This is a genomic window from Bacillus sp. LUNF1 (assembly GCF_011008975.1).
Classification (GTDB): domain Bacteria; phylum Bacillota; class Bacilli; order Bacillales; family Bacillaceae; genus Bacillus; species Bacillus velezensis.
In genome coordinates, this window is record NZ_CP048876.1 from 172,501 (window position 1) to 230,171 (window position 57,671).

The 57,671-nt window shown below is 44.4% G+C and carries 54 protein-coding genes, 5 tRNA genes and 2 pseudogenes (1 of these 61 running past the window's edge); 41 read left to right on the forward strand and 20 right to left on the reverse strand.

Annotation, left to right across the window (positions count from 1 at the left end):
• Positions 1-1,106, reverse strand: partial view of an MFS transporter gene (locus G4O42_RS01005; protein WP_171006735.1) — the 5' portion only. 106 nt of this gene lie to the left of the window's left edge; the window shows 1,106 of its 1,212 coding nt (coding positions 1-1,106); the start codon lies at positions 1,104-1,106; its stop codon lies beyond the left edge, outside the window.
• Between the two features lie 228 nt (positions 1,107-1,334).
• Here G4O42_RS01005 and G4O42_RS01010 point away from each other — a divergent pair, with 228 nt between their 5' ends.
• From G4O42_RS01010 to G4O42_RS01030, 5 genes are all read left to right on the forward strand, one after another.
• Positions 1,335-2,603 carry an aspartate aminotransferase family protein gene (locus tag G4O42_RS01010; RefSeq protein ID WP_032872620.1) on the forward strand — a complete coding sequence of 423 codons (1,269 nt, stop codon included), beginning with the start codon at positions 1,335-1,337 and terminating at the stop codon, positions 2,601-2,603.
• Positions 2,600-3,550 (forward strand): inositol monophosphatase family protein, encoded by a 951-nt coding sequence (locus G4O42_RS01015; protein WP_032872622.1) that lies wholly within the window; start codon positions 2,600-2,602, stop codon positions 3,548-3,550. The genes G4O42_RS01010 and G4O42_RS01015 overlap by 4 nt, the downstream gene beginning before the upstream one ends.
• The gene (locus G4O42_RS01020) at positions 3,525-4,571 is read left to right on the forward strand and encodes a zinc-dependent alcohol dehydrogenase (protein ID WP_032872624.1); all 1,047 of its coding nucleotides are present in this window, start codon (positions 3,525-3,527) and stop codon (positions 4,569-4,571) included. Before G4O42_RS01015 ends, G4O42_RS01020 begins: the two co-directional genes overlap by 26 nt.
• Before the next feature lie 231 nt (positions 4,572-4,802).
• Positions 4,803-6,236, forward strand: a complete 1,434-nt coding sequence (locus G4O42_RS01025) for a SulP family inorganic anion transporter (RefSeq protein ID WP_032872626.1) — start codon at positions 4,803-4,805, stop codon at positions 6,234-6,236.
• Positions 6,237-6,386: 150 nt separating this feature from the next.
• Positions 6,387-7,328 (forward strand): bile acid:sodium symporter family protein, encoded by a 942-nt coding sequence (locus tag G4O42_RS01030; protein WP_087920786.1) that lies wholly within the window; start codon positions 6,387-6,389, stop codon positions 7,326-7,328.
• Here the strand turns inward: G4O42_RS01030 and G4O42_RS01035 are convergent.
• The 12 genes from G4O42_RS01035 to G4O42_RS01090 all read right to left on the reverse strand — a co-directional run bounded on the left by G4O42_RS01035 (position 7,317) and on the right by G4O42_RS01090 (position 20,876).
• Positions 7,317-8,069: an alpha/beta hydrolase gene (locus tag G4O42_RS01035; protein WP_032872628.1), complete on the reverse strand. Its 753-nt coding sequence runs from the start codon at positions 8,067-8,069 to the stop codon at positions 7,317-7,319. The two genes, G4O42_RS01030 and G4O42_RS01035, sit on opposite strands and share 12 nt — an antisense overlap.
• Positions 8,066-9,076: an iron ABC transporter permease FeuC gene (gene feuC / locus G4O42_RS01040; RefSeq protein WP_032872817.1), complete on the reverse strand. Its 1,011-nt coding sequence runs from the start codon at positions 9,074-9,076 to the stop codon at positions 8,066-8,068. Before feuC ends, G4O42_RS01035 begins: the two co-directional genes overlap by 4 nt.
• Before the next feature lies 1 nt (position 9,077).
• Positions 9,078-10,085, reverse strand: a complete 1,008-nt coding sequence (locus G4O42_RS01045) for a FecCD family ABC transporter permease (RefSeq protein ID WP_007609051.1) — start codon at positions 10,083-10,085, stop codon at positions 9,078-9,080.
• A 19-nt stretch (positions 10,086-10,104) separates the two neighbouring features.
• Entirely contained in the window at positions 10,105-11,061 is a 957-nt protein-coding gene (locus G4O42_RS01050; RefSeq protein WP_032872630.1) for an ABC transporter substrate-binding protein, read from the reverse strand.
• A gap of 87 nt (positions 11,062-11,148) precedes the next feature.
• Positions 11,149-12,744 (reverse strand): bacillibactin transport transcriptional regulator Btr, encoded by a 1,596-nt coding sequence (gene btr / locus G4O42_RS01055; RefSeq protein ID WP_032872632.1) that lies wholly within the window; start codon positions 12,742-12,744, stop codon positions 11,149-11,151.
• A 137-nt stretch (positions 12,745-12,881) separates the two neighbouring features.
• Positions 12,882-14,126: an exo-beta-N-acetylmuramidase NamZ family protein gene (locus tag G4O42_RS01060; RefSeq protein WP_032872634.1), complete on the reverse strand. Its 1,245-nt coding sequence runs from the start codon at positions 14,124-14,126 to the stop codon at positions 12,882-12,884.
• Between the two features lie 15 nt (positions 14,127-14,141).
• Positions 14,142-16,055: a glycoside hydrolase family 3 protein gene (locus G4O42_RS01065; protein WP_032872637.1), complete on the reverse strand. Its 1,914-nt coding sequence runs from the start codon at positions 16,053-16,055 to the stop codon at positions 14,142-14,144.
• A 46-nt stretch (positions 16,056-16,101) separates the two neighbouring features.
• Positions 16,102-17,385 (reverse strand): penicillin binding protein PBP4B, encoded by a 1,284-nt coding sequence (gene pbp4b, locus G4O42_RS01070; protein ID WP_032872639.1) that lies wholly within the window; start codon positions 17,383-17,385, stop codon positions 16,102-16,104.
• 18 nt (positions 17,386-17,403) lie between these two features.
• Positions 17,404-18,771: a PTS transporter subunit EIIC gene (locus G4O42_RS01075; RefSeq protein ID WP_032872641.1), complete on the reverse strand. Its 1,368-nt coding sequence runs from the start codon at positions 18,769-18,771 to the stop codon at positions 17,404-17,406.
• Between the two features lie 128 nt (positions 18,772-18,899).
• Entirely contained in the window at positions 18,900-19,829 is a 930-nt protein-coding gene (murQ, locus tag G4O42_RS01080; RefSeq protein ID WP_032872642.1) for an N-acetylmuramic acid 6-phosphate etherase, read from the reverse strand.
• 99 nt (positions 19,830-19,928) lie between these two features.
• Positions 19,929-20,405 carry a GNAT family N-acetyltransferase gene (locus G4O42_RS01085; RefSeq protein WP_032872644.1) on the reverse strand — a complete coding sequence of 159 codons (477 nt, stop codon included), beginning with the start codon at positions 20,403-20,405 and terminating at the stop codon, positions 19,929-19,931.
• A gap of 18 nt (positions 20,406-20,423) precedes the next feature.
• Positions 20,424-20,876 (reverse strand): 2-thiouracil desulfurase family protein, encoded by a 453-nt coding sequence (locus tag G4O42_RS01090; protein WP_007408014.1) that lies wholly within the window; start codon positions 20,874-20,876, stop codon positions 20,424-20,426.
• Positions 20,877-21,056: 180 nt separating this feature from the next.
• Here G4O42_RS01090 and G4O42_RS01095 point away from each other — a divergent pair.
• The 13 genes from G4O42_RS01095 to G4O42_RS01155 all read left to right on the forward strand — a co-directional run bounded on the left by G4O42_RS01095 (position 21,057) and on the right by G4O42_RS01155 (position 30,802).
• Positions 21,057-21,128 (forward strand) — tRNA-Glu (locus G4O42_RS01095).
• A 3-nt stretch (positions 21,129-21,131) separates the two neighbouring features.
• Positions 21,132-21,207: transfer RNA gene (locus tag G4O42_RS01100), tRNA-Val, on the forward strand.
• A gap of 5 nt (positions 21,208-21,212) precedes the next feature.
• Positions 21,213-21,285, forward strand: a tRNA-Thr gene (locus tag G4O42_RS01105).
• A 19-nt stretch (positions 21,286-21,304) separates the two neighbouring features.
• A tRNA-Tyr gene (locus tag G4O42_RS01110) sits at positions 21,305-21,389 on the forward strand.
• Between the two features lie 4 nt (positions 21,390-21,393).
• A tRNA-Gln gene (locus tag G4O42_RS01115) sits at positions 21,394-21,465 on the forward strand.
• 230 nt (positions 21,466-21,695) lie between these two features.
• Positions 21,696-22,259, forward strand: coding sequence for an RNA polymerase sigma factor SigW (sigW, locus tag G4O42_RS01120; protein ID WP_003156766.1), 564 nt, complete (start codon positions 21,696-21,698; stop codon positions 22,257-22,259).
• Between the two features lie 13 nt (positions 22,260-22,272).
• Positions 22,273-22,899, forward strand: coding sequence for an anti-sigma-W factor RsiW (rsiW, locus tag G4O42_RS01125; RefSeq protein WP_003156765.1), 627 nt, complete (start codon positions 22,273-22,275; stop codon positions 22,897-22,899).
• Positions 22,900-23,065: 166 nt separating this feature from the next.
• The gene (cdaA, locus tag G4O42_RS01130) at positions 23,066-23,887 is read left to right on the forward strand and encodes a diadenylate cyclase CdaA (RefSeq protein WP_003156763.1); all 822 of its coding nucleotides are present in this window, start codon (positions 23,066-23,068) and stop codon (positions 23,885-23,887) included.
• Complete coding sequence (locus tag G4O42_RS01135) at positions 23,880-25,319, forward strand: CdaA regulatory protein CdaR (protein ID WP_032872646.1); 1,440 nt, start codon at positions 23,880-23,882, stop codon at positions 25,317-25,319. Before cdaA ends, G4O42_RS01135 begins: the two co-directional genes overlap by 8 nt.
• 17 nt (positions 25,320-25,336) lie before the next feature.
• Positions 25,337-26,683, forward strand: coding sequence for a phosphoglucosamine mutase (glmM, locus tag G4O42_RS01140; protein ID WP_007408011.1), 1,347 nt, complete (start codon positions 25,337-25,339; stop codon positions 26,681-26,683).
• A gap of 431 nt (positions 26,684-27,114) precedes the next feature.
• Positions 27,115-28,917 carry a glutamine--fructose-6-phosphate transaminase (isomerizing) gene (gene glmS / locus G4O42_RS01145; RefSeq protein ID WP_032872648.1) on the forward strand — a complete coding sequence of 601 codons (1,803 nt, stop codon included), beginning with the start codon at positions 27,115-27,117 and terminating at the stop codon, positions 28,915-28,917.
• Between the two features lie 381 nt (positions 28,918-29,298).
• Positions 29,299-30,171, forward strand: a complete 873-nt coding sequence (locus tag G4O42_RS01150; protein WP_029326108.1) for an ABC transporter ATP-binding protein — start codon at positions 29,299-29,301, stop codon at positions 30,169-30,171.
• Positions 30,149-30,802, forward strand: coding sequence for an ABC-2 transporter permease (locus tag G4O42_RS01155; RefSeq protein WP_032872650.1), 654 nt, complete (start codon positions 30,149-30,151; stop codon positions 30,800-30,802). The genes G4O42_RS01150 and G4O42_RS01155 overlap by 23 nt, the downstream gene beginning before the upstream one ends.
• A 117-nt stretch (positions 30,803-30,919) precedes the next feature.
• Here G4O42_RS01155 and G4O42_RS19840 read toward each other — a convergent pair.
• Positions 30,920-31,181: pseudogene (locus G4O42_RS19840) on the reverse strand (hypothetical protein); the annotation flags it as partial.
• Positions 31,182-31,441: 260 nt separating this feature from the next.
• On the opposite strand from G4O42_RS19840, the gene G4O42_RS01165 reads away from it, so the two are divergent.
• From G4O42_RS01165 to G4O42_RS01190, 6 genes and pseudogenes are all read left to right on the forward strand, one after another.
• Entirely contained in the window at positions 31,442-32,125 is a 684-nt protein-coding gene (locus G4O42_RS01165) for a response regulator transcription factor (protein ID WP_007609089.1), read from the forward strand.
• Positions 32,122-33,144 (forward strand): sensor histidine kinase, encoded by a 1,023-nt coding sequence (locus tag G4O42_RS01170; protein ID WP_032872652.1) that lies wholly within the window; start codon positions 32,122-32,124, stop codon positions 33,142-33,144. Before G4O42_RS01165 ends, G4O42_RS01170 begins: the two co-directional genes overlap by 4 nt.
• Positions 33,145-33,964: 820 nt before the next feature.
• Complete coding sequence (locus G4O42_RS01175) at positions 33,965-34,729, forward strand: ABC transporter ATP-binding protein (RefSeq protein ID WP_007408973.1); 765 nt, start codon at positions 33,965-33,967, stop codon at positions 34,727-34,729.
• On the forward strand, positions 34,716-36,644 hold the full coding sequence (locus G4O42_RS01180) for an FtsX-like permease family protein (protein WP_032872654.1): 1,929 nt from the start codon (positions 34,716-34,718) through the stop codon (positions 36,642-36,644). Before G4O42_RS01175 ends, G4O42_RS01180 begins: the two co-directional genes overlap by 14 nt.
• A gap of 51 nt (positions 36,645-36,695) precedes the next feature.
• Complete coding sequence (locus tag G4O42_RS01185) at positions 36,696-36,980, forward strand: hypothetical protein (RefSeq protein ID WP_032872656.1); 285 nt, start codon at positions 36,696-36,698, stop codon at positions 36,978-36,980.
• Positions 36,981-37,066: 86 nt separating this feature from the next.
• Positions 37,067-37,313 (forward strand): annotated as a pseudogene (locus tag G4O42_RS01190) (DUF4885 family protein); the annotation flags it as partial.
• Between the two features lie 52 nt (positions 37,314-37,365).
• On the opposite strand, the gene G4O42_RS01195 reads toward G4O42_RS01190, so the two are convergent.
• From G4O42_RS01195 to G4O42_RS01205, 3 genes are all read right to left on the reverse strand, one after another.
• Complete coding sequence (locus G4O42_RS01195) at positions 37,366-38,211, reverse strand: aldo/keto reductase (RefSeq protein WP_007609098.1); 846 nt, start codon at positions 38,209-38,211, stop codon at positions 37,366-37,368.
• 109 nt (positions 38,212-38,320) lie between these two features.
• Positions 38,321-39,013 (reverse strand): LrgB family protein, encoded by a 693-nt coding sequence (locus G4O42_RS01200; protein WP_032872658.1) that lies wholly within the window; start codon positions 39,011-39,013, stop codon positions 38,321-38,323.
• Positions 38,983-39,387, reverse strand: a complete 405-nt coding sequence (locus G4O42_RS01205; protein WP_003156751.1) for a CidA/LrgA family holin-like protein — start codon at positions 39,385-39,387, stop codon at positions 38,983-38,985. The genes G4O42_RS01200 and G4O42_RS01205 overlap by 31 nt, the downstream gene beginning before the upstream one ends.
• A 194-nt stretch (positions 39,388-39,581) precedes the next feature.
• On the opposite strand from G4O42_RS01205, the gene G4O42_RS01210 reads away from it, so the two are divergent.
• From G4O42_RS01210 to G4O42_RS01265, 12 genes are all read left to right on the forward strand, one after another.
• Positions 39,582-40,013, forward strand: coding sequence for a MarR family winged helix-turn-helix transcriptional regulator (locus G4O42_RS01210; protein WP_003156749.1), 432 nt, complete (start codon positions 39,582-39,584; stop codon positions 40,011-40,013).
• Between the two features lie 425 nt (positions 40,014-40,438).
• Positions 40,439-41,824: an amino acid permease gene (locus G4O42_RS01215; protein WP_003156747.1), complete on the forward strand. Its 1,386-nt coding sequence runs from the start codon at positions 40,439-40,441 to the stop codon at positions 41,822-41,824.
• 92 nt (positions 41,825-41,916) lie between these two features.
• Positions 41,917-42,630: a YjjG family noncanonical pyrimidine nucleotidase gene (locus G4O42_RS01220; protein WP_032872660.1), complete on the forward strand. Its 714-nt coding sequence runs from the start codon at positions 41,917-41,919 to the stop codon at positions 42,628-42,630.
• A 10-nt stretch (positions 42,631-42,640) separates the two neighbouring features.
• Positions 42,641-43,771 carry a sensor histidine kinase gene (locus G4O42_RS01225; protein WP_032872662.1) on the forward strand — a complete coding sequence of 377 codons (1,131 nt, stop codon included), beginning with the start codon at positions 42,641-42,643 and terminating at the stop codon, positions 43,769-43,771.
• 4 nt (positions 43,772-43,775) lie between these two features.
• Positions 43,776-44,420 (forward strand): response regulator, encoded by a 645-nt coding sequence (locus G4O42_RS01230; RefSeq protein ID WP_032872664.1) that lies wholly within the window; start codon positions 43,776-43,778, stop codon positions 44,418-44,420.
• Positions 44,421-44,561: 141 nt separating this feature from the next.
• Positions 44,562-45,497: an ABC transporter ATP-binding protein gene (locus G4O42_RS01235; protein ID WP_032872665.1), complete on the forward strand. Its 936-nt coding sequence runs from the start codon at positions 44,562-44,564 to the stop codon at positions 45,495-45,497.
• Positions 45,498-45,506: 9 nt separating this feature from the next.
• Positions 45,507-46,694, forward strand: coding sequence for an ABC transporter permease (locus tag G4O42_RS01240; protein WP_032872667.1), 1,188 nt, complete (start codon positions 45,507-45,509; stop codon positions 46,692-46,694).
• Entirely contained in the window at positions 46,691-47,833 is a 1,143-nt protein-coding gene (locus tag G4O42_RS01245; protein WP_032872669.1) for an ABC transporter permease, read from the forward strand. Before G4O42_RS01240 ends, G4O42_RS01245 begins: the two co-directional genes overlap by 4 nt.
• 13 nt (positions 47,834-47,846) lie before the next feature.
• Positions 47,847-48,026 (forward strand): hypothetical protein, encoded by a 180-nt coding sequence (locus tag G4O42_RS01250; RefSeq protein ID WP_011996242.1) that lies wholly within the window; start codon positions 47,847-47,849, stop codon positions 48,024-48,026.
• A gap of 103 nt (positions 48,027-48,129) precedes the next feature.
• Positions 48,130-48,606 (forward strand): DUF4879 domain-containing protein, encoded by a 477-nt coding sequence (locus G4O42_RS01255; RefSeq protein WP_032872671.1) that lies wholly within the window; start codon positions 48,130-48,132, stop codon positions 48,604-48,606.
• 80 nt (positions 48,607-48,686) lie between these two features.
• Positions 48,687-48,935, forward strand: coding sequence for a sigma-G-dependent sporulation-specific acid-soluble spore protein CsgA (locus G4O42_RS01260; protein ID WP_032872819.1), 249 nt, complete (start codon positions 48,687-48,689; stop codon positions 48,933-48,935).
• A 109-nt stretch (positions 48,936-49,044) separates the two neighbouring features.
• A complete protein-coding gene (locus tag G4O42_RS01265; RefSeq protein ID WP_032872674.1) occupies positions 49,045-49,743 on the forward strand; it encodes a YqeB family protein in 699 nt (232 codons plus the stop codon).
• A 44-nt stretch (positions 49,744-49,787) separates the two neighbouring features.
• Here the strand turns inward: G4O42_RS01265 and G4O42_RS01270 are convergent, their stop codons facing one another.
• Positions 49,788-50,048 carry a hypothetical protein gene (locus G4O42_RS01270; RefSeq protein WP_003156732.1) on the reverse strand — a complete coding sequence of 87 codons (261 nt, stop codon included), beginning with the start codon at positions 50,046-50,048 and terminating at the stop codon, positions 49,788-49,790.
• 185 nt (positions 50,049-50,233) lie between these two features.
• On the opposite strand from G4O42_RS01270, the gene G4O42_RS01275 reads away from it, so the two are divergent.
• The 4 genes from G4O42_RS01275 (at position 50,234) to G4O42_RS01290 (ending at position 54,572) form a co-directional block, all read left to right on the forward strand.
• On the forward strand, positions 50,234-51,853 hold the full coding sequence (locus G4O42_RS01275; protein WP_007609126.1) for a glutamate/serine transporter AimA: 1,620 nt from the start codon (positions 50,234-50,236) through the stop codon (positions 51,851-51,853).
• A gap of 389 nt (positions 51,854-52,242) precedes the next feature.
• Positions 52,243-52,983, forward strand: coding sequence for a hypothetical protein (locus G4O42_RS01280; protein ID WP_032872676.1), 741 nt, complete (start codon positions 52,243-52,245; stop codon positions 52,981-52,983).
• 64 nt (positions 52,984-53,047) lie between these two features.
• Positions 53,048-54,256 (forward strand): hypothetical protein, encoded by a 1,209-nt coding sequence (locus G4O42_RS01285; protein ID WP_032872678.1) that lies wholly within the window; start codon positions 53,048-53,050, stop codon positions 54,254-54,256.
• A gap of 67 nt (positions 54,257-54,323) precedes the next feature.
• Positions 54,324-54,572 carry a DUF2651 family protein gene (locus G4O42_RS01290; protein WP_032872681.1) on the forward strand — a complete coding sequence of 83 codons (249 nt, stop codon included), beginning with the start codon at positions 54,324-54,326 and terminating at the stop codon, positions 54,570-54,572.
• Between the two features lie 181 nt (positions 54,573-54,753).
• Here the strand turns inward: G4O42_RS01290 and G4O42_RS01295 are convergent, their stop codons facing one another.
• Both G4O42_RS01295 and glpT read right to left on the reverse strand, forming a co-directional pair.
• Positions 54,754-55,641 carry a glycerophosphodiester phosphodiesterase gene (locus tag G4O42_RS01295; protein ID WP_032872683.1) on the reverse strand — a complete coding sequence of 296 codons (888 nt, stop codon included), beginning with the start codon at positions 55,639-55,641 and terminating at the stop codon, positions 54,754-54,756.
• 95 nt (positions 55,642-55,736) lie between these two features.
• Positions 55,737-57,071, reverse strand: a complete 1,335-nt coding sequence (gene glpT / locus G4O42_RS01300) for a glycerol-3-phosphate transporter (RefSeq protein ID WP_003156725.1) — start codon at positions 57,069-57,071, stop codon at positions 55,737-55,739.
• 334 nt (positions 57,072-57,405) lie between these two features.
• Here glpT and G4O42_RS01305 point away from each other — a divergent pair, with 334 nt between their 5' ends.
• Positions 57,406-57,648 carry a DUF2651 family protein gene (locus G4O42_RS01305; protein WP_007408994.1) on the forward strand — a complete coding sequence of 81 codons (243 nt, stop codon included), beginning with the start codon at positions 57,406-57,408 and terminating at the stop codon, positions 57,646-57,648.
• Positions 57,649-57,671 lie beyond the last annotated feature (23 nt).

Sequence of the window (57,671 nt, forward strand, 5' to 3'; positions counted from 1 at the left end):
GTAAACAGCCAGAACGCAGTTTGTGCGGGATATTCATCTAAGCTCCAGCCGACGGCGATCGGAAGGAGTGAACCTCCTAATCCGTTTGAAGCGAGCAGAATACTGGTAGTCGTTTCTGTCTTTCCGGGATAAAAATGATTCGTGATGATTAGGGCTATTGCAAACATGCCTGCCATGAACAGCCCTAAAAAGAAGCAAAGGGCAAAACCGAACCATACGTTTTTGCTTAATGCTAATACGGTAAGTGCAGCCAGACCGCCAATGCTTATGAGACGGAGATAACGGTGATATGTCAGCTTTTCTGATACCGGGCCTGTTAATAACCTTCCGATGATCATGCCCGTCCAATACACTGTAACTGTTATCGTTGCCAAAGAGTTGGGGATATCCCATTTCTCAGCGAAGATGGAGGGGATAAAATGTACAATGGAAACTTCACTGCCGCCGTAAAAGAAGAAGTAAGCACCCGCCAAGGCAATAAACAGCAATCCGTGTGACCGATAACCGGTGCTTTCTTTTTGAGTGTCATCGGAAGGGACCTCTTTGCGGATGAGAAGCTGATCAATACTGCCGAAACTCATCTGCTTCCATGCAATTAATAGTGCAAAACTGGATAACCCTAATACTAAAAAAGCAATTGTCCACATGTGGTTGTTGATAAGAAAGCCTGAGAGCAGAGGCATGAAAAGCGCACCTAATCCGTAGGCCACTTCCATCTTGCTCATGGCCACAGCCTGTCTTTCTTTAATAGCGGTGAGGATGATCGTGCCTACACAGGATTCCACCAATCCGGCGCCAAGCCCCGCGATGCTGACGAGAAGAAATAGCAGCGGCCAGGGCGGCAGGAAGGTGATGAACATTTCACAGCTGATGAGTGCCAGGCCAAAGATAACGACGTTTTTGCGCCCAAGCTTTTTCACCATGTAAGGCATTCCGATGACACCAATGAGAAAGCCCATGAACTGAGAGAATACCAATACTCCGCCATTACTGTAGCTTTGTGAATAATGTGTGAGTAACTCAGGCAGTACGGCTCCCAGAATAACAAGTGTAAAAGCAATCGATCCATAAGAAAAACAGCTTATCCACAGCAGACGAGTTTTCATCATTTTATCTCCTTATTAGTAAAATCATATTTCTCTCTACTCGTATGACATGATGTTTTTACAAAAAATCCAATTATTGTTACTATATCACATAACTTTTGCTCGTACATCCCTTATGGTAACGTTAACAAATTGTTAACATTTTTTACAAGAAAGATCGTTGACATTATTTTCAATAATTTATACGATAAAAAGCGAAATTCTAATAATTTCATAGGGGTGGTATTTGTGGGAACGAAGGAAATCACGAATCCAGACAGCTTGTATTACAGTGTTGACGATGTAGTAATGGAGCGCGGAGAAGGGATTTACCTGTACGATCAAGAGGGAAATGAGTACATTGATTGCGCCTCTGCCACGTTTAACTTGAATTTAGGATACGGTAACAAAGAGGTCATTGATACGGTTAAAGAACAAGCCGATAAGCTGATCCATGTAACATCATCTTTTCAAACAGACGCCGTAAATAAACTGGCAGAAAAACTAGTAGAAATCGCCCCCGATAATCTCACAAAAGTACACCCTAAAGTCAGCAGCGGTTCCGCTGCAAATGAAGGAGCTATTAAAATGGCTCAGTATTACTCCGGAAAAACCGATGTCATCTCCTTATTTCGAAGCCACCTTGGACAAACGTATATGACTTCCGCTTTGTCCGGCAACTCATTCAGAAAAGAACCTTTCCCGCCACAAATTTCTTTTGGCCTGCAAGTCCCCGATCCCTATTGCAGCCGCTGTTTCTATAATCAGAAACCTGATTTATGCGGTATGCTGTGCGTAGAAAGAATTAATGATTTTATTGAGTATGCGAGCAATGGAAAAATTGCCGCCATGATTATTGAACCGATATCCGGAAACGGTGGAAATGTCGTTCCGCCTAAAGAGTATTTTAAACATTTGAGAAAGCTTTGTGATGAACATGATATCGCTCTGATTTTTGATGAAATTCAGACCGGATTCGGACGGACGGGCAAAATGTTTGCCGCGGACCACTTCGATGTGAAACCTAATATGATGACGGTAGCAAAAGGGCTCGGGGGCACAGGCTTCCAAGTCGCCGCCACTCTGACGGAGGACAAGTATACCGGGCTTCCGGGGTATACGCACTCCTTCACGTACGGCTCAAATGTGATGGCCGCCGCTGCCGCGTGTAAAACCATAGATATCATGCAGCGCCCGGGATTTTTGGAAAATGTAACGACGGTCGGTCATTATATTATGGATCGCTTAGAAACGATGAAAGAGGATTTCGCTTTTATTTCTGAGGTAAGAGGCGTCGGTCTTATGATCGGTGTGGAGATTGTTAAAGAGAACAATGAACCGGATGTGGAGCTGACCAATTATATTGCTAAACGGGCAATGGATTACGGGCTGATTCTCCGGACATCCCGTTACGGATTCGGAAATGTATTTAAGATCCGTCCGCCTTTAACCATAACACTTAGTGAAGCCGAAGTGCTCTGCTACAGACTTCGTAAGCTATTGGAGGAAATCAAGTGAGAGACTATATCATTGGGCTTGGACAATTTGTTTATCAAAAGGTGAAAAATCAAAAAGGCACACTGAAAAACCGGCTCGTAAACGGCTATTCCCCGGGAGGCGACGCCCAATTTAACATAGACGCCGCTGCTGAGGAGGCGGTGCTGGATTATATTCAAGAAAAGGGCCATCCGGTTGCTTTTTACACGGAGGATGGCGGCCTGAAGCTGATTGGAGAAGATCCGCAATATATTTTAATTGTAGATCCGATAGACGGAACGCGCCCGGCCGCCGCGGGACTTGAAATGTCGTGTATTTCGATTGCGCTTGCTTCGTATAAGCCAAACGCAAAGATTAAGGATATCGAATTTGCTTTTTTACTTGAATTGAAATCAGGCGCTTTTATGTACGGTGATATATACAGCGATGCCATTCATTTTGAAGGGTATCATGGAGAATTGCCGAATTTGAGCGGAGTGCGGGATATTAAAAATATGTTTTGGAGCCTTGAATTTAACGGGCATCCGGCGCAGCTGATGACGGACGCATACGGCCATCTGATTGACCAGTCGGCCAATAATGGCGGGGTTTTTGTTTTCAACAGCGCTTCTTATTCGATTTCACGAATTATTACGGGGCAGATGGATGGGTATGTGGATATCGGCAATCGTCTGCTGAAAGATGATCCGAAGCTGCTTTCAGATTTTCAGCAGGTCGGGAACGGGCAGGTGCTGCATTTGTTTCCTTATGATATTGCCGCAAGCGTTTTTTTGGCGAAGAAGGCGGGAGTGATCATTACGGATGCATACGGCCGGTCTTTGGACGAAACACTTCTGACAGATTTAAGTTATCAGAATCAGCAATCATGTATTGCGGCATCAACGAAAGAGCTTCATCAAACATTGTTAGACCAAATCCGCTGGGGCAGAAAGGAAGAGAAATATGAAGGCGTTGGTCTGGACTCCTAATGATAAGCTTGAATATCAAGAGGTGGACGAGCCTCAAATTCGGAAATCCAATGATGTGAAAGTGAAAATTTTCGGCACTGGTATCTGCGGAACGGACTTAAATGTGCTGAAAGGAAAAATGAATGCAACCCATCATATGATTATGGGGCATGAATCGGTGGGAGCGGTCGTGGAAATCGGACCGGACGTGACAAATGTAAAAGTCGGAGACCGCGTCGTGATAGATCCTACGCAGTTTTGTGGGAAATGTCATTATTGCCGGAGAGGGCTGACGTGTTATTGCGAAACCTTCGAGGATTGGCAGCTCGGAATCGGAGCGCACGGAACGTTTGCGGAATATTACGTGGGGGAAGACAGGTTCATGTACAGAATTCCGGATTCAATGGAATGGGAGCGGGCCACATTGGTTGAGCCTCTCTCCTGTGTGCTGAATGTTGTGGACAAGGCTTCGATTCAGCCGCAGGACTCGGTCTTGGTTTTGGGCTCCGGAACGATCGGACTGCTTGTGCAAATGATGGTGAAAAAACTGGCGCGATTGACGGTTGCGACTGAAATAGGCAGTTTCCGAAGCGAGGCGGCGAGCCGGATATCGGATTATGTCTACCACCCTGAAGCATTAACCGTGGATGAAGTGAAACGGATTAATCAAGGAAGAAAATTTGATGTGATTTTTGACGCCATCGGCAACCAGCTTGATTGGGCTTATCCTTTCATTGAAAAGGGAGGCAGAATGGTGCCGATGGGCTTTGATGATACGTATGAGATGACGGTCAGGCCATACCAGCTGCTGTCAAACGGCGTGACGATTGTGGGCACAGGTGAAGCCCGCCAGATCATGGAAGCCGCGTTAGCATGCGCGTCCGACCTTCCGCAGCTCTATGATCTTATTACGGAAAAGACGGAACTGAAGAATTATGAAGAAGCCATTGATCATCTCATGGGCATCGACCCGGTGACAAAAGAAAGAAAGGATATCAGCGCAATAAAAACAATTCTTGTGTCTGATCCGGAACTTTTATAAAAGCGGAAACGGCTCCAGTGAGAGTCGTTTTCTTTTCTTATTTATACGGTCTTGCACATTTCTTTAAAGTTTAATATGATACTCTTTGTTAACAATTCCTTTCCTCAACGACATTATACTCTGAGCGTGTCCTCTTTTTCCCCGTAAGCTTGCCTCATATTCCACAGATGAAAATCAATGTTTCCAACTGATAGGGTGCGGATTTTTATAGTGAAAAGGAGTCGTTATCATTTGAAAGATTATACATTACAGCAGCAATGGTTCGGAAATGTCCGTAAAGACATTCTGGCCGGTATTCTGGTTGCTCTCGCTCTGATCCCTGAGGCGATCGGATTTTCAATTATTGCAGGTGTCGATCCGATGGTCGGCCTTTATGCATCATTTTGTATCGCGATTATTATTTCTATCTTCGGCGGCAGACCGGGAATGATTTCAGCCGCTACGGGTTCAATGGCGGTTGTCATGGTGACATTGGTGGCTGATTACGGGCTGCAGTATTTGTTTGCGGCAACCATTTTGACAGGTATTATTCAATTTATTCTTGGTGTCAGTAAGATAGCGAAATTGATGAAATTTATTCCGCGTTCGGTCATGATCGGATTTGTGAATGCTTTGGCGATCTTGATTTTTTCTGCGCAGCTGCCGCAGTTCAAAGGAGCTTCATGGGTCATGTACGCCGTGCTTGCCGGATCACTGGCTATCATATATCTATTGCCGAAGGTTACGACGGCTGTGCCGTCTCCGCTGGTGGCGATTATTGTCATGACGATCATAGCGGTGGTCTGCCATGCGGATGTCCGCACGGTCGGTGATATGGGCGGGATTACAAGTTCACTTCCGCATTTCTTGATACCGGATGTTCCGTGGACGTTTGAGACATTGCGGATTATTTTCCCGTATTCTCTGGCCCTTGCATTCGTCGGATTGCTCGAGTCATTGCTGACGGCCCAGATCATTGATGAAATGACCGATACGGATAGTGATAAGAACAAAGAAAGCCGCGGACAAGGCATCGCCAATATTGTGAACGGATTTTTCGGAGGCATGGCCGGATGCGCCATGATCGGTCAGTCTGTCATCAATACGAAAGCCGGCGGACGCGGCCGGTTATCGGCATTTACGGCCGGCGCGTTTTTAATGTTTTTAATTGCCGTATTAAGCGGTATCGTCGTGAAAATTCCGATGGCTGCGCTGGTGGCCGTGATGGTTATGGTGTCCATCGGCACGTTCGACTGGTCATCGATTAAAGGTTTGCGGAAAGCGCCCCTTACTGATTCGATCGTTATGGTTATTACCGTCGTGACGGTCGTCCTGACAAATGACTTATCAAAGGGTGTCTTCGCGGGTGTGCTGCTAAGCGCGATCTTTTTTACGGCGAAAATTTCTAAGCTGAAGATTGTGTCACATTCCGAACAGAAAGATGTCAGAACATATAAGGTAACGGGACAGATCTTTTTTGCTTCCGTGTCTGAACTGATGAATGCCATCGTTTATGATGAAGGCGTGAAGCGGATTGTCATTGATTTGACCGATGCCCACGTGTGGGATGATTCGGGAGCGGCGGCTCTTGAGAAAATTGTCGCCAAATGTAAAGAATACGGAATTGAGGCTGAATTAAAGGGATTAAATCAGAAAAGCCGAGATTTAATGAAACAAATGGCATAGAATTTGTGAAGTCCGGATGAATATATCCGGGCTTTTTTTCGGTTAAATTTGCCGGGGTGCATTGTTATAATGAATGAGACTTGAAAACCGTATATAGGAGACTTGCATATGATGTGGCTTCAGAAGTTGAACCAAGTGTTGGGGAGAATCATGCCGCTTTTGACTCCGTCAAGTGTGGCGGCGGGTGTGCTGTTATCTCAGCATATCAGCTGGATGGCCGGCGCTGTGCCGTGGATATTTGCATTTATTACATTTACGGGCAGTCTGAGTGCCAATTTTCAATCGCTGAAGCGCAGTATCGAGAAGCCGCTCCCGATGATCATGGCATTGTTTGTTCTGCATATTTTCATGCCTGTTTTTGCATGGGGAAGCGGCCATCTGATTTTCAGCGGTGACCCTTTAACTGTGACGGGGCTGATTATGGGTGTGGTGATTCCAACCGGAATTACGAGTTTGATTTGGGCTGCGATGTATAAGGGAAATGTCGGATTGACGCTGTCTATTATCCTGGTTGATACCGTCCTTTCTCCTTTTATCGTACCGTTAAGCCTGTCTGTCCTGGCCGGGGCGAATGTTCAGATGGATGTGTGGGGAATGATGAAAGGGCTGGCGGAGATGGTGGTGATTCCATCCATCGCAGGGATGATAGTCAACCAGTTTTCCCCGCCGGTAAGGACTCAGGCGATAAGCCGGTCGCTGTCTCCTTTTTCAAAAATCTGTCTGATGATTGTCATTGCCATTAACAGTTCGGAAATCGCGCCGTATGTCACGCACGTGGATATCAAATTTGCGGGCATCGCAGGCATGGTATTTTTTATTGCCATGACGGGTTATGCCGTGGCATGGCTGATCGGAAGACTGATGAAGCGGAGCCAGGATGAAATCGTGTCTCTGATTTATACGGGGGGCATGCGCAATATCAGCGCCGGAGCCGTTCTCGCCGTGTCTTTCTTTCCGTCTCAAGTGGCGGTTCCGGTCGTCATCGGGATGCTCTTTCAGCAAATTCTTGCCGCTTTGTTCGGCTATTTACTGAAACGCTTTGAACTTAAGCCGGTCGTGATGAAGTATGAAAAAAACCGCTCAGCTACGTGAGCGGTTTTTTCCGTACAGCCAGCTTAGTGCTGCATTGAATTGTCGTTTGAATGCTTCTTGATGGTGCACGGTGCCTTTTTCAACAGTGAAAGAGAGCTGAGATTGAGAAAAGCCTTTTTGCCTCAGGCTTTCATGCACGTCTTTATTTTGTCGGATCATGGTGTTTTGGATGTTGTTTTTATGCTCAGCTTCGCGGCTGCCGACAGACATATAGATACGCTGCCGTGCCGGACGCAAAGATGCGGAGCGGACATACTCTGCTGATTTTTCATACCAGAAGGAACCGGAAATACAGCCGATTCTGCCGAATATTTCAGGCTTCTGTAACATCGCGTACACCGAAAACAGTCCGCCTAATGACGCGCCGATCAGGCCTCTCGTTTCCGGATGTGCAGAAATGTGATGCATATCTTCAACAGTGGGGATGATGACATTTGTCAGCTCCTCGAGAAAGAGCCTCCCTTTGCCGCCGAAATCATGAAACGCAGTGCTCAGGGAAGGCGCGGGCCACGGCGTGTACTCATCGAGCCTGTCAGCCGGTTTGATGCCGATGAAAATCAATTCGGGAAGTGTTCCGTTCGCAAATTGGGATTCAAGCTTATCCATCTGTTCTAAAAACAAAGAACCCCCGTCCAGTACGTATACACAGGGTAAAGCCCCTGTTTGAACCGAACAGGAGGGAGGAAGATACACAGTGCATTCCTTTCCGTTTATCCGGTGTTCTGTAAGGATGCCTCTCATGCATCCAGCCCCTTCTTTTGCTTAAACAGAAGAAAAAAGAAATAAGGAACGCCGAGAATCGCAAGAATAATTCCCGCCGGCACTTCTGAAGGCTGAAAGAACAATTTGCCCGCAAAGTCGGCGGATATGACGAGGAGCATACCGACCAATCCGCTGACCGGTAATGAGTATCTGTGCTCAATCCCGGCGAGCCTGCGGGAAATATGGGGCGCGATCAGTCCGACAAATGCCATGCTGCCCGCTGCGGTTACACATGCGCTGATCAAAGCGATGCAGGCAATGAGTAAAATTGTTTTTTCTTTATTGGTTGAAACACCGAGGCTTTTCACCGTGTCCTCATCGAAACGAATGGTATCCAGCAATGACGTTTTCGCCATAAGAAGAGGAATGAACAAGATCAGCCACGGAAGGATCGCCGTAATGGTCATCCAGTTTGCCGACCAGATGCTGCCGTTTTTCCAAACCATCGCCATCTCATAATCCTGCGGGTCCATTTTTAATGAAAGAAATAAAGACAGCGCGCTGAATCCGGAATTCATGGCGATCCCGACGAGAATAATTCTGCCCGATTCAAGATGCCCCCGGTGCCAGGCGAAAATATAGATCAGCACGGCCGCCATCAATCCTCCGATGAGGCCGAAGACAGGCATACCCATCGCAGAGGCAAGTGCCGTCGCTTCAGATTGTCCCTGAAACAGAAGCATAAACGTGACGATTCCGGCTCCGGCTCCTGCATTAATGCCCAAAATACCGGGATCGGCAAGACCGTTTTTGGTAATGGCCTGAATAACGGCTCCGGCTATCCCCAACCCGAGTCCGATGGCAGCAGCCATGACAATGCGCGGCAGCCTCAGCTGAAACAGCAAAATGTCATATTGCGGATTCGGATGGATGCGGAAAAGCGTACTGAGCAGTTCACCCGGCTTTGCGGAAAAAGAACCGCTTGTCATGCTGAAATAGCTTACGAGCAATATGAGAGCAATCAGAATGATATAAATTCCGGCCATTTTACGCACCACGCTGATCCCCTCCTTTTCTTTTAATCAAATAAAGAAAGAAAGGAACACCGATGATAGAAGTGACAACTTCAATAGGCGTCTCAAACGGATAATTGATGAATCGGCTGGCAAGATCGCAAAGGGTCAGGAAGACGCCGCCGATGATGCACGCGCATGGGATCAGCCTGCTGTAGTCCGATCCGACGAGAAAACGTGTGATGTGCGGAACGACCAAACCGACAAAGGCAATTTTTCCGGCGAGTGCCACCGAGCTTCCTGTCAATATGACAACGGCCGCCATCGCCATGAGTTTGATGGTTCTTTTCTGCTGTCCCAGACTTTTTGAAATGTCGTCTCCTAATGATACGGCAGTGACCTTTTTGCTGAGAATCATGGCCGTGATGATTCCGATTGCAAAAAACGGGACGGCCAGTTTCAAAAAATCAGGGTTCATTTGATGCAGTCTCGCACTGTACCAAAAACTGAGATCCTGCGAAATTTGAAAATAAATCGAAAGCGCAGCCGACAGACTGCTGAGAAGCATACTGGTCACCGTTCCGATAATGGCAAGCTGCACCGGGGTAAAACCGCCGGGAAGAATGGAGGCCAGCCCGAAAACAAGAGCGGCGCCGAATGCGGAACCGATAAACGAGTATATGATCATTTCAATGGATGTCGATTGAGGGAGCAATACCATGCAAAGGGTGATGATAAAAGCGGAGCCGTCCGACACACCCATGATCGAAGGCGAGGCCAGATAGTTCCGTGTGATTCCCTGCATGAGCGCTCCGGAAACAGCAAGGGCGGCGCCGATAAACATAGCGCCGGCAGCCCTCGGGATTCTTGAATGCCATATGATCTGATGGTCGGTATTCTCCGGATTAAAGTGCAGCAATGCGGAGAACACGGTATGGAAGTCAAGCTGCTTTGCGCCGTATAAAACGGAAAGCAGCAGTGACAGAACAATGGCAATCGGTGAAGCAATGATAATAATGTGTGTCCGCCGTTTTGCATACATGTGAAAAACCTACTCTTTATTAGTCTTGAGTCAATTTGTCAGCCGCAACCTGTAAGAAGCGGATTTTACTCCATGCGGTTCCGCCTTGGGCTAATGGATCAATCGTATTGACGTATACATGGTCTTTTTTGACTGCCTTCAGGCTCTTCCAGATCGGATTTTTCTCTAAGTCTTTCAAAGCGTCCGGCTTATCTGCGTTTTCGTCATCAGAGAATTGTACAAAGATGTGGTCAGGGTTCATTTCGCTTAATTTTTCAAGAGAAATCAGTTCCTGCGCTTTCGCCGCTTTGACTTCGTCCGGCGCCTTCAGGCCTAAATCACCGTAAAGCGTGGAGTTGAAATATACTTGTTCAGGATAAATATAAATATTGCCTTGTCTGATTCTGATGACCAGCGCGTTTGACTGTTTCGCTTTGCTGTTGATCTTTGTTTTTGTCTTTTTCAGATCCTGTTCGTAATCTGCGATGATTTTTTTCGCTTTTTTCTCTTTATCTGTAAGCTGGGCGAGCAGCATCATGTTTTCTTTCCAGTTTGATGAGATATGAGAGACAGGGATCGTTTCAGCGGTGCCGCTCAATTTTTTCAACGTTTTTTCCGGGAATTTGGTTGATGCCAGAATGACGTCTGGCTGCAGCTCAAGAATTTTTTCCATATTCGGCTGCATTTTTTCTCCCGTTGATACGGATTTATCTGTAATATCTTTAAACAGTTCCGGGAATTTGCCGGAGAAAGAAATTGCTCCTGCCGGATGAACGTCAAGCAATTTGGCGTCTTCCATTGATTCTACGCTGCCTGTAATGGCGATTTTGTCAGTCGGCGCTTTGACTTCATATGTTTTTCCGAGATATTCGATTTTCTTTTTATCTGAAGAAGCGTCCTTTCCTTTACTTGCTGTATCGGATGTTTCTGAGCTTCCGCAAGCCGCGGCCGTGAAAGCCAAAAGCAAAATCATGAAAGCGAATGCCAATTTCTTCATCTATTGTTCCTCCTGTTCAATTGATAACTATTATCAATTGGAATTATAGAGAAGGAACAGGGATAAGACCATGGATAATTTCCGGTATTACCATGGACGATCTTCGGATAAAATGGAAATGCTTTGCTCGATCATCCGCTGATGTCCGCTTGGAGAATATTCAATCCACGGGTCAGATGATATGGGAAACACGCGTTTATTGCTGACGGCTCTAAGGTTCTGCCATGTCCCGGTCTGCTGAATCCGCTGAAAATAACGAAGCGTTTCCGGTTCTTTACAAGTGAAAAGCATGATGCAGTCAGCCTGGCAATCCGCCAGCATTTCCAAGGAAATCTTTTCGTCAGGAGCAAAAGTTTCCGGTTTTGCGGAGGCAAAGCCTAAATCACCGAAGAAGACATCCTCAATACTGTTGTTATGGGCGATGTACATATTTTCTTTATATACACGGATAAATAAGAACCGCTGATGCCGCACGTGTTTAAGAGCATCTTTCGCTGAATGGGCGAGACTTTGATAAGCTTTAAGCCAGTGCCGCGCTTCCTGCTCTTCATTCAAATATGCGGCTGTGCGAAGAAACTGGTCTCTCCAATTCTCTTGAGCCGGAAGGTAAAAAACTTCAGTGATGTCATTCAGGCGCTGTTTTTCTTCTTCACTGACAGAATCAAGACTGAAAATGATGTCCGGGGCAGCTTGGGAAAGCGTGTGCAAGTTCTCTTCCCAATTTGCATTATAGCGGTAAGCACTCAGGTGAACCGGAATATCAGAAGAGAATTGTTTGTAATAATAGGCCGTCCATTTCGGGTGCAGCGCTGCAGCGTAAGGCACGTGATGCAGAGGAATCAGATGCCCCATCGTTTCTTTTCCGTAAGCGGCCATTTTTGTGCGCCTTTTTTTCATATAGCTTGTAGGTGAGCTGCCGGTATGTTTTTTAAAGATGCGGCTGAAATAAAATTCGTCCTGGTAGCCGATTTGATGAGCGATTTCCCGCAGTTTGCAGTTTGCCTTGGCCATCAGTTTTTTCGCATTGGTTATGCGGATGTCTGTGATATATTCAGTTACGCTCTGCCCGTATAGTTTTTTAAAGGTTTCACTATAATGCTTGGGACTGATTCCCGCCATATGAGCGAGCTGGGTGAGCGTGATTTTTGTGTCGGACTGAGCATGTATGAATTGTTTTGTCTGTTCGATCGCCGCTTTCGTATTATTTTGATGGCATACTTTTGCGGCATAAAGGTCGTACATCAGCTGCTGAAAGTCGGCTGTATATTTCATTTTCTGCAATGCATCCGCCGATCGCACGTTTTCAGAAAGTGACTGAAGCCGGCTTGTCAAATGATCCACCGTTTGTAAATTCATTTGCTGAAGTCCGTGGAAGATGTCTTCCCCATTATCCGGAAGCATCGCTTCATCATCTGATGAATAGGAGAAAACACGGAGTCTGACGATATACAAATGGATGCCGCCTGACGATATAGGGGCAATATTGAATGTCTCATCACAAGGACAGATGTAGAGCGTTTCCTTCTGCAGCGGAAAGCTGTCTGTTCCGATATCAATTTGTCCCTCGCCTTTCACATGAAAGATCAATACGGGGGAATCAGTGAGCTGATGCTCTGACAGAAGGTCGGCTGTTTTTTTTACGGAGATGATATCAATGGGCTGAAAGAATAATGTGTTTTTCATGAGAAACCACCTTTTAGGAAACATTCATTTAAATGATAACTGTTATCATTTAAATTGTACCAAATAAATGAATGTTTTCCTATAAAAAGCGGAAATGTGAAATGCGTCAAAATGTTACACGTGTAACACGAATGTTGTCAGTATATGAGGTATTGTTTTCTTAGAGTTTTGAATTGGTTCAGCCGGCGTTGATATGTGCTGGTGATGTCTTCAATGGAAGCGCCTTTTTCTATTTTTTTGCGTACCCAGCCGTTACCGATCAGCTTGTCAAAAGAGCCTGTCGGCAAGAAGGAAAAGTCATTTGGATATAAGTCATGCATGGTTTTCAGAATGGAAAGCCCTGTTTTTGCCGCTTCAAATGTGTTTCTGTTTGTTACGTAGACTTGAACGCCGTGGCACAGCTTGCCCTGGTGCTTGGAGAAGCTGGGGATAAATGATGCGGCTCTGAAGGCGACGCCCGGAAGCTTGAGACTGTTCAGGCGTTCTTCGAGCTTGGTGCTTTTCATATAAGGCGCGCCGATAAGTTCAAACGGCTTTGTCGTGCCCCTTCCTTCGGATACGTTTGTGCCTTCGATTAGTCCTGTCGCCGAATATGCGAATATGCTGTCCGGGGTCGGGATATTAGGCGAAGGGAGGACGAACGGCAGACCGGTATCTTCAATCGTCATCGTCCGCTTCCAGCGCTTCATTTTTACGACGGTGAGGTCGGCGCCAATATGAAACTCTTTATTGAATAAAAGAGCAAGCTCACCGATCGTCATGCCGTGCTTCAGCGGGATCGGATACAGTCCGACAAATGAAGCGTAATCCGGTTCAAGAACCGGGCCGTCCGGATTTCGTCCGCCTTGCGGATTCGGCCGGTCTAAGACATAAAAAGGAATGCCTTTTTCTTTGGCCGCTTCCATGGCATAGGCCATTGTATAAATGTAGGTGTAGTATCGTGTTCCGACATCCTGAATATCGAAAATCAGCACATCTGTATCTTTCAGCATGTCAGGCGTCGGTTTCCTCGTTTCCCCGTACAGGCTGTAGACGGGAAGCCCTGTTTTTTCGTCTATATAGGATGTGACTTTGTCTCCGGCCTGGGCATCGCCGCGGACACCGTGCTCCGGTCCGAATAATGCCGTTAAATGGATGTCTGGTGCCTCATACAGCACGTCAACGCTGCTTTTCAATGAATTGTTCACACCGGTCGGGTTGGTGATCAGCCCGACCCTTTTTCCCTTCAGTTCCTGTTTATAATCTTTCAGCAGGCGGTCGATGCCTGTTTGGATGCTTGGTTTCTTGGCGGTATGAAGGTTTCTGTCAGAAGCCGCCGAGACTGCCGTCATAGCACTGATGACGACTAATCCGGCAAGAAGCGCAGCCGTTTGTGTTTTCATGATCTGTCCTCCTGTTTAAAGCGGTTTTCCGGTCTTCAGATTGATACCGAAACCATAAGGATAGAGTGTCGTTCCCGGATGAGTGACGGAAGGAATGTCAGCGGGCAGCCTGCCTTGCGGTTTTGTCTGTCCGAATATCGCTTCAACGCCTGCCGGAATGTTTGGCTGGAGAAATTGTCCGTCTGTATATCCTTTAAAGCCGTAGACTGCGATAAGGGCTTCAGCTTCTTCAAAGTTCGCGGCGTCGTAAGGATTACGCAGGCTCATCAGCACAAAGGGTTTTTTGTTCGATTGTGCGGCTTTCATGACGGCCCGCGGAAATGCAGTCGTCCACTTGCCGGGATCTGTGACGGAATCGTCAATGACACCGTCGTTTACGACAGGATCATTTTTCACGACATATGAGCCTGTAATCACGTAATCCGCGTCGGATACCAGCTTTTTGTGCTCATCATGAAATGTGCGCTCGGCGAAGTTCATTTTACTGATGGTTACCGGCCGGATTTTTTTCTTCTTGATGAGCTGCCGAATGGTTTGTTCCATTGACGCTGTTTGATCTTCATAAGGAGCGGCAATGAGAACGCAGCTGTTCTTTTTCGGTTTGAATGGGAGCGTGCGGTTTTTGTTTTGTATGACGGTGACGGATCTTTCCGCGATTTGTTTTTCAGCTTTCAGGTGATTTTTGCTGCCGACGGTTTTCTTTGCTTTTGCAATCTTCTTTTTCAGATTTGTCTCTTTCGGTGCGGGATATATCCCTCGTTTTATTTTCAGGGAAATGATGCGTTCCGCTGATTTGTTAATTTGCTGCAGCGGAATTTCCCCTTTTTGTACCGCCTTTTTTAAAGCGGAATGAACCCGGGCAAAGCGGTTTTCCGTTTGCAGCGATGTCACTTGGGCCGGCATAAGGGCAATATCGACTCCTGCTTTTATTGCCATGACGACCGCCTCTTCCTGGCCGAAATGATCGGCAATGGCTTTCATATTTAATGCATCCGTAACGATGACGCCGTTAAATCTCATTTCCTCACGGAGAAGGTGAGTCATCACTTTTTTCGAGAGTGTGGCGGGTACGAGAATGTCTGAACCGTCCAGCTTGCTTTTATAGGTTGTATCGTCAAAAGCGGGAAATTGCACATGGGCTGTCATGATCATATCAGCTCCGGCCTGAATGGCCTTCCGGAACGGATAAAGTTCAATCTGACGCAGTCTTTCTTGATTGTGGGTGACAAGCGGAAGGCCGTAGTGGCTGTCGACATCCGTGTCACCGTGTCCCGGGAAATGTTTGACGGCGGCAGCGACATCCTGCTTTTGCTGAGCCTTCATTGAGGCAAGGCCGAGTGAAGCTGTCAGATCACGGTCTGAACTGAACGACCTGACGCCGATGACAGGGTTTCCGGGATTATTATTGATATCGAGAACGGGAGCGAAATTCGTATTAATGCCCAGTGCTTTCAGTTCTTTGCCGATAATGGCGCCGGTCTGGGACGCGTAGGCTGTTTTTCTCGCGGCTCCGAGCGCCATATTGCCTGGGAAATGAGTGCCCTCACCAAGTCTGGTTACGATGCCGCCCTCCTGATCAATGCTTAATAATAGCGGAATGTCAGGGCTCGCCTTTTGAAAGGCATTTGTCAGGCGAACCGTTTGCTCAGTGTTTTTTACATTTTCTGCAAATAAGATAACGCCGCCGAACCGGTACTTTTGAATAAGCCCTGCGACTTCGTCATTCATTTGGGTAAGAGCCTCAGGTGATGACTGCCCCTTTTTTTGCCAATTTCGAAAATCAGGCATGAGCATCTGCCCTAATTTTTCATCTAATGTCATACGGGATACCGCTTGTTCCGCCTGTGACGGAATGTCCGGTTTTGTCGATGCATGATGCGTGCCGAAAACAATGAACAACAGTAATACAGCTGAGATGACAAGTTTCATGATGGTGCCCTCCTGCCGTCATAGTTTGGACCAAAGACATGGGTTGTCATTCAATGGCTTCATAAATCGTTTTTATGACGCTGCCGTAGCTTCCGGTGGGGAAAAGATCCCCTTCAAAAACATTCGGGTTTTCACCGGGACTGACGACGGGGGAATGCTTTTTATTGGTCAAAAGTGCGATCCCCAGCTTATAAGCGGGATCAATAATCGTGATGGTGCCGGTCCATCCTGTATGGCCATATGCCTGCCTGCTTGCATAAGGGCCGAACATCCACTCCATATCCGGGCTGCCGTTTTTCCGCCAGCCGAGAGCGAAAGTCGGATCAGAGGATGCCGCCGTTGTGAACAAATCGGCCGTTCTTTTATTGAAGAGAGAAACGTGTTTATAACTGCCTCCGTTCAGCATGACTTGAAGAAGGACGGCTATGTCATCAGCTCTGGAAAACAGCCCGGCGTGACCGGACACCCCTCCCATGGAGTAAAATGCTTTTTCATCGTGAACTTCCCCCTGCAGCGTATACGTCCTGATGTGAGGGAAATGGATGACTCCGTCACGTGTGTTGCCTAAACGTTCAGTAGCTGCGAATGCTTTTTCTTTAAAGCCTTTTTGCAGCGGATTGAACAGTGTGTGCGTCAGTTTCAGCGGTTTGTACAGTTCTTGTTCCGCATAGGCATCAAGGGTTTTTCCGGTTATGCTTTCAATGATGCAGCCGAGAAGCATGTAACCGATATCGCTGTATACGTGTTTTGTTCCCGGTTTGTATTCAAGCGGGATTTGGGTGAGAAAACGGATCGTTTTCTCACGTTCTTGTGAATACAAAGGGCCTGCGGTGTCCGGCTGATAGAAATAAAAGCTTGCCGGCAGACCGGATTGATGCTGGAGCACATCGATGACGCGAATGCGGTCTTTTTCTTGAATCGGATCGCTTTTTCCGTCTTTGAAATCAGGAAGGTAAGCCGAGACTTTTTGATACACATCAAGCTTTCCCTGGCTGACGAGTCGCTGTAGTGCAAAATTGGCCGCGTACATTTTTGTATTGGAAGCTAAATCAAACATGGTTGATGTTTTCATTTTTTTCGGACGGGATAAAAGGGTAGTCCCGTCATATTTTTTGCTGTAGCCGTATGCTTTCTTTTTGATCACCCGTCCGTCCTTTACGACGACGAGGACGGCTCCGGGGAATCCTGCTGCGATGTCTTTTTCAATCATTTGATCAACCTTTCTGAGCTTTGCTGTGTCGTATAATTTGGATTGGGCTTCGGCTTTGTGCTGCGGCAGGAAGGAGAGGCTGATGACCATTGTGAGTATGGCGGCTGTCAGTGTTTTCATATTCTGATCCCTCCCGGTTTATTCAAATTCAGCAGCCATATCATCCTTAAATCCGAACGCATAAGTGAAGACAAAGCCCGCCCCGTAAGAGATGAAGAGACCGATGATATACAAAACGATTTGAGCCGGCTGTACGAGAAACGAGAGCGGAAGGCCGGAGACACCGATTGAAAAAGTAGCCACCTGAAAATGGGCTTGAAAGGCGCCGCCGATTCCCGCCCCTAAACACGCCGTCAAAAACGGCCGGCCGAGCGGGAGCGTGACGCCGAAGATGAGCGGCTCTCCGATTCCGAGCAGACCGGATGGAAGTCCGCCGCCGATCGCTCTTTTCAATGAGGCTTTTTTGGTTTTCATAAAAATGGCGAAGGCCGCCCCTACTTGACCCGCGCCTCCCATCGCGAGAATCGGAAGAAGCGGGTCATCTCCGATTGATCGGATTAATTCCAAATGTACGGGAGTCAAGCCCTGATGCAGGCCGGTGACGACAAGCGGCAGGAAGGCGGCTCCCAGCACAAACCCTGAGAGCACTCCCCCGACATTCAGCAGCGACAATAAACCAGATGTAATCAGATCAGAAATAAAACCGCCTGCAGGGATAAAAACGACATATGTTACCAGCCCGGTGATAAGTAAAGACAATGTAGGCGTGACGATAATGTCGATGGATTGATGGACGTACTTTCTGATAAACCGTTCGGTATAAGCGATAAAAACCGCAGCGAAAAGAACGCCGATTAATCCTCCCCTGCCAGGGAGCAGATTCTCTCCGAACAAACTGATATTGGCGATTTCAGGGTTAAGGATCAATATACCCGCAAGGCCGCCCATCGCGGGAGTCCCGCCGAATTCCTTCGCCGCATTGATGCCGACAAGGACGCCGAGGTATGCGAATAAGCCTGAACCGATAACCGTTAAAATAAGTGCGATTTGGGATTCTTTCGGGAGCCAGCCGGCCTGAATGACGACTTTCGTAATACCGGTAATTAAACCTGATGCAATGAGTGCGGGAATAAGGGGAATGAAGATGCTTGATATTTTTCTCAGAAACAGTTTGATGGGTGTGGTGTTTTTTCTGTTGAGATCGGCTTTTTTTCGTGAGGCGGCTTCTTTTAAATCAATGTTTTTTCCGGATGACATAAGTTTTGCGAAAGCGTCGGCGACATGATTGACGACACCCGTGCCAAGGATGATCTGCAGTGTTTCGGCTTCGACGACGCCTATGACCCCGTCAAGCTGTTTCAGCGCTTCAATATCCGTTTTGTCCTGATCTAAAGGCGTAATCCTCAGGCGTGTCATACAGTGGGTAAAGCCTGAAATATTCGATGAACCGCCGCAATTGTCCAGGATATCTTTGGCCAGTGACTGATAAAATGCCTCTTTGCTCATGGAGATCCTCCTTTTTCCGTACGATTTTTCCCGGGGAGCTGTGCCTGAAACGCGTCCTAAAAGCGCCTGCGCCGATCATGAAAACGGCGCGGGCTCGTAAAAGCACATTATGTTTCACCAAAGAACGATCAGCGTTCTTTTTCTTTTGAAAGGTGCTGTTCAATGGCTTTATCAATGAAGCCGTCTGATTCTTTGAGCAGTGCCTTCGCGTGTGTTTCGTCCGAATTCGTCTTCAGCATGACGATTGCCGTTTTGACATGGCTGCCTGCGGCCTCAAGCGTTTCTTTTGCCTTGTCGTACGGAACGCCCGTGATGCTTTGGATAATGCCGATTGCGCGTTCTTTCAATTTTTCGTTGCTGACATGAACGTCCACCATTAAATTTTCGTACACTTTGCCGCTTTTGATCATCACGGCCGTGGAAATCATGTTCAGAATCATTTTATGTGCCGTCGCCGCTTTCATTCGTGTTGACCCTGTAATCACTTCGGGGCCGACGACGACTTCAATGCTGTGATCGGCATAAGTGCTGATCAATGAGTCCTTATTGCATGTGAGTGCGACGGTTTTGGCGCCGATTGTTTTTGCGTATTTCAGCGCACCGGCCGCATACGGCGTGCGCCCGCTTGCCGCGATGGCGATCACGGTGTCTTCTGCGGTAAGCCCGATTGTTTTGAGATCGAGAGCGCCGGTTTCCTCGCTGTCTTCTATACCTTCAGCCGCTTGCAAAAAGGCGTCTGCTCCTCCGGCCATCAGACCGATGACGGAGTCGGGACTTACGCTGTATGTAGGCGGGCATTCAACCGCATCCAGTACACCGAGTCTGCCGCTTGTGCCCGCTCCCGCATAAATCAGCCTGCCGTTTCGCCGTAAGGACTGATGGGCGAATTGAACGGCAATCTGAATATCGGGCAGCACCTGCTGAACGGCTTCAGCCACTTTGAAATCCTCTTGGTTAATGATGCGGAGAATTTCCATCGTGTCTGCTTGATGGATTGAAGCGGTCTGCGGATTTCTGGTTTCTGTGGTCAATCTGTGAATGTTAAGCCGGTCTGTCATGATTGTACCCTCCCAAGTCGTTAATACTTGAAGTATATGGGCTTCTGAATATATGTTTCAAGAAAAATCGGCAGGAATGAGATAAGTAATCAAGCGCTTTCACAAAAAATGATGCAGAATGTGCTGTTCGCCGATGGGGCCGATCGTGCGACGGCCTTTATCAATAAAACCGGAAGACCGGTACAGGTTCTTTGCACGATGATTGCGATGGTTTACAGCAAGCACGATTTCATCACACCAAGGAAAGTAATTTGCGACAAAAGCGGGGAGCTGCAGCATCGCTTGTTTGGCATAACCTTTTCCCTGATGCGGCGCATGTAAGGACAGCGCACTCAGCAAAATGGCAGACACATTGTTCGAATACGGGGCAATGGTTTCTTTTGAGGTATGTAAAATGAAAAAACCGACGGGGCGGTCTTCTTTTAAAATGACTGTCGGGTAGCGATCCCGGATGACGAGAGCATGCGGCAGGACATCTATCGGCAGAGCTGTGAACTTTTTATCTTCTTCACTCAGCACAAACCCGTTCAGCCCGTCTGCATGCTCCGGTTTATAAAAGGACAGGGCCACATCCATGATATCTACTCTCCTTTTTTATAATTGATCCAATTCGTCTTCTGATAGAACACGGCAGCCTGCCCGTTTTAAAAGAGCGGAAGTGATGCCGTCTCCGATTATTTTTTTTCCTGAGAAAGTGCCGTCATAGATAAAGCTGCTGCCGCAGGACGGACTGTTTTCTTTAAGGATGACCGTTGCGGCGCCTATTTCTTTTGCGTATGCTAACGTTTTTTCCGCGCCGTCCATATATAAAGCCGTAACGTCTTCGCCTGATGCCGTTACGATTCTTGCTGTTCCGTTCAGCACGTCTTCGCCCGTACCGCCGATGATTTCCGCCGGTTCGCGGGGAGTGGTGAAGCCGCCCAAAAGTTCGGGGCAGACCATAACAGCTTTCTTTTCTTCTACGAGTCTGCGGATTTTTTCCGAAGCGGCGTGAGAGCCGTTATACCTGCATTCGATACCGCCGAGACAAGAGCTGACTAAGATCATCTGTGTCCATTCCCTTCAATATTTTGATACTTTCATCATAAATGAAATAAGAGAGGAGGGATGAGTTTTTCAGTTAAAAAACGAGTAAAAAAGTTTGAAAATAAAAAAAATAATTTTTCTCTTTACAAATGGGGTACAACCTGTATATAATAACTTTTGTCAGCTCGACGCGGACACAACGGCCCGTTGGTCAAGCGGTTAAGACACCGCCCTTTCACGGCGGTAACACGGGTTCGAATCCCGTACGGGTCATATGGAGGATTAGCTCAGCTGGGAGAGCATCTGCCTTACAAGCAGAGGGTCGGCGGTTCGAGCCCGTCATCCTCCACCATATTTGCCGGCCTAGCTCAATTGGTAGAGCAACTGACTTGTAATCAGTAGGTTGGGGGTTCAAGTCCTCTGGCCGGCACTGTTTTACAAAAAAATACGGAGGGGTAGCGAAGTGGCTAAACGCGGCGGACTGTAAATCCGCTCCCTCAGGGTTCGGCAGTTCGAATCTGCCCCCCTCCACCATTTTTGGGCTATAGCCAAGCGGTAAGGCAACGGACTTTGACTCCGTCATGCGTTGGTTCGAATCCAGCTAGCCCAGTCTCAGACACCTTTTGCATAAAGGTGTCTTTTTTTTATCAGCATTTTGCTTCAATTTCTGATTGTTCATCAGATATACTATTTTTAAGCTGCTGTTAAGGCAGTATATTCTGTATTTTTCATCTACACCCTGCCTGAAATTTGGTAAAATAAATGTAATAAAAAAATGAAACCTTTTAAAACAAACAACGTATAGATACAGACCGGTGAAGGGCAGAGGTAAGATAAAACATGGAAAACCTGATTAAAAAAAGAATCAAGCAAGTCAAAAAAGGCGATCAAAATGCGTTTGCAGAAATCGTTGACCTTTATAAAGATAAGATTTACCAGCTTTGCTACCGCATGCTCGGCAATGTTCACGAGGCGGAAGATATTGCGCAGGAAGCTTTTATCAGAGCGTATGTCAATATCGACAGTTTCGATATCAACAGAAAGTTCTCAACGTGGCTTTACAGAATTGCGACCAACCTGACCATTGACCGAATCCGCAAGAAAAAGCCTGATTACTATCTGGACGCAGAAGTAGCGGGAGCAGAAGGGCTGACGATGTATTCGCAGATCGCCGCGGACGGGGTTCTCCCTGAAGACGCCGTATTGTCATTGGAGCTGTCGGACACAATTCAGAAAAAGATTTTAAAGCTGCCTGACAAGTACAGAACGGTTATTGTATTAAAGTATATTGACGAACTCTCTTTAATTGAAATCGGGGAGATTCTGAATATCCCTGTCGGCACCGTCAAGACAAGGATACACAGAGGCAGAGAGGCTCTTAGAAAACAATTGAGGGATCTTTAAGTGGGGTGATGAAATGAGCTGTCCTGAACAGATTGTGCAGCTTATGCATAAGCATCTTGATGGAGATATCCTTCCTGAAGATGAAAACGTATTAAAACAACATTTGCAGTCATGCGGGAATTGCAAACGGCATTTTCATGAAATGGAGAAATCCGTAGCACTCGTCCGAAGCACATCGCATGTCACGGCCCCTGCTGATTTTACTGCCAAAGTTATGGCGAATCTTCCAAAAGAGAAAAAACGCGCTTCTGTAAAACGATGGATCAAAACTCATCCGATGATTGCAGCCGCAGCGGTTTTTGTGATTTTAATGGGCGGCGGTTTTTTCAACAGCTGGCATAATGACCACAATTTCAGTGTGTCCAAACAGCCGAACCTTGTCGTGCAGAATCACACGGTCACCGTCCCTGAAGGCGAGACTGTAAAGGGCGATGTCACAGTAAAAAACGGCAAGCTGTTCATTGAAGGAAAAGTCGACGGCAATGTGACCGTCGTCAACGGAGAAAAATACATGGCCTCAGCCGGACAAGTCACCGGGCAGATTGAAGAGATTAACCAATTGTTTGACTGGGTCTGGTACGAACTGAAATCGGCGGGCCAGGGCGTCGTGAGCGCTTTGGACCCGAATGAAGATGAGTAAAGCGTATAATCGCTTTACTCTTTTTTTTGTGCATCGCCGCGCTGGCTCATTTCACTTGAGAAATCAAAATGTGGTATAATGAGCACGCTATATGATGTACATATTGCTCATGCAGCACAATTCATAACAGAAAAACGAAATGACTGAATTCTTGGAGGACGAGGAAATGGCTTTTGAGGACATCCCATTTTTGCAATACCTCGGCAATGCCGTTGATATTCTCCTTGTTTGGTATGTGATATATAAATTAATCATGGTCATACGCGGGACGAAGGCGGTTCAGCTTTTAAAAGGAATCGTCGTCATCGTATTGGTCCGGATGGCCAGTTCATATTTGGGACTCAGCACGCTTCAGTGGCTGATGGACCAAGCGATAACATGGGGATTTTTAGCGATCATCATTATATTCCAGCCTGAGCTGAGACGGGCGCTTGAACAGCTCGGACGGGGCCGGTTCTTTTCCAGGAGCGGAACCCCCGTGGAGGAAGCGCAGCATAAGACAATTGAAGCGATTACAAAATCGATCAGCTACATGGCAAAACGCCGCATCGGCGCACTCATCGCGATTGAGCGCGATACGGGAATGGGTGATTATATTGAGACGGGCATCCCGCTTAATGCGCAGGTCAGCTCGGAGCTTTTGATTAATATCTTCATCCCGAATACACCGCTGCATGATGGAGCGGTCATTATGAAAAATAACGAGATTGCGGCGGCTGCCTGTTATCTGCCGCTTTCTGAAAGCCCGTTTATTTCAAAGGAGCTGGGGACGCGTCACAGAGCGGCTGTCGGCATCAGTGAAGTGACGGACAGCTTAACCATTATTGTATCTGAAGAGACGGGCGCCATCAGTGTGGCCAAAAACGGAGACCTTCACAGAGAATTGACGGAAGAAGCACTGAAAGAAATGCTTGAAGCCGAGTTTAAGAAGAACGCCAGAGATACTTCTTCTAACCGCTGGTACTGGAGGGGCAAGAAAAATGGATAAATTCTTAAACAACCGCTGGGCTGTAAAGATCATTGCATTGCTCTTTGCGCTGCTGCTTTACGTTGCGGTTAACAACAACCAGGCGCCGACTCCGAAAAAGCCGGGGGAATCCTTTTTTCCGACATCAACGACTGACGAGGCTACGCTTACTGATATTCCTGTAAAAGCATACTATGATGAAGCGAACTATGTTGTCACCGGCGTGCCCCAGACCGTAAATGTCACGATTAAAGGCTCGACAAGCGCGGTGAAAAAGGCGAGACAGACGAAGAATTTTGAGATATACGCCGATATGAATAAGCTGAAGACCGGGACTCATAAGGTCGAATTGAAGGCGAAAAACGTATCGGACGGACTGACGGTCTCCATTAACCCGTCAGTCACGACGGTTACGATTCAGGAAAAAACGGCTGAGAGTTTTCCCGTGGAAGTTGAATACTACAATAAAAGCAAAATGAAAAAGGGATACACCCCTCAGCAGCCGATTATCAGCCCGAAAAACGTGCAGATTACAGGTTCGAAAAATGTGATTGATAACATTTCACTTGTCAAAGCATCCGTGAACCTTGAAAATGCAAATGAGACCATTGAAAAGGAAGTGAAAGTGACCGTCTATGACAAAGACGGCAACGCACTTCCTGTTGATGTTGAACCGTCAGTCATTAAAGTGACGGTTCCCGTAGCCAGTCCGAGCAAAAAGCTTCCTTTCAAAATCGAAAGGAAGGGAAGTCTTCCGGACGGGGTGAGCGTTGCGAGCATTGACTCGAATCCGAGTGAGGTGACGGTTTACGGCCCGCAGGATGTGCTGGATTCACTTGAATTTATTGACGGCGTATCTCTTGATTTAGGCAAAATTGATAAAGATACCGATATCAATGCCGATATCCCGCTTCCTAAGGGTGTCACTAAGGTATCACCGGAAAAAATCACGCTTCATGTTAAAGTGGACAGTGAAGACAAAAAGGATTTTGACAATGTCGGAATCAAGACGGTCGGACTGGGAGGCTCACAGCAGATTGAGTTTCTCGATCTTGAATCGCAGGCGATAAATATTACGGCCAAAGGCTCTCCCGCCAACATTAAGGCGCTGAAAAAGTCGGACATTGAACTGTATGCCAATGTCTCGGACTTGGATGACGGAGAGCACTCTGTAAAGCTTGAAGTAAACGGCCCGCAAAACGTCACATGGTCCCTGTCAAAAGACACGGTTAAGATTAAGCTGACTTCTAAGAAAAACACAAGTTCAAATAAAAATAACGGCGGTTCCGCTGATTCCGGCAATAAGAACGGCACAAGCGGAGACGCAGACAAAGACAAGAACAAGAACCGGGAAGACGACACTGACAGCGATCAGAATAAAAGTCAAAACCAGGATCAAAATCAAGACCAGGATGAAGACGGATCAAGCGCTGATTCTTCTTCAACAGAATGAAAAAGGAGCGATACAAAATGGGCAAGTATTTTGGAACAGATGGTGTAAGAGGTGTTGCCAACAGCGAGCTTACGCCAGAGCTGGCCTTTAAAGTTGGGCGTTTTGGCGGTTATGTCCTGACCAAAGATAAGCAGCGCCCGAAAGTGCTGATCGGCCGTGATACACGTATCTCCGGACATATGCTGGAGGGAGCCCTTGTCGCCGGACTTTTATCGATCGGAGCTGAAGTGATGCGCCTCGGCGTTATTTCTACGCCGGGGGTATCCTATTTAACGAAAGCCATGGATGCTGAGGCGGGCGTCATGATCTCCGCTTCTCACAACCCCGTACAGGATAACGGAATTAAATTTTTCGGAGGGGACGGCTTTAAGCTTTCTGATGAGCAGGAGGCCGAGATTGAACGTCTCATGGATGAACCGGAAGATAAGCTGCCGAGACCGACAGGCGCGGACCTCGGGCTTGTAAACGATTATTTTGAAGGCGTTCAAAAGTATCTGCAATTTTTAAAGCAGACGGCGGACGAAGATTTCACAGGCATTCATGTAGCGCTTGACTGCGCCCATGGTGCGACCTCTTCTATTGCGACGCACCTTTTTGCCGATCTCGATGCTGACGTATCTACAATGGGGACGTCTCCGAACGGATTGAACATTAATGATGGCGTCGGTTCTACACACCCGGAAGCGCTGAGTGCTTTCGTCAAAGAAAAAAACGCCGATATCGGCCTTGCGTTTGACGGCGACGGCGACCGCCTCATTGCCGTTGATGAAAAAGGAAACATCGTCGACGGTGATCAGATTATGTACATATGCGCGAAGTATTTGAAATCAGAAGGCCGTCTGAAGGATGATACCGTCGTATCGACCGTGATGAGCAACCTCGGTTTCTACAAAGCGCTTGAAAAAGAAGAAATCAAAAGCGTTCAAACGGCAGTCGGCGACCGCTATGTCGTAGAAGCGATGAAAAAAGACGGCTATAATGTCGGCGGCGAGCAGTCGGGGCACCTTATTTTCCTTGATTACAACACTACCGGCGACGGTCTTTTGTCCGCGATCATGCTTGTGAATACGCTGAAGGCGTCCGGCAAAACCCTTTCAGAACTTGCGGATGAAATGAAAAAATTCCCGCAACTCTTAGTGAATGTGAAAGTGACGGATAAATATAAGGTAGAAGAAAACGCTAAGGTGAAGGCCGTTATTTCTGAAGTGGAAAAAGAAATGAACGGAGACGGCCGGATTTTAGTGCGCCCGTCAGGCACCGAACCGCTCGTCCGCGTGATGGCCGAAGCGAGAACAAAAGAGCTTTGTGACGAATATGTCACAAAAATCGTGGATGTCGTGCGGACAGAAATGGGAGCGGAGTAGCGAAGTTTATAAACAGAGAGCGAACAAGACAAGTGCGATCAGCATAATATGATAGTAAACATGATGCCGGGGCGGCAAAAAATAATTGACCGTCCTTGGCACATGCTGTAAAATCAAGCTTGTTCAGCCTTTGTTTTTCACTTGCAGGAAAGGCGGGATTGTTTGCATCTTTTATAATTACAGCGCCCGAACTAAGCGCCCGAAAAACGGCTTAGTTGACGAGGATGGAGGTTATCGAATTTTCGGCGGATGCCTCCCGGCTGATTCATTTAGATCACAGCCGTAAGGATTTCTTCAAACCGGAGGGGCGACTCTCCGAACAAAGAGAAATCACATGATCTTCCAAAAAAACATGTGGGAGGGGACGATTGAAAGTCCCCTTGTAATTTGACTTTCTTCGTCTCCTTTTGCACCTTTAGGAGGAAGAAAATATGTGTGGAATTGTAGGTTATATCGGTCAGCTTGATGCGAAAGAGATTTTGTTAAAAGGATTAGAGAAGCTTGAGTACCGCGGTTATGACTCTGCCGGTATTGCTGTGGCGAATGAGCAGGGCGTGCATGTGTACAAAGAAAAAGGCCGCATCGCCGACCTTCGTGAAGTGGTGGATCACACGGTTGAATCTCAAGCGGGAATCGGCCATACACGCTGGGCGACTCACGGCGAACCAAGCTTCCTGAACGCTCACCCGCATCAAAGCGCACTCGGCCGCTTTACACTTGTTCATAACGGTGTGATCGAGAACTATGTTCAGCTGAAGCGCGAATACCTTGAAAACGTTGAACTGAAAAGCGACACGGACACTGAAGTAGTCGTTCAAATGATCGAGCAATTTGTGGCGGGAGGACTTAGCACAGAAGAAGCGTTCCGCAAAACACTGACTCTGTTAAAAGGTTCTTACGCAATTGCATTATTTGACGGTGAAAACACAGACACCATTTACGTTGCAAAAAACAAAAGCCCTCTGTTAATCGGTCTTGGAGATACGTTTAACGTCGTGGCATCTGACGCGATGGCTATGCTTCAAGTAACGAATGAATACGTTGAGCTTTTGGACAAAGAAATGGTGATCGTGACAAAAGACGAAGCCGTGATTAAAAACCTTGACGGTGAAGTCATGACACGTGCGTCTTATATTGCTGAGCTTGACGCCAGTGATATCGAAAAAGGCACATACCCTCACTACATGTTAAAAGAAACGGATGAGCAGCCGCTTGTTATGCGCAAAATCATCCAAACGTATCAGGACGAAAACGGCAGACTGGCCGTGGCCGGCGATGTCGCTGACGCCGTGGCGGAAGCGGACCGCATTTATATCGTGGCTTGCGGAACGAGCTACCATGCCGGTCTTGTCGGGAAACAATATATTGAAATGTGGGCAAACGTACCGGTTGAAGTGCATGTAGCGAGTGAATTCTCTTACAACATGCCGCTTCTGTCTAAGAAGCCGCTCTTTATCTTCCTTTCTCAAAGCGGAGAAACAGCGGACAGCCGCGCCGTGCTTGTTCAAGTCAAAGCGCTGGGTCACAAAGCGCTGACAATTACAAACGTTCCGGGATCAACGCTTTCTCGTGAAGCGGATTACACATTGCTTCTGCACGCAGGCCCTGAGATCGCTGTTGCATCAACAAAAGCGTATACGGCTCAGATTGCCGTCCTCGCGATCGTTGCGTCCGTTGCAGCAGAATGCAACGGCGTTGATATCGGTTTTGATTTGGTCAAAGAATTAGGTATTGCGGCAAACGCCATGGAAGCCCTCTGCGACCAGAAGGACGAAATGGAAATGATCGCACGTGAGTACCTGACTGTTTCAAGAAACGCTTTCTTCATCGGCCGCGGCCTTGACTACTTCGTGTGTGTCGAAGGTGCCCTGAAGCTGAAAGAGATTTCTTACATCCAGGCGGAAGGCTTCGCCGGCGGCGAGCTGAAGCATGGAACAATCGCTCTGATTGAAGAAGGAACACCGGTCTTTGCGCTTGCGACACAAGAACACGTCAACCTGAGCATCCGCGGAAACGTGAAGGAAGTCGCGGCCCGCGGCGCCAACACTTGCATCATCTCGCTGAAAGGCTTAGAAGACGCAGACGACAGATTCATCCTGCCGGAAGTCAACCCTGCGCTTGCTCCGCTGGTTTCTGTTGTGCCATTGCAGCTGATCGCTTACTATGCGGCACTGCACCGCGGCTGTGACGTTGACAAACCGCGCAACCTTGCGAAGAGTGTTACGGTGGAATAATATATTTAACCCCTTTGGTTATTAGCCAGAGGGGTTTTTTAATGCGGAAATGAGAAATACATACTCTTTGCGATTGTAAAGAAATCCCCTTTTATATATTGAAAAGGATTAACACCTGCTTTATAATACGAGATGCATTCCGGTTAAAACCTCATCGGAAAGTAATCACCTCCAGCAATTTTCATCATGAATATCCATTATATAAATGTAATCAATCGATTACACATCCACATTATGCTTATGACTTTAAAATCCCTGTTGTATTTGCCGGCTCCTGCCTCTTTATGAATACCTCGACTAGATATAAAAATCACAACATTTTTGCAATAATCCGGTTCAATTCTCAAAAAAAGTCCTGACAGCAATGATAGGAGTGGAATGATGTCAAACCTTTTAGAAATCAGAAACATCAGCAAATCTTTTGGTCATAAAGCTGTTTTAAAGGATGTTACATTCAATGTGCCTGCCGGATCAATTGTCGGTTTTATCGGTGATAACGGCGCAGGCAAGTCAACAACATTTAAAACGATATTAGGATTAATCTCTCAGGATAGAGGTAAAGTGAAAATCTTTGGTAAAGAGAATTTGGATAAACATATAAAGTTCAAAGAAGATATTGGGGTCGTATTTGATGCGATGAATCTTCCTGCGCACCTTACGATAAAGCAGCTGAATCATGTATTTAAGAAACTATTCGGTGCTTGGGACCAAGATCATTTTTACCGGTTGGTTCATTCTTTCTCTTTACCTATGGACAAAAAAGTGAATACATTCTCGCGCGGCATGTCAATGAAGTTATCCGTAGCTGTTGCTTTGTCGCATAATGCAAAATTATTACTTCTGGATGAAGCAACGGGAGGACTTGATCCCTCTTCAAGAGATGACCTGTTAAATGAATTAAAAAGCTTTGTGAGTAAAAGCAACGGCGGTATTTTACTTTCATCGCACATTATGACTGATGTCGAGAAGATAGCCAGCCATATCATTATTATGAAAGATGGCGAAATTTTATTAAATGAAGAGAAAGATAAGGTTCTTGAAAGCTATACTGTTATAGACGTTGATGAGGGCCGATTGGCTGAGCTTGACGAAGATATCGTTCTAGCAAAAAGGAATCATGGATCTTATTGGAGTGTGCTTGTATCGGATCAACAGAAATTGCCGAATGGCGTAACGGCCAACACCCTTTCCATAGAAGAAATCAGCGTCTTTTTAACGAGGAGTGAAAACATTGAGAGGTCTGTTACTGACTAACTATTACTTGGTTTATCGGAGTTTCTTTGCATACACGGGGTTGGCCATATTGGTATCAGCAGTCATTTTTTATTTTGGGGATGCTTCAATGCATCGTTTTGTTGCAATGCTGATTATTTTGTTTGTCGTTATGCCCGCCCTTGAGGTTATAAAGTATGAGAGCAAGTCTGGCTATGACAGGTATGTCCTGACTTTACCGGTCAGCAGAACAAATATTGTTCAAAGTCACTATGTCTTTTATCTTTTGGTTGTTGTGATCGGAGCTGTAATATCTTATGGTATTTTCCTTGTATACAGCCTGGGTTCTGATGAACCAATTGACGGCATATTTAATATTGTCTCTTTTGGAACGTTCATCGTTCTCTTTGCCGGTGCAATCGTTTATCCTCTTCTCTACATGATAGGCCCGGAAAAGTCTGATGCTATCGTGATTGGAGGGGCAATGGGGGGACTTTTTGCTACCTTTGGATTACAAAGTGTCGTTGGGTATGTAGCAGAACAAGTACCTCTGTCATTTTTGCATATAAATCCTTCTTTATATGTTCCGATTATATATCTCTTGATCGGCGTTATCTTATATATCATTTCATTTTTCATTGCCGCAGCTATATATCATAAAAAAGAATTTTAGCAGCGTGTTTAATGATTTTATGCTGTGACAACAGGATAAGGCATGGCATGGGCTCTCATTAATTCACTTTAACTCCAAGCAGACAGCCGCCCGCACAATAGGCGGCTGTTCTTCTAATTAAAACTGCGTTGTCACATCGTACTCATAATCAATCTTTAATTTCACATTTTTCATAGTCGATTTTGCTGTTTGCGAGTGCTCGGTGCCACACTTTATTCTCTTCTGACATTATGCAATGTCTTGTGTTTCCTTGGCTTGGTGTTTGAGTCGCGGCGGTATTGATTCTTTTCACTTTGGCGTCTTTTGGAATGCTTGTTTGTTTGGTTAAGTCGAGCCTGAGAACGGTTGAATCTGATCCATTCGGACTGAGGCTTGTATTTATAATTGGGAAGACTTTACTGAGAGAGCAGTGCATTATTATAATGGATTCGGGGAACATGGTGAAATGCTTTCAAAGGGTTATTTATCAGGAAATACGGCATTAATTAATAATATATTTAAAAAACAGAAGAACATTCATTACCTTATAAAGGAATGTAACATTTAACACAGGAGGGAATTGATTTTCTCTTCCTTCCTGTTTTATTTTTAAATAATCCTTGAGAGCATGGTGAGCTATTTTTATAAGAAGGTGAGAAATTGGATAATATATATAAATTGCTGATTATAGAAGACGATAAGGATATGGCTAAGGCGTTACAAAATTTACTTGTTAAATGGAATTTTGAAACTGTTATATGCGGAGATTTTGATAATATTTTGTCAATATATGAAAAAGAAGAGCCTCACATCATATTATTGGACATCAATATTCCTTCATTTGATGGTTTTTATTGGTGTAAGAAAATAAGAGAAGTTTCAAGTGTCCCAATTATTTTTTGCTCGTCTAGAAACAGTAATATGGATATTGTCATGGCTATTAACAATGGCGGGGATGATTATATTCAAAAACCATTTGACAGCCATGTATTGGTGGCGAAATTACAAGCAATTATAAGGAGAACTTATGAGTACATAACAGCAGAATCTCATCTAATCGAATCTAATAATGTGATATTAAACCTTAACGATGCAAAAATATACTTCCAAGATCAGAGTTTAGAGCTTACAAAGAATGAATTTAAAATTCTAAAAACGTTAATGGAAAACAAAGGGAAAGTTGTTTCGCGGGATAATTTAATGAGACAGCTTTGGAATGATGATATTTACGTAAACGAAAATACGTTGACAGTAAATATAAATAGATTAAGGAATAGATTAGAGGGGATTAATGTTGATGACTTTATTTTAACAAAAAAAGGAATGGGATATATAATTCAATGAAATTAATTGATTATGTGAAAAATCATATATTATGGATTTTATGCAGTGCACTTATTCTGGTTGTAATCAATGGGATTTTGTTTGCGAGTACCTCTATTCATCAAAGTTATATAGACATTTTTTATATGGATTTGTTGATTGTCTTTATTCTACTGATCAACATTTTCTATGGATTCATCAAGGCAAAAAAGAAATACGAAGTTGTGTTTAATAGTTCTATCGAAACTTTAGAAAAAAACAAAGTTAGAAATGATTATTTTATAGATATGCTTATAAAAGTCTCCAAAAAGCAACAAAATAAATTTTTGAAAGCAGAAGAAGATTATAAAAACGGTATTAACGAAATTCAGGACTATACTACTCAATGGGTTCATGACATAAAAGTTAATATAGCTGTGTGTGAACTGCTACTGGATGAGATTAACTCAGAAAGCAGCAGAGAGCTGCGTAATCAAATTGAACGAATTAAATTTAGGATTAATCACATTTTACATGTGACAAGAGCTAATCACTACGATCAAGACATTTTAGCGGGAGTAGTAGATGTATGTCATATTTTAAGAAGTGCAATAAAAGAAAATGCTCTTTTTTTTATTAATAAAAACATTGAGATTGAGACTAATTTAAAACCATTTAGTGTTATCAGTGATGAACGTTGGATCTATTATATTTTTGGTCAAATTCTTAATAATAGCAGTAAATATACACCTGAGGGGGGAACGCTGACTATTACAACTAAAGAAGAGAAACAAGCCTATTATATAATGATTAAAGATAATGGAATTGGTATTTCAAAAGAGGGTTTATCTAGGATATTCGATAAAGGCTTTACAGGTAAAAATGGTAAGGTAGGAACGAAATCTACAGGGATGGGTTTATATTATGCTAAAAAAATGGCTGATAGACTAAGTATAGGAATTGAGGTAGACAGCGTAGAGGGTGAATATACTGAATTTCACATTATATTTTATAAACTATCCGATTATTATAAAGTGGCAAATGAAGCAATAAGTAATTAGTTAAAAACAGGGGATAATCTAATGAGAAGAAAGGCTAAAATATTTTGTATTCCATTTGCAGTGGGTCATCGATAGTTTATTCTAAGTGGAAAAAATTCATGGATCCACTTGTTGAGGTAAATGAAGTAGAGTTGGCTGGCAGAGGAAGAAGATTGAAAGACCCTCAATAGACAATATGGAAGAAATGGTTGAGGATATATATAATTCTATTAAGAATAATATAACTGAACCTTTTGCCTATTTTCGAACATAGTATGGGTGAACTGCTTACATATGAGCTTTGTCACAAATTTCGAAATGAAATCCTGCCCTCGTGCCTATTTGTCTCCGTAGAAAAGCTCCTCAATTGAAGGGAAGAAAACAACTAATACACAGCTTGCCAAAAAATGATTTTAAAATTAGATGGTACAGATAATTTATTTTTAAGAAACAAGGAGTTAGAAGATATTTTCTTGCCGATTTTGAGAACTGAGTTAAGTCAATAGAAACCTATGAATTTAATCCTAAAAACAATTTAGTGAATTATGATTTTTCTGTTTTTTATGAGTAGACGATAAGACTGTTGATTTTGAAGAATTATCTTTTTGGAGAAAAGTAATAGGGAGCGGTGCCGCTCCCTATATCTGCTTAAAAACCTCACATACTGATTATCCATGGTTTTGTACAAAAGTCCTCTAACCCATCACCAAACCTAACATGAATGTCACATTCACTTTTAGAAATGTAACCTTAATCGATAGTAGCGTTTTGTGCTCTAAATTATAATACAACTATAAGAATCAATGTCCTACGCATAATCAGATTTTATGGGGGTTTATAGATGAATAAGATCGTAGAGGTATCAAACGTAATAAAGGAGTATGGTGAAATTGGCAGTACCTTTCGAGCGCTTAAGGAGGTAAGCTTAAATATCAACAAAGGAGAATTTGTTGGTATAATGGGTCCTTCAGGCTCAGGTAAGACCACATTGTTAAATATTATGTCTACTATTGACAAAGCTACTTTAGGAGAAGTTTTAATCGATGGTAAAAGAATAGATTATTACAAGGATGAGGACCTTGCAAAATTCAGGAGAGACACAATCGGATTTGTCTTCCAAGCTTTTAATTTATTAGACAATATGACAATTAGAGATAACATTGCTCTGCCTCTTGCACTAAACAATGTAAAACACAAAATCATTCTAAAAAAAATTGATGAACTAACTGAGCTCTTAGGAATTTCAAATCAGTTAGATAAGTATCCATATGAATTGTCAGGCGGTCAAAAGCAAAGAGTAGCTATTTGTCGTGCGTTAATTACCTCTCCAAAGGTTATTTTTGCAGACGAACCAACAGGGGCTCTTGACTCTAAGTCATCCTCAGAGGTTCTAGAATGTTTTAAAAATATTAACAAAACCATAGGAACAACCATCATCATGGTAACCCATGATGCAAACGCAGCAAGTTATTGTAATAGGGTTATGTTCTTAAAGGACGGTAAATTACACGGAAGACTAGACAGCAGCGGAGATAAAAAGGAATTATTTAAGAAAGTGTTAAACATGCTTGCCGTAATGGGAGGATCGGAAAATGAACTCCTTTAAAATTGCCTTTAAGCTTTTGAAGAATAATTTAAAAATATATGGATTATATTTTGTGGTTTTAGTTGTAACTGTGGCAACTTACTACAATTTTACTGCTATACAGTACAATGAAGTGTTTGTCCAATTAACTGAAAGGTTTCAATCAGCTGTAGTGGCAAGTGCAACATCTGGCTTTGTTCTAATTTGCACAGTGGTCTTTTTTATGTGGCATGCCAATGGATTCTTTTTAAAACAACGTCAAAAAGAAACCGGGTTATACATGCTAATGGGAATAAGTACTTCTAAAATTGGAAGAGTATTCGCAATTGAAAGTATTCTAATAGGCAGTTTGTCTCTATTAATGGGTTTATTGATCGGGATATTATTCTCGAAATTGTTCTTAATGTTATTAAGTAAGTCCATGACACTGGGTGGTGAAATTCCTTTTAGTATATCTGCACAAGCCATCATTCAGCTTATTATTGTGTTCGGGACCATCTTTGTAATGCTGGGAATGAAAAACTATAGAGTTGTGAAAAAAACACAACTAATTAATATGTTGAATGCTTCGAAAGCAAAGCCCTCACCTCCAAAATATAATTATACAAAGGGTTTTACAGGTTTAGTATTAATTGCTGCAGGCTATATAGTTGCACTAAACTTTAAGCAATGGGATTTGGATTTATTGCTTTCTGCGATGGGAATCTTGGTCTTGGTCAGCACGGGGACTTATCTGTTTTTTGGAAGTTCTCTGACTATAATTTTAGGGAAGTTAACAAATTCAAAAAAAATTATTTATAAAGATGTAAGGTTAGTCAGTATAAGTAATACTTTCTTTAGACAAAAAGTTAATTATAGAAGTTTAGCGATGACGGCTATTTTAACAGCAGCTACCGTAACTGCATTCAATGTAAGCATTTCGTTCAAACAGTTTGAAGCAAATTATGACATCACAGCCTCCCCATACAGTTTAAGTTTTGAAAGCAATTCTGAAGATGTCAAAGATAAAGTCAAAGGAGTGATTCGAGAGTCAAAGCATGACTTAATCGGAATCAATAAGATTCACTTTTTTATTGGTAATGTCCAATACGACGATAATAAGCAAAATATTGATCCGAATAACAAAGCTATTATCACTAGTTACTCACAAATAAAGAAAACATTAATATTTTTGGATTATAGTAATAAAGCAAGTATTTTGAATCAAATTAAACCAGAAATTCATGAAATTTCTTTTATTCTAAATGCTGATTCGATAGCTTCACCTATTTATGTTGATGGTAATAAAGTGAGCATTAATAATAATAATTTCCTAGTTTCTAAACATACACAGCTCCCTTTTACAGGGAAAATTAAAAAATATGGTGACAAAAACATTTATGTTTTAAATGACAATGATTATAAAGAATTAAGAAAGAAAAACCAAGAGATTGTATTAAATGGTGTGCGAATTACAGATGAAAAAGAAAGTAGGGAAGTGGTTAATAGAATCAAGGAAGTTGTACCAGGTGGAGATTTGAATGTAAATGGAAAGAATCAAAGCTTTACATGGGAGTATTATGCTTTAGGTCAATTTTTCTTTTTAGGCCTGATTATGTCCCTAGTATTCATACTAGCGACCTTTAGTACAATTTACTTTAAAATTTTAAGTGATGCATTCACTGATAGGGAACAATATTCAATGTTGAAAAAAATTGGTATGAGTAAAAAGGAAGTGCAGAGGTCTGTCTATCTGCAAGTTGGAATTGCATTTTTACTGCCTGTGATTGTGGGGGCCCTTCATAGCATTGTAGCAATGAATATGCTGGAACAGATTATGAATGTAAAATTCACCATTCCAATTCTATGCGGCATCGGATTATTTGTTCTTATAATGGTTGCTTTTTATATAGGACTCTGTAAAAACTATACCAAATTGGTATATGAAGAGCAGTAAAAAAATGAGAAGGATTGTCCAGTAAATTTATAAAGAGAGAGGAGATTTCATATGTCATGGTTAACTAAATGGTCCTTTGCTAATAAAGCTGCTATTACGTTAACATCCATTATTATAATAGCCTGGGGAGTAGTCAGTTATCTTCGTATATTAGTGAAGAAATCAGAGTCGGTCAATCTTGTTTCACAAAGCTTAGCAGTTGTTGTGATTGGAGGTTTGGCAGTAGCAACCATGCTTACCTTAATAGTGATACCATGCGTATATGAAATATTTAATTTTAAAAAATCAAAAATGCAAAGGCGTGAAAAAACATTGAAAGATGATATAACAATTTAAATAAATTTATTGATGTTTTTGGAACAGGGATCAGAACACTTTTCGAAGTCAGCTGTCGGTGATATGACCGGCGGCTGGTTATTTAGTTAGACGTCTATAAGGAAGCGCTGCAGCACGATCCTTTACTGAAACATACGGCGGCAGAAGCGGCCGCCCATTACGGACAGGGGCTCACGAAGCTGCGAGAACGGTTATGATGCCATTCCTGATTTGGTGCTGTCCATTGAGTATAAAAACGGATCTCTGCGTGATGTCGGTCAAAGCAGGCAATACGGATCTGGGGATACAGATTGGCTTTCTGAATGGAAACGGGAGCTGGGTGTGCGTATATAAAATGAGAAAAAAGCTGACAAATGATGACGTCAGCTTTTCTTTATGTGTTTTCTTAAAACTCTTCATACTCCGCTGGGTCTTGGCCGTTTATGCGTCCGTCGGGGCGGGTAAGCGAATCGATAAGTTTCATATCGTTTTCATCAAGGGAGAAATCAAAAACAGAGATGTTTTCAAGCTGGCGCTCGGGCGATGCTGATTTTGGAATCGGGATGGCGCCCAGCTGGATATGCCAGCGTAAAATGACTTGAGAAATGGTTTTGCCGTATTTGTCCGCAATCCGTCCGAGTTTTTGATCGTTCAATACTTCGCCGGCGCGGGATAACGGACTCCATGATTCTGTCACGATGCCCTGTTCTTCGTGCCATTGGCGCTGCTGCTGCTGATTAAAAGCGGGATGCAGTTCAATTTGGTTGATGCCTGGCTTTACGCCGGTTTCACGTTCGAGCCGTTCGATATGCTCAGGCAGGAAATTGCAGACGCCGATGGATCGGATCAGACCCCATTTTTTCGCATCAATCAGTGCCTGCCATGCTTCCGTGTAGCGGTCTTGTTTCGGGTTCGGCCAATGGACGAGATACAGGTCATAGTAGTCCAGACCGGCGCGGTATAAAGATTCTTGGATGGTTTGTACAGCTTTGTCATAGTCATGGTAGCGCCCGGGCAGCTTGGACGTCACGTATAGCTGTTCTCTCGGAACAGAGCTTCTGCGGATGGCTTCTCCGACCGATCCTTCATTTTCATAGTTATAAGCGGTGTCAATCAGACGGTAGCCGATATCAATGGCGCTGGTAATGGCATGAACGCCGTTGTTTCCATTAAGAGCGTATGTACCGAAGCCGATCGCGGGAATGCTTGTCCCATCCAGCAGTTTCTTTTGCGGAATTGCTCCAGTCATCATTAAATCCCTCCTTGTTTTCTACTTTACCATTATTCTTACAAATGAAACGTAATAATGGAAGGAAATGAGATGATCCGCACATGAAAAAGCTGACGGAGAACCGTCAGCTTTAAATTTGAAACATCCATGCTACGACGGGGCCGAAGACCGACCCTAACACGGCGCAGAGCGTCATGGAAACAGAACTCATGGAGACCGTTAATTCTCCGTACTCCATTGCTTTTGAGGTGCCGAGCGCATGGGAAGCGCTTCCGAATGCAATTCCTTTCCCGAGTGAGCTGCGGATGCGGATCCACTTGAGAAGCAGCGGTCCTAAGATAACGCCGGAAAACCCTGCGATCATGACGAACACGACTGTCATGGAAGGGACACCGCCGATACCGGACGCAATCTGTATGGCGACAGGCGTCGTAATTGATTTTGGGATAATTGACAAAATCAAACTCCGGCTGATGCCGAACAGCTCTGCAAATAGCAGGCCGCTGACCATTCCGGAGAATAAACCGGCCAACACGCCGCCGATGATCGGAAACATATACTTGATTAACACCCGGCGCTGCTTATAAAGCGGGTATGCCAAAGCCACCACGGCGGGTCCGAGCAGTGAATTGATCCATTGTCCGCCGATCATATAGTCTTTATACGAAATATGAAAAACAAGCAGCACGGCGATAATGAAAATCGTAGTCGTCAAAACTGGTATGAGAAAGGGATATGGAAAGCGCACATATAATCTCACCATAGCCAGATAGGCGGCGGCCGTGAACAAAATTATAACGATTGCGATACATGCTTGCTGCACTTCTTTTTCTCCTTTCTCTGATTGGCTTTGTGCTCTAACAGCTGGCTGGCGTACCCTGCGGCGATCATTGTGACGATGGTGCTCAGCACGATGATCAGAAACAGAGCAGCCCCGCTGGCGGAAAACAGTGACGGGTAATTGATGACGCCCGTCATGGCCGGAATGAATAAGAGCGGAAGAAAAGACAGCAAAAATCCGGCTCCGTCTTCAATCATTTTGACGGGAATGATCTTAACCGATAAACATATGATCAGCAGGATCAAACCGATGATGCTTCCGGGAATGGGCAGGTGAAAGAACTGCTGAACGGCTCCCCCGATAAAGGAAAATGCGAATAAAATAATGATTTGCAAGATGATGCGTATGACTTTCACGACAATGCTGTTCTTTGGAGAAGAGCAGCTTCCCCCTTTCTTGATGTTTCTATAAGTTTCTTTACTTTTGGCACATATATTTGTACTATACAAATATATGTATGCAAAATATTTCTATATGTTTTCTGAGTAAATGTGCATATGTTTGTATTATACAACTAATGTTGCTGTTGTCAATGTAAGGAGTGAGGCGTTTGTCAAAACAAGATCCGATTGAATTAATTGAATATGAGCTCACCACTTTTATCAGGAGAGCTGTTTATCTTGATAACTCCGACCGTAAAATCGGACATCTGGAAAGGGCTGCGTATTTGTTATTACGGCAGCTGGATGAATTCGGGCCTGCGCGTGTGAAGGAATTGGCCGAATCATTTAAGCTGGATATTTCCACATTGTCACGCCAGGCAGCGGCCTTGGAGTCGAAAGAGCTGATCCAGCGTTTTTCCGATCCTTCTGACGGGCGGGTCAGTCTGTTTGCGATTACGAAGCTTGGCAAACAGAGGTTAAAAGCTGATAAAAAGATGCGTCTTGAGCGGTATCATCGTATGCTTGACGATTGGTCCGGCGATGAAAAAGAAATGTTCGGCCGGCTTTTGCTGCGGCTGAATGAGGCATTTATCGATTAATGCATGATTTTTGCCGGGTTAAGCAGGATTATGGCGTATACAAGGGAGAATGGAAGAGAGTAAGGCTTTACGCCATTCTGCTTAGCAAAAATAATATTGAATAGGGGGCGGAAAACGTTTCTCCTGGGAAATAATGTTTCTCGGAGGCTGCGGCATTTATTATCTCAATATTCATAATTCAATAAAAATGAAAGCGCTTTATTTTTACTCCATTGGTTCAGAGTGTAAGGTGTTTGCCTGAAAAAAACAATTGTATTTTCCACGAAAATTTATTATGATGGAATAAGGAAATTGGAGATTATATAACGATAGGAAGATAGAATATTTCTAATATTGCGGGAAATGAAGATTGAGTTAGGTTCAACAGGTGCACCTTCTGCTTCATTATTTCACATATATCAGAGCTGTTAAGAGGAGGAAGCGAAGTGGCAAACAAAGAATTAAAGAGAGGCTTAGGCGCGCGTCATATACAGATGATTGCGCTGGGCGGCACGATCGGTGTCGGTTTATTCATGGGGTCATCCAGCACGATCGGATGGACAGGGCCGTCTGTCCTGCTGGCTTATGCGATCTCGGGTATCTTTATCTTTTTTATCATGCGTGCGATGGGCGAAATGCTCTATGTAGAGCCGAGTACAGGGTCGTTTGCGACATTCGGCCATAAGTATATACATCCGTTAGCCGGCTATATGACGGCGTGGAGCAACTGGTTTCAATGGGTGATCGTCGGGATGTCTGAAATTATCGCCGTCGGTTCGTATATGAAATATTGGTTTCCTGATCTGCCGGCATGGATTCCCGGCATTATCGCCATGGCCATTCTCGGTGCGGCGAATTTAATTTCAGTAAAATCTTTCGGTGAGTTTGAATTTTGGTTTGCCATGATCAAAATCGTCACCATTATTCTGATGATTGTGGCCGGAATCGGGATTATTTTCTTCGGTTTCGGTAACGGAGGGCATGCGATCGGATTATCTAATTTATGGTCGCACGGCGGTTTCTTTACAAATGGTTTTTCAGGATTTTTCTTTGCTTTGTCTTTGGTTGTTGCGGCCTATCAAGGGGTCGAGCTGATCGGAATTACGGCAGGGGAAGCGAAGGACCCGCAAAAAACGCTGAGAAGCGCGATTCAGAGCATTATCTGGCGGATTTTAATTTTCTACATCGGTGCGATTTTCGTAATCGTTACCGTATATCCGTGGAATGAGCTTCACTCACTCGGCAGTCCGTTTGTTTCGACATTTGCGAAAGTCGGGATTACGGCGGCGGCCGGTTTGATTAACTTTGTTGTGATTACCGCTGCGATGTCCGGATGCAACAGCGGGATATTCAGTGCGGGACGTATGCTTTATACGTTAGGCGTGAACGGACAGGCGCCGAAATTCTTTAAGAAAGTTTCTTCGAGCGGTGTGCCGATATTCGGTACGCTTGCGGTATTAATCGGACTTGTGATCGGTGTCGTGCTGAACTACATCGCGCCTCCGAAAATTTTTGTTTATGTGTACAGCGCGAGTGTGCTGCCGGGAATGATTCCGTGGTTCGTCATTTTAATCAGCCATCTCGGTTTCAGAAGAGCGAAGGGCGCTGAGCTTGATAAGCATCCGTTTAAGATGCCTTTTGCGCCGTTTACAAACTATTTGACGATCGCTTTCTTACTCATGGTATTGATCGGCATGTGGTTTAACAAAGATACGCGGATTTCTTTGGTTGTCGGGGTGATTTTCCTGGCGATTGTGACGGTCAGCTATTATGCGTTCGGTATCGGCAAGCGCATGCCTGGTGAAAAATCGAAAATAGAAGACGCTGTATAATTCAAAAAGACACCTCTCTTACAGGGGTGTCTTTTTCGGCTTGTCCGCGAGTGGTATACTGGTTAAAAAAAGCAGAACCGGGGGAAACATCGATGAGTCATTACCGTACGTTATTATTTGATATAGACAATACGCTGCTGGATTTTACCGCTTCAGAAACCGATGCTCTTCAAAAATTGTTTCAAGGTTCAAAGCTGGAGCTGACGGCAGAGGTGGAAGCCCGTTATAAAGCGTTAAATCAAGGGCTGTGGCAGGCGTTTGAAGAGGGGGAAATGACCCGCGATGAAGTGGTGAATACACGGTTTGCCCTTTTATTTAAAGAATACGGCCTCGAAGCCGACGGCGTGCTGATGAATCAGGCGTACCGCCAATACTTAGAAGAAGGGCACCAGATGATAGACGGAGCTTATGAGCTGATTGAACGGCTGAGTCCTTTATTTGATTTATACATCGTGACGAACGGCGTCTCAAGATCACAATATAAGCGGCTGGGCGACTCCGGTCTGTATCCGTTTTTTAAAGATGTGTTTGTATCTGAGGACACGGGTTTTCAAAAGCCGATGAAGGAATACTTTGATTACGTGTTTGCGAGAATTCCCGGTTTTTCTGCCGGGCACGGGCTTATTATCGGCGATTCATTGAGCGCGGACATAAAAGGCGGTCAGATGGCGGGAATGGATACGTGCTGGTTTAATCCCGGAAAGAAAGCAAATGAGTCCGGGATCATCCCGACGTATGAAATTCATTCGCTTGATGAGCTGTATGATGTGCTGAACGTGGAGCGAAAAGCCGCCGCTCATCTGTAAGGAGAATACGATGAAGATTGCACATACGAAGTTACTGATCAGGGGTTTTGCATTACTATCAATCTTTCATGCGATTCTTCAGCTTCCTCCCGGCCGGGGGGAGCTGAAGGTTTTTTTGTCTGTGCTCGTGATGATGCTGACGGCTAATGACTGCCTGCGGCCGCTATATATGAAGAGAAGGCCTGCTGTATATCAAGGCTCTTTTCTCCTGAGCAACGTTATCGCGGGAGTTCTTTTGTACAATGTCTATAGTGTGGGGACACAGGCCGTAATGGTGCTTTTATTGGCGGAGGTGCTTATTACTGATCAGCAGATTTCGGCTGTTTTGTTAACGGTGAATGCCGCCGCATTTGCCGCAGCTTTATACGCCGGAGGAGCGGGTGTCAGTGATATCGTGCCTCCATACTTCATCATGTTTGCGGTGATTTATTTATATCGGAAAAACCTGCAGGAGAAGTCGAAGGTAGAATTGCTGAACCGAGAGCTGAAAACCGCTAATGACACACTGAAGGAATATTCAGACCGGATTGAGGAACTGGCCGTTACGAAAGAAAGAACAAGAATTGCGCAGGAGCTGCATGATTCGCTCGGTCATTATCTGGCTGCTCTGAAAATGAATTTAGAGTTTGCCGGGAAGACAGCCGGGCATCAGCCGGACAAAGTGAAGCAGATCATTCATAAAGCGCATGATCTTACGAAAGAATCCATTTTAAAGCTTCGCCAGGCGGTTACGCTGCTGCAGGGCTCGTTGTCCGGGCGGGCGTTTGAGCAAGAGCTCCGTGACATTTTCAGTCATTTTCAAGAGGCGGGAGGCATACGCTTCGAGCTGGAGACGGACGCGGCGATAGAAGCGGAACAGCCGGATGTGAAGCATTGTCTTTATCAATCCGTTCAGGAAACGATTACGAATGCGATAAAGCATGGACATGCTTCATATGTTTCTGTCCGGATTCAAAAAAACCGAAACATGATATTGGCGCATATTCATAATAACGGCTCAGCCTGCGGAACGATCATAAAATCAAATGGTCTGAAAGGAATTGAGAAAAGAGCGGCCGCACTTGGCGGAGAGGCTGTTTTCTCTTCCGGGAAGGAAACGGGTTTTGACGTGAAAATAAGGATTCCATGCAAGGAGGAATAATCAAGTGAATGTCATGATTGCAGACGACCAGTCCATTGTGAGAGAGGGGCTGAAAATGATTCTGAGTCTTCACGAAGGAATACAAATATCGGGAGAGGCTTCTTGCGGCGAAGAGGTTCTCCGGCTGCTTTCTCAAACCGAAACCGATGTGATTTTGATGGATATCAGAATGCCCGGTATGGACGGAATCGAAACGACAAAAGCGGTAAAAGCGCGATATCCTTCCGTAAAAGTCATCATTCTGACAACGTTTGAAGATGATCACTATATTTTTGCCGGGCTGAAAAGCGGAGCCGACGGCTATCTCTTGAAGGATGCTGATTCAGATGAAATTACCGCCTCTCTTCAAGCCGTTTATGAAGGGCAGATGATGCTGAATCCCAAAATCACGGTTTCCGTCGTAAAAGCGCTGAACAACATGGAGATCCCTGCGGTGCAGAAAGAGCCGCGGTCAAAGCTGAAGGAGATTCTCACGCCGAGAGAGCTTGATGTGGCGAAACACATTATGGAAGGCAAAAGCAATAAACGCATTGCCGCAGACTTATTTCTGACTGAAGGCACTGTGAAAAACTATGTATCCAGAATCCTCGATAAACTTGAAGTGTCAAACAGAACCGAGCTTACCTTATATTTGCAAAAATTGCTATAACCCCGCTTCACCCTCCTCTCTCCCTTTTTATCACTAAACACATGACGAAAGTAATACCCATATCGAGTACGAAAGTGAATAGAAAACAAGGATTGCCGAGAGTAGAATAAGTGCAGACATGACACAAGGAGTGCTGCACGAATGCTCGAATTAACGGATTTGACAAAGAAGTACGGCGATTTTACCGCTGTCAATCATATATCACTGCGCGTCGAAAAAGGAGAGATATTCGGTCTGCTGGGACCAAACGGCGCCGGTAAATCAACAACGGTGTCGATGATCAGCACCGTGCTCTCACCGACGGGCGGAACAATCTGCATTGACGGAACCTCATTACAGGAGCAGCCTGCGGCCATAAAAAAAGTGATGGGAGTCGTCCCGCAGGAAATCGCTTTATATCAAGCGTTAAGCGCAAAGGATAATCTGGCTTTTTTCGGGAGTCTGTACGGACTGTCCGGTAAGGAACTTTGTAAACGGGTTGATGAAGTGCTGGATATCATCCAATTAAAGGAACAGCGAAACCAAAGGGTATCTGAATTTTCAGGCGGCATGAAAAGACGGGTGAATATCGGGGCCGCGCTAATGAATGAACCGAAACTATTCATTTTAGATGAACCGACCGTCGGAATTGATCCGCAATCCAGACACCACATTCTTGAAACCGTGAAGACGTTAAATCAAGAAAAAGGGATGACCGTCATTTACACGAGTCATTACATGGAAGAGGTCGAATACCTCTGTGAAAAAGCGGCGATCATGGATCACGGCTCAATCATTGCCTGCGGGACGAAAGACGAATTGAAGCAGTCAGCCAAAGCTTCTGATACCCTGATCGTGAATGCAGAGGGGCTGAATGATGATGCCGTTAAAAAAATCCGCCGCATTCCCGGTGTTGCCGAGGCTGCTGTCAGCCAGCAGACCATTACGATGCTCGTCTCTGCGGCAGATCGCAATATCCTTGATATTGCGGATGATATCAGGAAAACCGGTATCACCATTAAGGGCATTCATTTCGAGGAAGCCAATCTGGAAAGCATTTTCCTCCGGCTCACCGGCAAAACGCTGCGGGATTCATAGGGGGGCGTCATGAAAATATTATTCAGGCTGATCTTATTAGATTTTCGGTTATTGGCCGGAGCAAAGTCTTTCTATATAAAACTGATTCTGTTTCCGGCACTGATGATTTTTATTTTAGGAACGGTTTTTCACGGCGATTCGAAAGTGAAGCCATTTCAGACCGCGTTTTATAATGCGGATCACGCGGAGAGTTCTTTGGGCGACGTATTAAAGAATGACGTGCTGAAACAAACTGATCTCATCCGTGTAAAAGACATAGGCAGTTACCAAGAAGGGAAACAGCTTGTCGAAAGCGGCAAAGTCTCCGTTTTTGTATACGTACCGAAAGGCTTTGCAAAAGCGGCAGAACACAATGAAAAAACAAGTATCAAAGTCATCTCGGACCAACAGGGCTCTGTAAACGGAGACATTGTGGAAATGATGGCCGATTCGTTTGTCACCAGAGTAAAAGCGGAGATCAGTGAAGAAAAAGCGGTGCTGAAGAAGTCGGGACATCTGTCAAAGGGAGATGTCAGCAAAATCATCAGCGGCCTTTCGGGTGAACGTGAACAGGCTGTCACCATTCCGAAACAGTCAGCCGGCAATCACGCGGCTCCGATTGATGCGATGCAGTATTATTCAATCGCAATGGTCGTCATGTTTTCCATTATGACCGCGTTTGCGCTCATTCACGGGATAGTGGAAGAGAGACAGCAGCACACGTTATTCAGAATCAAATCAATGTCTGTTTTACGTATCCAGTATGTGGCGGGTAAGCTTTTGGGAATCATGCTTGCCATCCTTATGCAAATGGCTGCCGTCATCATCGCAAGCAGCATCTTGTATCAGGTAAAATGGGGCAATTTGTTTGAAATATTGCTGGTTACGATTGTTTATTCATTTGCGATCGGCAGTATCGTGCTTCTTTGGGGGTTTACTGCAAAAAACCACGAGACCGTCTCAAGCATGGCGGCTCCTATTCTGTATGGCTTCAGTTTTTTAGGCGGAAGCTTTATCGCAAAAGACGGCTTGCCTGACAGTTTGAAAATCGTGCAGGAGCTGATACCGAACGGCAAAGCGATCAACAGCTATGTCAGTGTCACGCAGCATGCCGATCTGAGCGGTATTGCGGCGGATTTGGCAGAGCTTGCCGCCATCGGCGCCGTGTTTTTATGTTTGACCATCTGGGTGTTTAAACGGAAGGAGGCTGTTTCATGACGCAGCTGTTATTCATGATCAGACATCAGCTGAAACTGATGCTGCAAAATAGGGCTGCCATCTTTGCGACGATTTCCGCCCCGCTCCTTCTCACATATTTCTTTTCCTTTTCTGCGGATGGCAGTCAGCAGAAGGAAGTATATGTAGCTGATGAGGATCAGAGCGCCTATTCAGCGCAATTTATGAAAATGATTCAGACAGCCGGCCATATAAAAGTCACGAAGGTCACGGAGGACGTATTAAAAACAAAGGTTAATCATCAGGATATATCCTTTGGATTGCTGATCGGCTCTTATTTTGAAGAGACATTATTTTCCGGAGATGAATTGAACGTTTCATTTATTCAGAATGAAGAAAAGGGTGATGCTGTTTTGACAGAGCAGCTGATTGCGCAGCAGGCGGGCGCGCTGAAAAAAATAGTCCGCGATGCAAAAGTGATATCTCGCACGCTGCACACCGACGGAAAGCAGGCCGCAGCTGATCTCTTGAAGGATATTCAGGGGCATTCCGCCGTCAATGTTGACCGCCATCACGTTTATGAAGGCGGACAGGCAGCCGACAGACTTATCGGATTTTTAGTGATGTTTATCTGGTTCGTTGCAGTCCAAAGCCTGCGATCATTTATAAATGAACAAGAAAATCATACATATGACAGATTGCTGAGCACGCCCGTTTCCTATACGGCATATGCAATCTCTAAGTTTGCGGCGGCGTATCTTTTCGGACTTCTCCATATTATCGTGATCCTCGCTGCCGGAACATTCATGCTGCATATCCGTTTTGCTGATCATGTTTTTGCTGCGGGAGCGGTGCTTGCGGCCTGCTCGTTTGCGCTGACTGCTGTAACGATGGCTGTGATACCGTTCATGAAGAGCCAAAAGCAATTCACGTCGCTTGCTTCCGTTTTTATAGCTGTCACGGGTTTATTGGGAGGGGCTTTCTTCACATTAGACACGGCTCCGGAGTACATGCGGATGCTGTCGTTGTTTACCCCTGAAAAATGGGCGATCGGCGCATTTCAAAACAATGGCGGAGGCAGCATGCAGATAGTGCCGCTGAGCCTGTTTCTTGCTGCCGGTGCAGCGTCATTGGTCTTATCACTTTATATGATAAGCCGTCATATGAAAAAAAACGGTTAGAAGGGTGGCTGCTTTGTATATGGCAGAAATGATCGGAATCATAGAATTGCTCGCGGGAGCCGCAATGAACGTATGGATCGGGAGGCTCGGAAAAACCTTTTTCGGTAAAGATGACAGAAGTTCGAGAGTCGTGTTAAGAATCTGCGGCATCTTTCTCATGATCAACGGCGTTTCAAGAGCGTTTCATATCTAGTTCACAAAGTGTTCCGGACTCTTTTATAAAATGTAATCTTTTTCCTTGTAAATCGTGTAAAATAGTATAGGATTCTACGAAAAGAATAAGAGGGGGAAGAAACATGAAAAAGAGACTCGTTACGCTATTCGCGGCGGCCGTTGCTGTTTTGTTGCTTGTGAGCGGGTTGTGGGCTCCATCAGCGTCTGCGGCGCCGGCTCCTGCTTTAACACAAATCCGTATTATCGGTGTGACGTCTGACGGTCAGAGTTACCAATGGGAAAATATCGGGCCGAACCAAATCAGCGCATCAAAACCGATGAAGGGTACAACGGGTTATTTAGCCGTATATTTCCAAGGGTATCCGAACAATAACACGATCCAGGCGTTTAACAACGGAACGAATATTACAAGTCTTACGTCAAAAGCGCTGGAAGATGAATATACGAAAAACGGCAATATCGTTACAGGCTATATTAAATATTACAGTGTTCCTCTTTCTTATGTCAGTTCAGGAACGTTCTCTTTCTCCGCAACGGGGCTGAACGGGCCGTACACGCCGTTAAGCAGCGGGTTTTTCTCCATTCAGGTACAGAGTTAAAACAGTCGCCCGGTGCTTTCATGTATAGTTTTTCTCTCTTTCCGGGAAGCTATTCCTATAGAAAAGGGAGGGCTTACATGATGGACAGGACACTCGGATATTTGCGCGAGTCGCTTTCGAACCACTTGGAGCATGACGTGTGCCGAGGGATTTATAAAAAGCTTCAGGTGAAGCATTATGCAAATGAGGGCGAGTTTGTGAAAGATCTAAATGATTTGGAAATGGATGTGCTGAATCAGGTGCTTGAAAAGGAAATCAAATATGCTGAGAACGAGCAGGATGAGAAGCGCACGATGGAATTGAATGAAGTATATGAGCTCCTGTTTTAAAAAGCCTCCCGGCGGCCGGGAGGCTTTTTATTGTTTCGGAAACAGTTTACATAATCATCCAAACCTTTGTATAATGGATAGTTGTGAAAAAAACAGACGGAGGAGAAACATGAACGAAATAAAAAAACAGACGGTTCTTGAGTTATCATCGGTTGAAAAAGCTTTAGTTTTTCTGGTGCCGCCATTATTGGGGCTGATCATCGGATGGTTTCTGCCGGTCATTGCGAAATGGGCCGTAACATTGGATTGGCTGCCTGTTATCGGGCCGCTGGAAATGATCGCTTCTTTTCACGGATGGAAGGCTGCGGCTGTCATCGCCGTTATCGGCTTAATCGGGGGATTGTGGCTGACGCGGACTGTTTTTAAAGAATGTCTTACGGCGGTCGTGACGGACAGCGAGGTGTCCTTAACCATATATAATGAAGAAAGCGTGTACTCGAAAGACAGCATTTCCGGTGTGTTTACGGATGAAAAGCATCTTGTCTTATTGGGGACTGAAGGGCAGGAGCTTTTTCGGGAGAAGCTTGAGCCGGCGGTTGAAAAAGCGGCTGATGCGTTTCGCGCGCATGGGTATGTCTGGCTGGGGACGGAAGATCCTTTTAAAGAAGAATATAAACGGTGGGTGCCGGACACGCCGGATTTGGAGCCGGGGGCTAATGCTCTTTTAAAAGCGAGAGAAAAGGCGCTGAAAGAGGAAGAAAAGGCTGACGCGAAAGAGCTGAAAGCGGAAATAACCAAGCTGGGCATTACCGTTCGGGATAAAGGCTCGCGCCAATATTGGCGGTTCTATCAAACGCCGTCTGCATAAAAAAGCTGCCGCCGTTTGATACGGCCGGGCAGCCCGGGAACAGATTATTTCTTCTTGTCATCATAATATTGAACCGGGTACATGGAGCCTTCGGATACCATTTTGTTATCTTCAATATCTTCGGGGTGCGGGTTGCCTGCTTTGTTGACGGGGAATGATTCAATATCCTGCTTCCCGGAGAGCGATGTTTTCATATTGCGGATAAAGTTCATCACCTTTTGGCGGTTTGATTTATCTTTGAGCAGGTAGGAAGTCACTCCGACAGTCGACACGGCAAGTCCTGAAATGAGCAGTTTTTGTTTCACGATAAAAACTCCTTTCTATTTCTGGCTTGCAGTAGTTATTCCCGCTTAACGGCTGTTTAAACATCTGAAGGGTAATTTTGGCTTTCTGCTTTAATGCGATAAAGATTGACAAAACTATTTTCAGAATAATATTATAAATATATGATAGCGCTGGAGTCATATTTTAATTGAAAGGTGTTAACTTTATGAATCAATTACATCGCAGAATGGGAACGTTTGCACTCATGATGGTCGGACTTGGGTCGATGATTGGCTCCGGCTGGTTATTCGGAGCGTGGCGGGCGGCTCAGATTGCGGGACCTGCCGCAATTATTTCCTGGATTATCGGTATGATCGTTATTTTATTTATCGCACTTTCTTACAGTGAATTGGGTTCAATGTTCCCGGAAGCCGGGGGAATGGTAAAATATACTCAATATTCTCATGGATCATTTATTGGATTTATCGCAGGATGGGCAAACTGGATCGCGATTGTTTCCGTTATTCCGGTGGAAGCGGTTGCGTCTGTTCAATATATGAGCTCATGGCCGTGGGAATGGGCAAAATGGACAAGCAATCTCGTTCACAACGGCACTCTTACGGGAGAGGGGCTCGGCTTCGCATCCGTATTACTGATTATTTACTTTTTACTGAATTATTGGACAGTTAACTTGTTTTCAAAAGCGAATTCATTGATTACCATCTTTAAAATTATTATTCCGGGGCTGACAATCGGAGCGCTGCTGTTTACCGGCTTTCACGGCGGAAACTTCACATCCGGTTCAAGCATTGCGCCGAACGGCTGGGCGAGCGTGCTGACGGCGGTGGCCACATCAGGTATCGTATTTGCGTTTAACGGGTTTCAAAGCCCGATTAACATGGCCGGAGAAGCGAAAAATCCCGGCAAATCGATTCCGATTGCGGTTGTCGGTTCGCTGCTGGTCGCAACCGTCATTTACGTCCTATTGCAAATCGCATTTATCGGTGCGGTTGAACCTTCCATGATCGTTCACGGCTGGAGTCACCTGAACTTCAACTCTCCATTTGCCGATTTGGCGATCGCATTGAATATCAACTGGCTTGTCATTATTCTTTATGCGGATGCGTTCGTATCTCCGTCAGGAACGGGTATCACATATACCGCTACGACGTCACGCATGATTTACGGCATGGAAAAAAATAAATATATGCCGAGCATTTTCGGAAAGCTTCATCCGCTGTACGGCGTGCCGCGCCAAGCGATGATTTTCAATCTGATCGTATCGTTTATCTTTCTGTTTTTATTCAGAGGATGGGGCGTGCTTGCTGAAATCATTTCCGTTGCGACGCTGATTTCTTATATCACGGGTCCCGTGACGGTGATGACGCTGCGGCGGACGGCGGGGGATTTATACCGGCCTCTCCGTCTGAAAGGCCTCAGCGTGGTTGCACCGCTCGGCTTCGTGTTCGCGTCTCTCGTGCTGTATTGGGCGCGCTGGCCGTTAACAGGGCAGGTGCTGTTTATCATTTTGATCGGCCTTCCGATTTATTTCTACTACCAAGCGAAAGCGAAGTGGAAAGGATTCCGCAGAAACTTTAAAGGCGGCGTCTGGATGGTTTTCTATCTGCTCAGCATGATGGTCATTTCATGGCTCGGAAGTGAAAAATTCGGCGGTCTGAACATCATTCCGTACGGGTGGGATATGGGGCTGATCGCAATCGTTGCCCTTGCCTTCTATGCGTGGGCGCTGAAGAGCGGCTTCAAGACTGAGTATTTGAAAGACGCCAAAGCAATCAATGATCAATTAAAAGGCGGACAGGCGGAAGCCGCTGCCGGAAAAGAATAGTGATTGATAAAAACCTTGCGGTAAGTTCCCGCAAGGTTTTTTTATCGGGCAAAAAAACATGGGTTCGATACAGACGTGACGATGAATGAGAAAGCCTAACGACAGGCAACCAAGGACAGTATTCTTTTTTTTCTCATGATTTCTCCGTCTTATCAATAACTGTCTTCCATACTAAAGAATGAATGTAAAAGATATGTTGGGCGGCTATTAATCTTTTATGTTTCTTTCTTCTCCGTAACTTCATCCGTTTTCCTGTACTTCAAGTCAAAGCTTTAGAGACAAAACAAATAATTAACCACAGAAAAAATACAGTACGTAAGTCGGGATTACAATAATTGTATAATAAATTAAAATATAGGAGATTAAATAAATAGTTGGAGGTAATAAGTATGAAAACGCGAAAATTTTTTGCAACATTATGCATCATTACTCCCTTAGTATTTGGAGGTTTTACGAGTGTTAAGGCTGTAGACTCGTATAATTCAGAAACAGTAAACTACATATTGAAAATGAATCCGAATCTGTCGAAAAAAGAATTAATTGAATCTGTTAATGATCTAGTTAAACAAGATAATAAAACATCTAATGAGATCTTAGAGGAAATTAAAACTGAATTAAAGAAGCAAGAAAAGCTAGATAAAGAAGAAGGTAAAAGTAATAGAATGAGCACAATGGGCAAGAATAGCGGGCCAAAAATTATAGGATCAAGCTCTAAAGGTAATGTTTACTATACACCTGCATCTACTTTTGGGCTTCCGCATGGACATGTCGGTATGTACTATAAGGGAAATCAAATTGTCGAATCGGTCCCTAAAAAAGGTGTTCGTGCAATAGCTTCCTCGAAACGTAAGGTCGAAAAAAATGCTGTAATTCAAAATGTGAAAGTTTCTAGTTCTAAAAAAAATAATTCAGTAAATTGGGGTTACAGCAGGGTTGGGAAGGATGGTTATTCATATAATTTTGCAACAAATAGAAAATCGAGTCATTATGGTGATAAAAACTGTTCAAAACTATTATGGTCAGCTTTTAAGCTAAAGGCTGGTATAGATATGGATAAAGATAAAGGTCTGGGTGTCTATCCAAGAGACATCAGAGATTCCAATTATACAAAAACTATTAAAACATTTTGATGAATTATGTTCACTCCCTAAGTTTATTTAGGGAGTCATATTATTTTAAGGAGTGAGATTATATTTGAACAAGATTAAGTGGCTTATTATAATTGGGGTCATAGTATTAATAGGTATATTTATATGTATTGGAACATTTAAATATACTAATTCAGCTTCTGATGTTAAACAAACTGAAACAGAAAAAGAAAAGAATTTCTTGAATGATAAAATTGCAGCTATATATTATTCAGCAACAATAGATTACCCTAAAGATGGGAGTTACACTGTATATATTGATGAAAAAGGAGCAGCAACAGCTGTAAAAGGAGATGCTATTGAGGTTGGAACCATTGCACAAGATGAAAAAAACATAGTTAGACAGGACAAAAAAGAAGTTTATATGATAGGCGATAACTTCAAAAAATTCCCGATGCAACATCAAGTACATACAAGTTATGGGCAGTCATCGGGTCATTTAATAAAAGGAAATATCTTTTATTTTTTGAATAATCAAGAAGTCGGTAAAAACCATTATAATAGCTTAATCAGATGGGGTAACAGCAATGGATTTCATGAAAAGATTATTCCGGGTTTCTATACAAGTACTGGTAATGACGGTGAATATATTTACGTGATAAATGAAGATTCTTCAATCAAAACACCGACTTTTCAGGGTATTAAAATAGATAAAGATAAAGTTACAGTTACAGTAGGGAAAGGAACAACAATTCCTATATTAAATGAAGAAAATTGGAGTGTTTATTCACAGATAATAGTTAAAAAAAGCTCAGCCTTTTTTATACTATATAACCAAACGGATAAATCAAACAAAGTAAAATTCAAAGTAGCAGAAATTGATTTAAAGCATAATAAGTTTAAAGGGGCATATCCTTTAGGCAGTTATAATATCCCTGATGAAATTTCTCAACTGGCAATTCCTCTTTCCACTAATAACTTTTTTGTGAAAAATGACACTTTATATCATTTGGCAGCTAATTCAATACTTTATACTTTTGATCTGAAAAGTATGGAGCCGAAGAAAAAACTCCCATTACATAGATCAACAAAATTTGAAAACCAAGCAAAATTCACTTATTTTGATGAGTCTGAAATTTTCTTGTTAGAAATAAGCAAGGGTGGGAAATATGTGATTAATTCTTACTCTTATAAAAACGGAAAAAAATTAAAATCTACTCCTATCAGAGGACTTGAAAAAATTATTAACAATACCCATGTTTCTGAATATGACTTTTTTATGATTAAGAAAAACAAAGAAGTATGGGGTGATTAGATATAAATGGCTAGACAGCTGAGTGAGTATACTTAAGGGGAAATTAAATTCACAAAGGAGAATAATAATGGATGAGCTAGATCTTGCTTTTGGTATTTTACCACTTTCTATTATCGTCTTATCGATTATATTCACTTATATTTTCAAAAAAGTGTATATAATGCCGCTTGTCAGTATAGTTATTTCTGTCATACTAATGTTTACTGTTTTTAATCTATCCTTTTGGGGATGGGTTGTTGTCTATGGTTTAGTATCACTAATATTATCATATATTACAAATAGTGTAAGAACGAAAATAGATAATAGAAATAAATAATTATATCCTTTTGTTTGTAAGGTATCATAGGTAATTCAAAATTACAGTGATACCTTTAATTAATATAAAGGTGAATGTAAGCTTTAATAACATGCTCCGCCCGCTACATAACCCATGATGGCGTTTGCATTATCGGGCAAAAAAACATGGGTTCGGCATCATCTCCGAACCCATGCTGGCTTTATGATTTGTATTCTTTTTTAACCTTTTGGAATATATCCGCATAGTTGGTAAACACACCTGTTACGCCCCAATTCAGCAGACGGCGCATGTCCGCCTCGCTGTTTACGGTATAAGGGTGAAGCAGAAGGCCGTGGCTGCGAATGTTTCGGACATTTTGAGCGTTCAGCGCTTTGTAATCCGGTCCGATTCCGACGGCATATGTTTTTATGTCCGTTAAATCTGCGTCAGTCATTGACATCATCTGTTCCGCTTCAAGCAATTGGACGGCGGGAAGTTTCGGATCGAGCTGTTTGATTTTCAGAAGGCTGTCCCTGCTGAAAGACTGAATGATAACTTGTCCAAGTTTCGCATGCTTGCCTGCCAATTTGTATTTTTTCAGTGAAGCGATCAGTTTTTCTTCCATACCCGGATATGTTTCGGGCGCCTTTGTTTCAATATAATAGTTTGCATGTCTGCCGAACCGTTTTAACACGTCATCAAGTGTGGGAACGTGGAGTCCGGCGTATTGCGGTTTTGCTTTTTCCGGATAGGCCTTATTGAACCAAGAGCCGGCGTCGAGCTTTTGAATCTCGGCTAATGTATGATCCTTCACCCAGCCTTGTCCGTTTGTGGTGCGGTCCAGTTTTTCATCATGCATGACGATCAGCTTGCCGTCTTTTGTCATTTGTAAATCCAGCTCAATATAGTCAGCCTTCATTTTTTGCGCAGTTTCATAAGAAAGGATCGTGTGCTCCGGGACATACCCCGAAGCACCGCGATGGGCAATGGTCAAAATTCTGTCAGGAGACAAAAGGTTTCCTTTTCCCGCCGCCGATACAGGCGTGACGATGAATGACAATAAACCGAATAAAAGCAATACCAAAGCAAACAACTTATGTTTCCGCATGTTTTCTTCCCCCTTAAAAATCAATATCTGTCTCTAGTGTAGAAAATCGTTGTAAATGCTGTACTGCAAAAATATTAATCTTTTATGTTGTTTTCTTACACATGCTCCGCCCGCTTGCCCGTATTCCACGTCATAGCCAAGAAGACGATGGACAGCACGCATGAGGAGATAAGCATGATAAAGCCGCCGTTCCAGTCAAAGCGGTCTACGACATAACCCATGATGGCGTTGGCGAAAGCGGAGCCTCCGATGTAGCCGAAAAACCCGGTTAAGCCGGCTGCCGTTCCCGCCGCTTTTTTAGGCGCAAGGTCAATGGCCTGAAGCCCGATCAGCATGACAGGTCCATAGATTAAGAAGCCGATGCTGATCAGCGCGATATTATCGATGAGCGGATGACCGGCAGGGTTAAGCCAGTAGACCAATACAGCGATAAATACGCCGGCCATGAACAGTACGCCTGCCGGCGCGCGGCGGCTTTTGAAAAAACGATCGCTGATCCAGCCGCACAAAATCGTTCCCGGAATTCCCGCATATTCATAAAGGAAATAAGACCATCTGGAATCTTCAGGAGAGAATCCTTTCGCTTCCGTCAAATAAGTCGGCGCCCAGTCAACGACACCGTACCGCACGAAGTAAACAAAGACATTGGCAAATGCGATATACCACAGAAATTTATTATTCAGCACGTATTTAAAAAGAATTTCTTTGGTGGTCATCTCTTTTTCCTGGTCTTTGAACGCATGTTTCGGATAGTCATTCCGGTATTCTTCAATCGGCGGAAGCCCGCAGGATTGCGGCGTGTCCCGAACGAGAAGAACAATCACAAATGAAATAACGATGGCGATAATCGCCGGAAAGAAAAATACGCTTTTCCAAGTGACAAACATGGCGATGCCGAGAGTCACGAGCGGGGCGAGAATACCTCCGCCTATGTTATGGGCGACATTCCATATCGACATTTTCGTTCCGCGTTCACTGATGGAAAACCAATGAGCCATCGTCCGTCCGCAAGGCGGCCAGCCCATTCCTTGAAACCATCCGTTAATAAACATAAAAATGAACATAATCGTCACGCTTGACGTGACCCACGGCATGGAAACAAATAAAATGTTTACGACACCTGACAAAAACAGACCTGTCGCAAGGAAATACCTCGGGTTGCAGCGGTCAGACACCATCCCCATAATAAATTTACTGAAGCCGTAAGCGATTGATACGGCCGCAAGCACCAAGCCAAGTTCCCCTTTTGAAAACCCTTGTTCCTGAAAATAAGGAATAGCGAAGGCAAAGTTTTTGCGAAGCAAATAATACCCGGCATACCCGATGAAAATCCCCAAAAATACTTGCAGCCTGAGCCGTTTATAGGCCGCATCCGTCTTTGAATCATCCAATCTCTCAATATGCGGAGCCGGCTTAAACAATTGAAACATCATATCCTCCCCTTTGCTGAACGTCTATCATGATGTATGTATGACTCCTTTCCTTGAAAATGACAAAAAGAACCAGAAATCACCCTTGTGAAAGGGCGGGGTTTCCTGGTTCTCCTCATCTCCATCCAAAAATCATTAACTTGTGTATGATAGCGCTTTCTTAAATTATCACAGTCTGACGTGAATGTAAACGCTTTAAGGAAAGTTTTCATTTTTTTGAATAAATAACCGGAGGGAATATCAGCCGGAGCGCGAAAGATTTGAAGTACTCGATTTTGTACTCAGGCATAAGATGTGTTAGGCCGAACTAAGAAAAGCGAAGGGAGTGCATCTGTTGATTGATGAATTGGATTTTGCGTTCGGTGTTCTGCCGCTTTGTATCATCATCTTGTCAGTCGCCGGAACATATTTGTTTAAAAACGCGTTCATTATGCCGGCTGCCGCTTTGGCCGTTTGCCTTATATGCACCTTTACCGTATTGAATTTCTCGTTTATCGGGTGGGCCGTCGTGTACACGCTTGTCTCTTTCGCGTTATCTCATATTACGATGGTGGTGATCAGCCAAAATAAAAAATAGGATCGGCGGCAGCCGATCCAGCT

Excerpts from the sequence above, each read along its gene's own strand:
- G4O42_RS01020 (WP_032872624.1), top strand. The coding sequence starts at position 3,525 with ATGAAGGCGTTGGTCTGGACTCCTAATGATAAGCTTGAATATCAAGAG.
- G4O42_RS01030 (WP_087920786.1), top strand. The coding sequence starts at position 6,387 with ATGCCGCTTTTGACTCCGTCAAGTGTGGCGGCGGGTGTGCTGTTATCT.
- G4O42_RS01035 (WP_032872628.1), bottom strand. The coding sequence starts at position 8,069 with ATGAGAGGCATCCTTACAGAACACCGGATAAACGGAAAGGAATGCACT.
- feuC (WP_032872817.1), bottom strand. The coding sequence starts at position 9,076 with ATGGCCGGAATTTATATCATTCTGATTGCTCTCATATTGCTCGTAAGC.
- G4O42_RS01045 (WP_007609051.1), bottom strand. The coding sequence starts at position 10,085 with ATGTATGCAAAACGGCGGACACACATTATTATCATTGCTTCACCGATT.
- G4O42_RS01050 (WP_032872630.1), bottom strand. The coding sequence starts at position 11,061 with ATGAAGAAATTGGCATTCGCTTTCATGATTTTGCTTTTGGCTTTCACG.
- btr (WP_032872632.1), bottom strand. The coding sequence starts at position 12,744 with ATGAAAAACACATTATTCTTTCAGCCCATTGATATCATCTCCGTAAAA.
- G4O42_RS01060 (WP_032872634.1), bottom strand. The coding sequence starts at position 14,126 with ATGAAAACACAAACGGCTGCGCTTCTTGCCGGATTAGTCGTCATCAGT.
- G4O42_RS01065 (WP_032872637.1), bottom strand. The coding sequence starts at position 16,055 with ATGAAACTTGTCATCTCAGCTGTATTACTGTTGTTCATTGTTTTCGGC.
- pbp4b (WP_032872639.1), bottom strand. The coding sequence starts at position 17,385 with ATGAAAACACTGACAGCCGCCATACTCACAATGGTCATCAGCCTCTCC.
- G4O42_RS01075 (WP_032872641.1), bottom strand. The coding sequence starts at position 18,771 with ATGAGCAAAGAGGCATTTTATCAGTCACTGGCCAAAGATATCCTGGAC.
- murQ (WP_032872642.1), bottom strand. The coding sequence starts at position 19,829 with ATGACAGACCGGCTTAACATTCACAGATTGACCACAGAAACCAGAAAT.
- G4O42_RS01085 (WP_032872644.1), bottom strand. The coding sequence starts at position 20,405 with ATGGATGTGGCCCTGTCCTTTTATAAACCGGAGCATGCAGACGGGCTG.
- G4O42_RS01090 (WP_007408014.1), bottom strand. The coding sequence starts at position 20,876 with ATGATCTTAGTCAGCTCTTGTCTCGGCGGTATCGAATGCAGGTATAAC.
- sigW (WP_003156766.1), top strand. The coding sequence starts at position 21,696 with ATGGAAAACCTGATTAAAAAAAGAATCAAGCAAGTCAAAAAAGGCGAT.
- rsiW (WP_003156765.1), top strand. The coding sequence starts at position 22,273 with ATGAGCTGTCCTGAACAGATTGTGCAGCTTATGCATAAGCATCTTGAT.
- cdaA (WP_003156763.1), top strand. The coding sequence starts at position 23,066 with ATGGCTTTTGAGGACATCCCATTTTTGCAATACCTCGGCAATGCCGTT.
- G4O42_RS01135 (WP_032872646.1), top strand. The coding sequence starts at position 23,880 with ATGGATAAATTCTTAAACAACCGCTGGGCTGTAAAGATCATTGCATTG.
- glmM (WP_007408011.1), top strand. The coding sequence starts at position 25,337 with ATGGGCAAGTATTTTGGAACAGATGGTGTAAGAGGTGTTGCCAACAGC.
- glmS (WP_032872648.1), top strand. The coding sequence starts at position 27,115 with ATGTGTGGAATTGTAGGTTATATCGGTCAGCTTGATGCGAAAGAGATT.
- G4O42_RS01150 (WP_029326108.1), top strand. The coding sequence starts at position 29,299 with ATGTCAAACCTTTTAGAAATCAGAAACATCAGCAAATCTTTTGGTCAT.
- G4O42_RS01170 (WP_032872652.1), top strand. The coding sequence starts at position 32,122 with ATGAAATTAATTGATTATGTGAAAAATCATATATTATGGATTTTATGC.
- G4O42_RS01175 (WP_007408973.1), top strand. The coding sequence starts at position 33,965 with ATGAATAAGATCGTAGAGGTATCAAACGTAATAAAGGAGTATGGTGAA.
- G4O42_RS01180 (WP_032872654.1), top strand. The coding sequence starts at position 34,716 with ATGAACTCCTTTAAAATTGCCTTTAAGCTTTTGAAGAATAATTTAAAA.
- G4O42_RS01185 (WP_032872656.1), top strand. The coding sequence starts at position 36,696 with ATGTCATGGTTAACTAAATGGTCCTTTGCTAATAAAGCTGCTATTACG.
- G4O42_RS01195 (WP_007609098.1), bottom strand. The coding sequence starts at position 38,211 with ATGATGACTGGAGCAATTCCGCAAAAGAAACTGCTGGATGGGACAAGC.
- G4O42_RS01220 (WP_032872660.1), top strand. The coding sequence starts at position 41,917 with ATGAGTCATTACCGTACGTTATTATTTGATATAGACAATACGCTGCTG.
- G4O42_RS01225 (WP_032872662.1), top strand. The coding sequence starts at position 42,641 with ATGAAGATTGCACATACGAAGTTACTGATCAGGGGTTTTGCATTACTA.
- G4O42_RS01235 (WP_032872665.1), top strand. The coding sequence starts at position 44,562 with ATGCTCGAATTAACGGATTTGACAAAGAAGTACGGCGATTTTACCGCT.
- G4O42_RS01240 (WP_032872667.1), top strand. The coding sequence starts at position 45,507 with ATGAAAATATTATTCAGGCTGATCTTATTAGATTTTCGGTTATTGGCC.
- G4O42_RS01245 (WP_032872669.1), top strand. The coding sequence starts at position 46,691 with ATGACGCAGCTGTTATTCATGATCAGACATCAGCTGAAACTGATGCTG.
- G4O42_RS01255 (WP_032872671.1), top strand. The coding sequence starts at position 48,130 with ATGAAAAAGAGACTCGTTACGCTATTCGCGGCGGCCGTTGCTGTTTTG.
- G4O42_RS01260 (WP_032872819.1), top strand. The coding sequence starts at position 48,687 with ATGGACAGGACACTCGGATATTTGCGCGAGTCGCTTTCGAACCACTTG.
- G4O42_RS01265 (WP_032872674.1), top strand. The coding sequence starts at position 49,045 with ATGAACGAAATAAAAAAACAGACGGTTCTTGAGTTATCATCGGTTGAA.
- G4O42_RS01275 (WP_007609126.1), top strand. The coding sequence starts at position 50,234 with ATGAATCAATTACATCGCAGAATGGGAACGTTTGCACTCATGATGGTC.
- G4O42_RS01280 (WP_032872676.1), top strand. The coding sequence starts at position 52,243 with ATGAAAACGCGAAAATTTTTTGCAACATTATGCATCATTACTCCCTTA.
- G4O42_RS01290 (WP_032872681.1), top strand. The coding sequence starts at position 54,324 with ATGGATGAGCTAGATCTTGCTTTTGGTATTTTACCACTTTCTATTATC.
- G4O42_RS01295 (WP_032872683.1), bottom strand. The coding sequence starts at position 55,641 with ATGCGGAAACATAAGTTGTTTGCTTTGGTATTGCTTTTATTCGGTTTA.
- glpT (WP_003156725.1), bottom strand. The coding sequence starts at position 57,071 with ATGTTTCAATTGTTTAAGCCGGCTCCGCATATTGAGAGATTGGATGAT.